The following is a 56678-nucleotide window of genomic DNA, read 5'->3' as shown; positions in this document are numbered from 1 at the left end:
GGGGCAGCAGAGCAATGCAGCAACTCAATCCTTCCGAAATAAGTGAAATTATCAAGGGCCGCATCGACAAGCTCGATGTGACCTCCCAAGCCCGTAACGAAGGCACTGTCGTCAGCGTATCTGACGGCATCGTGCGGATTCACGGTCTGGCCGACGTAATGTACGGCGAGATGATCGAGTTTCCGGGCGGCGTCTACGGTATGGCCCTCAACCTGGAGCAAGACTCTGTAGGTGCCGTTGTATTGGGCGCATACCAGACTCTGGCTGAAGGCATGAGCGCCAAGTGCACTGGCCGCATCCTCGAAGTTCCGGTTGGTAAGGAACTGCTGGGTCGCGTAGTCGATGCACTGGGTAACCCAGTTGATGGCAAAGGTCCGCTGAACAACACCGAGACCGATGCGGTCGAGAAAGTTGCTCCAGGCGTGATCTGGCGTAAGTCGGTAGACCAGCCTGTACAGACTGGCTACAAGGCTGTCGATGCCATGATCCCTGTCGGCCGTGGCCAGCGTGAGCTGATCATCGGTGACCGTCAGATCGGTAAAACCGCTCTGGCGATCGACGCGATCATCAACCAGAAAGACAGCGGCATCTTCTGCGTCTACGTAGCGATCGGTCAGAAGCAATCGACCATCGCCAACGTTGTTCGCAAGCTGGAAGAAAACGGCGCACTGGCTAACACCATCGTCGTGGCTGCGAGTGCTTCGGAATCGGCAGCACTGCAATTCCTGGCACCGTACTCCGGTTGCACCATGGGCGAATACTTCCGCGACCGCGGTGAAGACGCGCTGATCGTTTATGACGATCTGTCCAAGCAAGCAGTGGCTTACCGCCAGATTTCCCTGCTGCTGCGCCGTCCACCAGGCCGTGAAGCTTACCCAGGCGACGTGTTCTATCTCCACTCCCGTCTGCTGGAGCGCGCATCCCGCGTTTCGGAAGAATACGTAGAGAAGTTCACCAACGGCGCAGTGACCGGCAAAACCGGTTCCCTGACCGCACTGCCGATCATCGAAACCCAGGCTGGCGACGTTTCCGCGTTCGTTCCGACCAACGTGATTTCCATCACCGACGGTCAGATCTTCCTGGAATCGGCCATGTTCAACTCCGGGATCCGTCCTGCAGTGAACGCCGGTGTTTCGGTATCCCGTGTGGGTGGTGCCGCTCAGACCAAGATCATCAAGAAGCTCTCCGGTGGTATCCGTACCGCTCTGGCTCAGTACCGTGAACTGGCAGCATTTGCCCAGTTCGCTTCTGACCTGGACGAAGCGACCCGTAAGCAACTTGAGCATGGTCAGCGCGTTACCGAGCTGATGAAGCAGAAGCAATACGCACCAATGTCGATCGCTGACATGGCGCTGTCGCTGTATGCCGCTGAGCGTGGGTTCCTGACTGACGTTGAAATCGCCAAGATCGGCAGCTTCGAACAAGCGCTGATTGCTTTCTTCAACCGCGATCACGCCGACTTGATGGCGAAGATCAACGTGAAGGGTGACTTCAATGACGAAATCGACGCTGGCATGAAAGCCGGTATCGAGAAGTTCAAGGCCACCCAAACCTGGTAAGCCGCAGCGGGAGCCGCAAGGCTCCCGCTTGCTAACCTGATAGGTGTTACATGGCAGGCGCAAAAGAGATTCGCAGTAAGATTGCGAGCATCAAAAGCACGCAAAAGATTACCAGCGCCATGGAAAAAGTGGCGGTCAGCAAAATGCGCAAGGCACAAATGCGCATGGCTGCTAGCCGTCCTTACGCGGAGCGCATCCGCCAGGTTATTGGTCATCTGGCCAACGCTAACCCGGAATATCGCCACCCTTTCATGATCGACCGCGCTATCAAGCGCGTTGGTTACGTTGTGGTGAGCAGTGACCGTGGTCTGTGTGGTGGCTTGAACACCAACCTGTTCAAGGCCCTGGTCAAGGACATGGCGGTAAACCGCGAAAACGGCGTCGAGATCGATCTGTGTGTGGTAGGTAGCAAGGGTGCGGCTTTCTTCCGCAACTTCGGCGGTAACGTCGTTGCAGCTATCAGCCACCTGGGTGAAGAACCGTCGATCAATGATTTGATCGGCAGCGTCAAGGTGATGCTGGATGCCTACCTGGACGGGCGTATTGACCGCCTGAACGTGGTGTCCAACAAGTTCATCAACACCATGACGCAACAGCCTACCGTGGAGCAGTTGATTCCATTGGTGGCGACCCCGGATCAACAGCTCAAGCACCACTGGGACTACCTCTACGAACCGGATGCCAAAGAGCTGCTTGACGGCTTGATGGTCCGCTACGTGGAGTCGCAGGTCTACCAGGCGGTGGTCGAGAACAACGCGGCTGAACAAGCTGCGCGGATGATCGCGATGAAGAACGCTACCGACAACGCCGGTGATTTGATCAGCGATTTGCAGCTGATCTACAACAAGGCGCGTCAGGCTGCGATCACCCAAGAGATCTCGGAAATCGTCGGCGGCGCTGCCGCGGTTTAACGGTTCAAATATTCAGAGGATCCAGCTATGAGTAGCGGACGTATCGTTCAAATCATCGGCGCCGTTATCGACGTGGAATTTCCACGCGACAGCGTACCGAGCATCTACAACGCGCTGACAGTACAAAGCGCGGCCGCAACCACTCTGGAAGTTCAGCAGCAGCTGGGCGACGGCGTGGTTCGTACCATTGCGATGGGTTCCACCGAGGGCTTGAAGCGCGGTCTGGAAGTCACCGACTCTGGCGCAGCCATCTCCGTACCGGTCGGTAAAGCGACCCTGGGCCGGATCATGGACGTACTGGGTAACCCGATCGACGAAGCTGGCCCGATCGACACCGAAGAGCGTTGGGGCATTCACCGTCCTGCGCCATCTTTCGCAGAACAAGCGGGCGGCAACGACCTGCTGGAAACCGGCATCAAGGTTATCGACCTGGTCTGCCCGTTCGCGAAGGGCGGTAAAGTTGGTCTGTTCGGTGGTGCCGGTGTAGGCAAAACCGTAAACATGATGGAACTGATCCGTAACATCGCCATCGAGCACAGCGGTTATTCCGTGTTCGCAGGTGTGGGTGAGCGTACTCGTGAGGGTAACGACTTCTACCACGAGATGAAGGACTCCAACGTTCTGGACAAAGTGGCACTGGTTTACGGTCAGATGAACGAGCCGCCGGGTAACCGTCTGCGCGTAGCACTGACCGGCCTGACCATGGCCGAGAAGTTCCGTGACGAAGGTAACGACGTTCTGCTGTTCGTCGACAACATCTATCGTTACACCCTGGCCGGTACTGAAGTATCCGCACTGCTGGGCCGTATGCCTTCGGCAGTAGGTTACCAGCCGACCCTGGCTGAAGAGATGGGCACTCTGCAAGAGCGCATCACTTCCACCAAAAACGGTTCGATCACTTCGATCCAAGCGGTATACGTACCAGCGGATGACTTGACTGACCCGTCGCCAGCGACCACGTTCGCCCACTTGGACGCCACCGTCGTTCTGTCCCGTGACATCGCTTCCCTGGGTATCTACCCAGCGGTAGACCCACTGGACTCGACTTCGCGCCAGCTGGACCCGAACGTGATCGGCCAGGACCACTACGACACCGCTCGCGGCGTTCAGTATGTTCTGCAGCGTTACAAAGAACTGAAGGACATCATCGCGATCCTGGGTATGGACGAGCTGTCGGAAGCCGACAAGCAGTTGGTTAACCGTGCTCGTAAGATCCAGCGTTTCTTGTCGCAGCCGTTCTTCGTGGCTGAAGTCTTCACCGGTGCATCGGGTAAATACGTTTCCCTGAAAGACACCATTGCTGGCTTCAAAGGCATCCTCAACGGTGACTACGACCACCTGCCAGAACAAGCGTTCTACATGGTCGGCGGCATCGAAGAAGCGATCGAGAAAGCCAAGAAACTGTAATCCCGGCGCCCGGAAACGGGCGCTAATCAGGTTGAGGCAAGCAGATGGCTATGACAGTCCATTGCGATATCGTCAGCGCGGAAGGAGAAATCTTTTCCGGTCTGGTCGAGATGGTGATTGCGCACGGCAGCCTGGGTGATCTTGGTATCGCCCTGGGTCACGCTCCGCTGATCACTGAACTCAAACCAGGTCCGATCCGCCTGATCAAACAGGGTGGGGAAACCGAGGTGTTTTACATCTCCGGTGGTTACCTCGAGGTTCAGCCGAACATGGTCAAGGTTCTTGCCGACACCGTGCAACGTGCTGCCGACCTGGACGAAGCCTCCGCTCAGCAAGCCGTCAAGGCTGCCGAGAAGGCCTTGCACGAAAGAGGCGCCGAGTTCGACTACGGTTCCGCTGCTGCACGTCTGGCCGAGGCGACAGCTCAGCTGCGCACCGTCCAGCAGATCCGCAAGAAGTTCGGCGGTTAAGTACCGTCGGTTTGTTGTGTGATTGATTAAAAAGGGTAGCCTCGGCTACCCTTTTTCTTTTTCTGCATTTCTCTATTGGTCGCAGCCGCTGACCACCCAGGATTGGTAGCCAGTCATGTCTCTTGAAATCGTTATCCTCGCTGCCGGTCAAGGCACTCGCATGCGTTCTGCCCTGCCGAAGGTTCTGCACCCGATTGCCGGTAATTCTATGTTGGGCCATGTTATCCACAGCGCCCGGCAACTTGATCCTCAGCGCATTCACGTAGTGATCGGCCATGGCGCCGAGCTGGTACGCGAGCAGTTGGCCGCCGATGACCTGAACTTTGTGTTGCAGGAAAAACAACTGGGCACGGGCCACGCGGTGGCTCAGACCGTGCCGTTCATTACCGCCGACACCGTACTGATCCTTTACGGCGACGTACCGCTGATTGAAGTCAAAACCTTGCAGCGCCTGCTCAAGCTTGTCGTGCCACAGCAGATGGGGTTGTTGACCGTCGAACTCGACGACCCGACGGGTTACGGTCGTATCGTGCGCAACGCCGATGGCCGGGTGACCGCTATCGTCGAGCACAAGGATGCCAGCGAGGCCGAGCGTACGATCACGGAAGGCAACACCGGCATTATGGCGGTGCCGGCCGATCGTCTGGGCGACTGGATGAGCCGGCTCTCCAATAACAATGCCCAGGGTGAGTACTACCTGACTGACGTGATCGCCATGGCGGTCAGCGACGGCCTGGTGGTGGACACCGAACAGCCTCACGATGCGATGGAAGTGCAGGGCGCCAACGACCGTAAACAGCTGTCCGAGCTGGAGCGTCACTACCAGTTGCGCGAAGGTCGCCGTTTGATGGCCGAAGGCGTGACGTTGCGCGACCCGGCACGTTTCGATGTGCGCGGTGACGTGACCGTCGGTCGGGATGTGCTGATCGACATCAACGTGATTCTCGAAGGCAAGGTTGTCATCGAGGACAACGTGGTGATCGGCCCGAACTGCGTGATCAAGGACAGCACCTTGCGCAAAGGCGTGGTGATCAAGGCCAACAGCCATATCGAAGGCGCAGTGTTGGGCGAGGGCAGTGATGCCGGCCCGTTCGCGCGTTTGCGTCCCGGCACCGTGCTTGAGGCTCGCGCCCATGTGGGTAACTTTGTCGAACTGAAAAACGCCCACCTGGGTGAAGGCGCCAAGGCCGGTCATCTGACTTACCTGGGCGACGCCGAGATTGGTGCACGGACCAACATTGGTGCGGGCACCATCACCTGCAACTATGACGGCGCCAACAAGTGGAAAACCGTGTTGGGTGAGGATGTGTTCATCGGTTCCAACAACTCGTTGGTGGCGCCTGTGGATATCTCTGACGGTGCGACCACTGCGGCGGGTTCGACGATTACCTCGAATGTGGATAACGCTCAACTGGCTGTGGGTCGTGCGCGTCAGAAGAACATTGACGGCTGGAAGCGGCCGGAGAAGCTCAAGAAGAGCTGAGTTATCCACAAGCTCGTGCGGCGGTCTTGAGATCGCCTTCGCGGGAAAGCCTTGCACCTACAGGGTTTAGGTTGTTCACATAATGTATGAACGACGCTGACCTGTAGGAGCATGGCTTGCCCGCGATGCTTTTATCCACTGATCTTTTTATCGCCCCACGCTTGACGAAGTTTCGCCGATAGGTTTTGATTGCTTCCGTTATCTTTCGAATCGAAACTTACAAGCTCATGTCGAAACGCAATACGCCCCAACGTCGCCATAACATCCTCGCCTTGCTCAACGAGCAGGGCGAAGTCAGTGTGGATGAGCTGGCCAAGCGCTTCGAAACCTCGGAAGTCACGGTTCGCAAGGACCTGGCCGCCCTTGAAAGCAATGGTCTGTTGTTGCGCCGCTATGGCGGTGCAATCACCATGCCTCAGGAGTTGGTGGCGGATCCCGCCCAGCCTGTTTCCGCGCACAAGCAAGCCATTGCCCGTGCGGCAGTGGCGCGGATTCGCGAGCATGCACGGATCATCATCGACAGTGGCAGCACCACCGCCGCGATGATCCCGCAACTGGGTCAACAGCCGGGGTTGGTGGTTATGACCAATTCCCTGCATGTCGCCAATGCGCTGAGCGAACTGGAACATGAACCGGTGCTGTTGATGACCGGTGGCACCTGGGACCCGCATTCCGAGTCCTTCCAGGGTCAGGTCGCCGAGCAGGTACTACGCTCCTACGATTTTGACCAATTGTTCATCGGTGCCGACGGCATCGATCTGGTGCGTGGCACCACGACCTTCAACGAACTGCTCGGCCTCAGCCGGGTGATGGCCGAAGTGGCCCGTGAAGTGATCGTGATGGTCGAATCCGACAAGATCGGCCGCAAGATTCCCAACCTGGAACTGCCCTGGAGCAGTGTCCATACCCTTATTACCGATGATCGCCTGCCACTTGAGGCTCGCGACCAGATTCAGGCCCGCGGCATTAACGTGATTTGCGCGGCTGTCAGCCAGGAGAAATAGCATGTGTGGAATTGTTGGCGCCGTTGCAGAACGTAACATCACCGCCATTTTGCTCGAAGGCCTCAAGCGCCTGGAATACCGCGGCTACGACAGCGCCGGTGTGGCGGTCTTTACCAATGACGAAAAGCTTGCGCGCATGCGTCGTCCGGGCAAGGTCGCTGAGCTGGAGCAAGCCCTGGCCGCAGAACCGCTGGTCGGGCGTCTGGGCATTGCCCACACCCGTTGGGCCACCCACGGTGCGCCGTGCGAGCGTAACGCGCACCCGCATTTCTCCGGCGACCTGGCGGTGGTGCACAACGGCATCATCGAAAACCACGAAGCCCTGCGTGAGCAACTCAAGGCTCTGGGTTATGTGTTCACCTCGGACACCGACACTGAAGTCATCGCTCACCTGTTGAATCACAAACTCAAAGACCTGAGCGATCTGACCGTGGCCCTCAAGGCTACCGTTAAAGAGCTGCACGGTGCTTATGGCCTGGCGGTGATCAGCGCTGATCAACCGGATCGTCTGGTTGCGGCCCGCAGCGGCAGCCCATTGGTGATCGGCCTCGGTCTGGGCGAGAACTTCCTGGCGTCGGACCAACTGGCGCTGCGTCAGGTCACCGACCGTTTCATGTACCTGGAAGAAGGCGATATCGCCGAGATTCGCCGCGATAGCGTGCAGATCTGGGATGTCGACGGCAAAGCGGTTGAACGCGAAGCCGTGCAGTACCGCGACAGCGCCGAGTCCGCCGAGAAGGGTGAATTCCGCCACTTCATGCTCAAGGAAATCCACGAGCAACCGTCCGTGGTGCAACGCACCCTGGAAGGTCGCCTGAGCCAGAATCAGGTGCTGGTGCAAGCCTTCGGCCCGCAAGCAGCCGAACTATTCGCCAAGGTTCGCAATGTGCAGATCGTTGCCTGCGGCACCAGTTATCACGCTGGCATGGTTGCCCGTTACTGGCTCGAAGAACTGGCCGGCATCCCGTGCCAGGTCGAAGTCGCCAGTGAGTTCCGCTACCGCAAAGTAGTGGTGCAGCCCGACAGCCTGTTCGTGACCATCTCCCAGTCCGGCGAAACCGCCGACACTTTGGCCGCGCTGCGCAATGCCAAGGAGCTGGGTTTCCTCGCCAGCCTGGCGATCTGCAACGTGGGTATCAGTTCGCTGGTGCGTGAATCGGACCTGACCCTGTTGACCCAGGCCGGTCGTGAAATCGGCGTTGCCTCGACCAAAGCCTTCACCACTCAGTTGGTTGGCTTGTTGCTGCTGACCCTGTCCCTCGGCCAGGTCCGTGGCACGTTGGCCAAAGGTGTAGAAGCGACACTGGTAGAAGAACTGCGTCGCTTGCCAACCCGTCTGGGCGAAGCCCTGGCCATGGACGGCACCGTCGAGAAAGTCGCCGAGCTGTTCGCCGACAAGCACCACACCCTGTTCCTCGGGCGGGGTGCGCAGTACCCGGTGGCGATGGAAGGCGCGCTCAAACTCAAGGAAATCTCCTACATCCACGCTGAAGCCTATCCGGCCGGCGAACTCAAGCACGGTCCGTTGGCGCTGGTCGACAACGACATGCCGGTGGTCACCGTGGCGCCGAACAACGAGTTGCTGGAGAAGTTGAAGTCCAACCTTCAGGAAGTACGCGCCCGTGGCGGCCAACTGATCGTCTTCGCCGACGAACAGGCCGGCATGACCAACGGCGAGGGTACTCACGTCATCAACATGCCGCATATCCACGACATCCTGTCGCCGATCCTCTACACCATCCCGTTGCAACTGCTGTCGTACTACGTCGCCGTGCTCAAAGGCACCGACGTTGACCAGCCGCGCAACCTGGCGAAGTCGGTCACGGTGGAGTAAGCCACCGGCCGAATCCGGCCAGACTGGTTTGATCCCATAGCGTCAGACGCACTGCCCAAGCCCCCGATCATCGGGGGCTTTTGTATTTGTGCAAGCGCCTCGGAAAACAGCTGTGCCCGGCTCAGCTATCGAGCCACCAATACAGCAAGGTTTCGTCATCATCATCGTCGAGATTTTTGTAAATGTTGGCGTAATACCACTGGATGCCTGTTCTTTCGCGGAACCGGTCGAAGAACTTATTGATGGCGTCCATGCCATTTTTTGCCGGGACGGCCAGCGACAAGTTCCCTTCGAAGAGCCCATCCAGCGTGCCATTGAGTTCACGGATCACATCGTTTTCGAGGGTTTCTACTTCGTGCTCGGGAATGGTGTCGGCGTAGATCTGAATGCAAAAGTTACCCCCGCGTTTCACAACCACTGCCGGGGCATTCTTGTCCTTGATTGAAACGACATCTCCCCGCGCCAGATTCAGTATCAGGCCAGGGGAGGAGAGTAACTCGTACGTGTCTTCTCCCAACGGGCGAGCAGGCAGTTCCTCAAGAAACGGCCCATCCTTTTCTGCGGCGTATAGCTGAATCAGCATCGGGGTGTGTGTATCGTCCATGTGTTGCTCCGTAACCGTTATTCCTTGCGCCAAGCTTACACAATCAACCCTCAAGGTCTAAGGGGGTGGCCGTCACTCGTCTGGCTTCAACGACCAGCCAATGCCTGGTGTTTTACGGGTACTATCGGTGCCTTCGTCCAGCTCATCCAGGGAACAGGAGCCTTCAAATGCTCATTACACAGGGCCAGCGCGTACCGTTGGCGACCCTCATTCAAGGCGACTCGCTGACGCTGTCGATCAAGATCGATTCGCGCGATGTCATCGACTACGTCTGCTTCGGCGTGGATGCTCAGGGCAAGCTCTCTGACGACCGCTACATGATTTTCTTCAATCAGCCTTCGTCACCGTGCAACAGCCTGAAGCTGTCCGATGGCGGCGACTTTCAGATCAACCTGGCAGGCTTGCCGGCAACGATTGATCGCATGGTGTTCACCGCGTCGATCGACGGTGGCGGGGCGATGCGTGACATTCAGTCGAGCCGTTTCAGCATCCAGACCAACGGTCAGGAGGTGGCCAGTTGCGGCTTCAGTGGTGCGACGTTTGACGCTGAGAAGGCGATCATGGTCGCGGACATCTACCGCAAGAATGGCGAGTGGCGGATGCTCTCTAACCTCCAGGGTTTTAATGCCGGTCTGGCTGCGCTGGTCGAGCATTTTGGCGGCTCGGTTGCGGATGAACCTGTTCCGGTCCCGGCGCCCGCGCCACCGGTCGCTGCGCCGAAAATCTCCCTTGAGAAGAAAATTGCTGCGGCAGCGCCGGCGCTGGTAAGCCTGGCCAAGAAAGCGCAAATCAGTCTGGAAAAAGCCAAGCTCACTGACGTCAAGGCGCGGGTCGGGCTGGTGCTGGATGCCTCGGGTTCGATGACGGGCCAGTATTCGGGTGGGCATGTGCAGGAAGTGATCAACCGCCTGCTGCCGCTGGCGGTGCACTTCGATGACGACGGTGCACTCGACTGCTGGGCGTTCGGTGCCAAGCCTTGCCAGTTGTCGCCGGTGACGCTCGGCAACTACCAGGATTACGTCAATCAGGACAATGGCGGCTGGAAAAAATGGAATGTGGGCAGCCGGGTCAACGACGAGCCCAAAGCCATGCGCCAGGTGATCGACTACTACAAGAACTCTGGTGACCGCACGCCGATCTACGTGCTGTTTATCAGTGACGGTGGTGTTCACGAAAATCGCGCCATCACCAAACTGATGAAAGAGGCGGCCAAGTTGCCGATCTTCTGGCAGTTCGTCGGGTTGGGCGGTTCTGGCTACGGGATTCTGGAGAAGCTTGACGATATGGACGGCCGGGTTGTGGATAACTGCAACTTCTTTGCCCTGGATAACCTCAACGACATTAGCGAAGAGCAGTTGTATGACCAACTGATGGAGGAGTTCCCCGACTGGCTCAAGGCAGCCAGGGACGCCTTCATTCTGTGTTGATAGGCTGACCGCTGCCAGGTTATCCACAGGTCACCTGGCAGTGGGCGGGGCCTTGCAACGGGGTCAGTGAGTGACAGGCTCAACTTCAGGCAGCATGACGGCGACGGGCGTCGCCCGGCATGCGATCACTGAAGCTCAAGGCGTGGTTTGCCCTTCCAGATAAACCCCCAGCGGGGTGAACCGCCGGTCCCGGCACAGCCAGCCCGAGAGCAGCACGAACAGCGATGTGACGGCAGCCATTGCCCGGCGCTTATTGCGTGCCTCGCGCTGGGTACGCGACTTACCGATGATCAGCACGATCATCATGACGAGGTAGGCGCCAATCATGATCATCTTGGCCATGAGCGCCATCAGGAAGTACACCGACACGCCGTTGCTCTTGTAGGTCTGGCGGATGACTTGAACCATCATCAGGCTGAACAGGATGCCCGCGGCAATCAGGGCGTAAGGGTGCGGTATCTCGAAGAAGCGGAACACCCAGTACGAAACGATCCCCAGCATCGGCGTGACGCTGGTCCAGGTCGCATCGGTGTAGTCGGCATAGATGGTCAGCGTCCCGCGGTGGTGCAGCCAGATACTCGCCAGCACCACGATCAGCATCGCCAGGCCGGCCAGTTTGGCGGGTAGCAACGAGGGGTCTTTGTGCGGAGCCTGCACCACAGCGGTGGCAGAGGGCGCAGGTGCAGCGGGGCGAGTGGCTTGAACCGGTGGGGCGGCTGTCGGGGCATGCACGGCAGGTGGCGTGATCACCGGCGCTGGCGCCGCAATGACCGGTGCAGGGGCGGGAGCCGGCGCTATGACAGAAGGCGCAGGCGTGAGGCCTGCCCGATAGTCTTGCAGGAACTCGACCCGCTCCCGCAGTTGCTCGCCGACACAGGCGGCGGTGGCGCAGGTGTTACGGGAGGCCAGCCAGTCGCGCTGATCCTGGCGCAGGGCGGCTTTTTCGTCCGTCAGTTCCATGCTTTGGGTAAACAGCGAGTTGATTTTTTCATCGAGCCTGGAAAACGCCTCGTTCGAGCAGATGGCGTTTTCCGAGTAAGTCGTCGCATTGGCGCAGTTGAAGCTGGCGGCCCAGGCGGTGTTGCAAATGACCAGATAACCGAGGGCGGCCAGGCATAGGCGCACCTTGAGCAAGAGGTTCATGTTCATCCCTGCTGACAGATCGGCCTGTGCAGGCCGTTGGCAAATACGCTCGATCCTTGCCGAGCTCCTTGTTGCTTCGTCCCTTGGCCAGTATCGGTACAGGCAGAAACAGCGGTATTGCGTGGTTGTGGCAGGCAAGAAAAAGCCCCTGCCAATCGGCAGGGGCTTTCGGGGCACCCTTGCGGGTTAGCCGATGCTCACGCCGTGAGCTTCAGCCAGAGGCTTGAGGCCGCCAGCGAAGCCTTGGCCAATGGCCTTGAACTTGAACTCGGCGCCATTGCGATAGAGCTCACCGAAGATCATCGCCGTCTCGGTGGAAGCGTCTTCCGACAGGTCGTAGCGCGCCAGTTCCTTGCCGTCAGCCTTGTTCACAACGCGGATGTAAGCGTTGGAAACCTGGCCGAAGCTTTGCTTGCGGGCTTCAGCGTCGTGGATAGTGACCGCGAACACCAGCTTCTGGACAGCGGCTGCCAGGGAGGTCAGCTTGACCACTGCCTGCTCGTCGTCACCTTCGCCTGCGCCGGAGCGGTTGTCACCCAGGTGCTCGACGCTGCCATCGGCAGACTTCTTGTTGTTGTAGAAAATGAAGCTGTTGTCGTCGAGGACTTTGCCATTTTCGCCAACGATGAAGATCGAAGCGTCCAGGTCGAACTCTTGACCGTCGGTCACACGCGGATCCCAGCCCAGGCCCACGATGACTTCGGTCAGGCCCGGAGCCTCCTTGGACAGGGAAACGTTGCCGCCTTTGCTCAGACTTACCGCCATGATTGATTCCTCTTTTAAATGGGGTGGGACAGCTTAGAAGCTCATGCCGTATTGGTTGGCGGTTGCTTTCAGGCCACCAGCGTAACCCTGGCCGACAGCACGGAATTTCCACTCGCCATTGTTGCGGTACAGCTCGGCGAAGATCATTGCGGTTTCAACGCTGGCGTCTTCGGCCAGGTCATAACGAACGATTTCGGTGCCAGTCACTTCGTTGACGATGCGGATGAACGCATTGCCCACTTGGCCGAAGTTCTGCTTGCGTGCTTCAGCGTCGTGGATGGTCACGGTGAAGGCGATCTTGTCGACTTCAGCCGGTACACGGCTCAGGTCGACCTTGACCACTTCGTCGTCACCGTCGCCGGCGCCGGTACGGTTGTCGCCGGTGTGTTCAACCGAGCCATCGGCACTTTTGAGCTGGTTGTAGAAAATGAAGTCCGCGTCGCTACGTACCTTGCCGTTGGCGCCGAGCAGAAATGCACTGGCGTCCAAATCGAATTCAGCTCCGTCTGTAGCGCGTGGGTCCCAGCCCAGACCGACCAGAATCTTGGTCAGCGAAGGGTCGGTTTTCGAAAGGGACAGGTTTCCGCCTTTCTGAAGGGTCAGTGCCATTTCTCTGTTACTCCTTTAGGTTTGGACTTAAGCGTTTTCTGCCTCGTCTTCCTTTGCAGGGAAGATCAGGCTGGCGACGATACCGATGGCCAGCACGATCAGCACGACAAACAGGCTGGTGTTGGCATCGATGCTGTAACCGTGGTGGAACAGGTGATCAGTTGCATTGAGGCCCAGTTTGGCGGCAATGAAGAACAGCAGCGCGATGACGGCTTTCTCCAGGTGCACCAGGTAGCGTTTCAGTGCTTCAAGTACGAAGTACATGGTCCGCAGGCCCAGAATCGCGAACAGCATAGCCGAGTACACGATCAACGGTTCACGGCTGACCGCAATAACTGCCGGTACCGAGTCGAAGGCGAACAGCACGTCGGAGATTTCCATCACGAATACGCAAAGGAACAGCGGCGTGGCGAACAGTGCGCCTTTGACCGGCAGGCTGATGCCCTTGTTCTCGGGTTTGTTCAGCTCTTTTTCAAGGACCGAACGACGCACGAAGAAGTTATGGCCATGCAGTTTTGGCCACACCGGGAACAGTTTCGCGGCGAAGCGGTAGGCCATGTGCTTGGAGTAGTCCTCTTCCTCTTCGTCGTCACCGCCCGCTCTGAGCATCATGACTGCGGTCCAGCCGACGATCAGGGCAAAGATGACCTCGACCCACGGGCCGAACATCAGCAGGCCGGTACCGATGGCCACGAAGATCAGGCGGAAGACGATCGCGCCGATGATGCCCCAGTACAGGACACGGTGGCGCAGGCCATCCGGGATCTTGAACCAGGCGAAGATCGCCATGAAGACGAACAGGTTATCCACGCTCAGGACTTTCTCCAGGGCGTAACCTGTGATGAACAGGCTGGCAACAGACGGGCCGTGTTCGACATACAGGTAACCGGCGAAGCCCAGGGAAATCAGAACCCAGAACACCGACCAGACAGCGGCTTTGGTGAGCGAGACCGGCTTGTCACCCCGGTGGGTCAGCATGTCGAGGACCATGGCCGACAAGGCCAGGCCTACGAAGACCGCGATGGTGAGGGGCGGGAAGCCCAGAGCAGTATTTTCCACAGGTGTTTACCTTAGAGATCGAAGTCAGCGGGGCTCAGGCCCAGCTCATTACAGATGGAGCGGCAAACAGCACGTTCGCTTTCGTCGAAGGAACCGTCGGCGCCCCCGATTGCGCAGCAGACGCGAACCAACAGACGCGCTGCGTCTGGCTTGCCTTTGATTTTTGCGATGACCTTCAACGCTTCGGCACGGCCGATGGCGTTGTCGAATTCAAACTTGCCGCAAATTTCCTGGAACGACTTGATGACATCCTTGGCGTCGAACACCTTGAGCTCTTGCGAGTTCTGGATGTAACCCATCATTTTCTGTTTTTCTTCGGAGCTGATGTCGCCATCGGCTGCCGCGACCAGTGCACAACCGGCGACCACGGCGTCCATGAACTCACGGTTCTTGAACTTGGTGACTTCGCTGGCCAGTTTGTCGCGTGCCGCTGTGGCATTTGTCTTCAACCATTCGAGCATTTCGATTCTCCCAATACGCGGGGCCGGAAGGCCCCACGGTGCTGATGATTTATTTGGAACCGGCGGACCACTTCATGCCCCAGCCATAAGCCTTGTCCATGTCGGAGTGACCCCGGAAGAAGTCGACCCGACGGGAGACCTTGACCGCGCCTCTGTCATTTTCCAGGAGTGCGATTGCACACATGCCCTGGCGTCCACCTTCCTCGCTGACCCGCACTTCAATCGGCGGCTGGCCCGGCACGTAGATGGTCACAACCCCATCGGTGGCCTTCCAGTTTGGCGCGCCTTCGTAAATGAAGGCGTACACCAGGATGCGTTTGACGTCTTTCCACTGCTTGCCGTTGATGCGCAGCCATTCGCCGTCGCTGACCGAGCCGGTCCGGTCATCACCCATCAACTGGATGTACGGTTCGTTGTTGAAATCACCGAACGAGTTACCCAGGGCCTGGACGGCACCTTTGTAACCGTCGGCGAGTTCGAACAGGCAACCGACGTCCAGGTCGATGGCATCGGACTTCAGGCGCGAGAAGAAGCCGCCACCGCCGCCATTGCTGGCACGGTTCCAGTTCAGGTTGATCTTGATCTCGCCGAAATCGCTGCTGCCCTTTTCCAGGCTGATGCTGGAGCGGGTCTTGTCCAGGGTGATCTTGCTCAGGCTGATGCTGGACTTGACCGCTGCCGGCGCAGGGGCAGGCGTTGGGGCTGGCACCGGAGCAGGTGTTGGCGCTGGAGACGGCGCTGCAACTTCAACGCCAAAGTGTTTGGCCAGGGGCTCCAGGCCACCGGCAAACCCTTGGGCGACACAGCGGAACTTCCAGGCACCCTGGCGACGGTAAAACTCGCCGAGGATCAGTGCGGTTTCCTGCATTCCGTTGGTAGGAATACTGGCTTCGATCCCACCGCTGACACTCAACGACAGGTGGGAAACGCTGTCGAACCGCGCCTTGTTTTCGTAGATGGTGGCCGTCAGGGCGACTTTTTCCACGACAGCGTCGATCTTGCTCAGATCCAGGGTAAAAACTGCACGGCCAGCGGCCGTTTCCGTCAGTTGGACGGCCCCGTTATTGACGCTTTTTTGTCCGTAGAAACACATGTCCTGATCGCCGCGGACTTTGCCCGCGTCGTTCAGTACAAACGCCGATACATCAATGTCTGCGCCCGGGAGCTGGGAGAAGCTGACGGTAACCGTCAGCTGGCCCGTGGCTACCGGTGCATTCGCGCCAGGAGCCAGGTTTGTCATGTGCGCACCGCCGCGATTGCCAGGTCAACCAGGTCGTCTGCGGTACGGCCGTTGGTGACTTCGCCCACGGTGGTGAAATCCCAGCCGCCCGCATTACGGGCCAGATAGGCCATGACGATGCCGGTGTGGCGACCTTTCTCGGACAGGTCGAAACGGCCCAGTTCCTTACGGCCGGCGTCGTCGACGATACGGCAGTAGGCATTGGCGACTTTTTCGAAGTTCTGGCCAGTGAACGAGTTCACGGTGAACACCAGGTACTTGACCGAACCCGGCAGTTTTTCCAGGTCGACGAAGATGGTTTCGTCATCGCCTGCGCCTTCACCGGTGCGGTTGTCGCCGGAATGGCGGATGGCGCCGTCACGGGACATCAGTTGGCGAAACCAGACCAGGTCGACCGGCTTCTTGCTTTCGTCCAGCAGGATGCAGGAGGCGTCGAGGTCGATGTCGTTGGTGTTGCCCATCAGTTTGCCGAAGAAACCACCGGCTTTCTCCGGGTCCCAACCCAGGCCCATGCTGACTTTTTTCAACCCGGTTCCAGCGGTCTTTTCCAGCGAGATAGTTTGGTTTTTAGCCAAAGTAAGTGCCATGTTTACTCTCCATGTCGATGCTCAGAATTGGTAGGGGTGCTGCTGTTACCTTCAACGCGTTGCGCAGTGCTTGTCGTGCTGACGTTGTCGGCATTTTGAAAACGTACTTTACGAAGACGACGCCAAGCCGGGTGAAATACCCGCCAGTGCGGGTCCTGGGCGGCGGCCAGCAGTTCGTGATCGCCGCGGGTGTCGCCCCACGCACGGATGCGGAATTGTGTCAGTGGCCCGTAGACACTTTGCAGGCGCAGGACCTTGAACAGGCTTCGGCAGTTGTTGCCGACAATAGTGCCGGTCAAGGTGCCGTCGATGACTTCCAGTTCCGTCGCGATCAGTTTGATCCCCAGGCGCTCGGCGAAGGGTTTGAGCACCAGCGCGGGCGAGGCCGAACAGAGCGTCACGATGGCGCCGGATTCAACTTCGGCAGCCACCGCCACCAGGCCGTTGGGGCGCAGCAGCCGGGTCCAGTACAGCTCACAGAAAGCTTGGGCCTTGGTGCTGACCCATTGGGCGCTTTCGCCGGTCAGGAACACCCGGATCAGGTGGGCCTTGAGTTCGTCGCGGCTGAGGCCGCCCACCAGATAGCGCAGGCCGGGAAACAGCATACGGGTCATGCACAGCGCGAAACGGCCGTTGCCGTAGGCGAACCTCAGGAATGGCACAAAGCTGTCATGGCGGGTCAGGGTGCCGTCAAAGTCGAAAACCGACAGCACCGGGACGGGCGTTTGCTCTTGAATATCCATGGTAATCAGTGCGCAGCCTCGGCGAGCAACAGGGAGTCCATCACCACGGCGGGGGCAGGCACGACGCCGTGCCATTTAGCCCGCTCAATGATGTTGGTCGCCCATTTGAAATGGGTGGCCGGCTCGCACATCGCATCGTTGAACTTGAACACTGCCGGTGCCACCGAGTTGAGGATCATGCGGGCGGAGTTCAGGTCATCGAGGTTGACGCGCAAGGCGTTGTGGATGATGTGGATTTGCGACGGGTGAATGGCGGTTTTGCCGACAAGCCCGTGGGAAATGTCGATGGCCAGTTCCTCCTCCAGAATGTGCGGCGTTGCCAGTTGTTCGAACACGGGGGCCGTCAGGGCAAAACCCTGGGAGCCCATGACGCCGGCCAGCATCGGGATCACGTAACTCATTGGCGTGCCGTACAGCGTGGTCGCCGGGTTGCGACGCAGGCCCAGGCAACCCATCAGGTCGTTGCCGCCAATGCGCAGCGCGATAATCCGCTCGTTGAAACCGGCTTTCAGGGCCTGGCCCAGTTCAACCATCGCGGCAGGATTGAACACCTCTGCGGTTTCCAGGGTCGGCATCAGCGCCAGTTTCGGGTTGGTCACTGCGTCTTCCCAGCTTTTCAGGCTGCTCAGCGAGAGCTTGGGCAGCACGAAGCCGTCGACGTAATCCATCAGCGGCCAATCGTTGAGAATCGCCGCCATGGCCGCGTCACGCGGGCGCACGAACAGTAGCGGGCCGTCGGCGGGGCGCCCGACACGGTCCTTGATGCGGCGCAGCAAGTGGTGAAGATTGCGCAGCGCGTCTTCGACTTCAACCTCGGCAACGGCGTCTTCCAGGCACACCACCAGCGAACGCAGTTCAGGCAATCGTTCCTTGAAGACGATCTGCAGAATGTCGTTGCGCGTCGCTGGCATGTAGAGCGTGGCGCCCAATGCATAGGGTGAGTACTTGTTGCGCATCAGCTCACGCTCCGGATGATGGTGACCGCACGATAAGGGCCGAGCCCGGCGCCCACTTCCTCGATGGCAATGCCGGCCTTTTCGGCGAGGTGCATGAGCAATTGCACGTCATGGTCCGTGCGGTCGCGCACCAGCACGTGGTCGGGTACCCGGCGCAACACGGCGCGCGTGGCTTCGGCGATGCCGGGCTTCACACGGTTGAGGTTGGTGATCCCGAAACGCTTGGCCAGTTGCTGCACCACGTCGTCGGCGGCGCCCTGAAGCTGGTGCTTTTGCGCTTCGGACCACGGCGTGGCGGGCGTGATGTCGCCAAGCTTCTGGCGTTCGGCTTCGATCTGCTCGATGAAAGGCCGGGTCACGTCATGTTCATGAAGGTGGTTGTACACCACGCAGCCGTGCAGACCGCCGTTCGCCGGCCAGATGGAACGGGACACCAGCCCCGACACCGTTGCGCCGAGAATGCCGGACGGGATCACCCAGTCTTCGGCAGACGCGGCGAGCCAGGCCCGACCACAGGGGTCGGCCAACACCACCAGGCGAGGCTCGGGCGGGAAGCGCGAATCGCCATTAAGGCTGCGTTTGATTTCGCCGCTGATCGCGCCTTTTCCGGTCCAGCCGTCGACAAACACAATGTTTTCGGCGCCATGTAACGCAATGATCGCGTCCAGGGCCACGTTGTCGATGCCACGGTCGCGGATGATGCTGATGCCGTAGTGAGACGCTTCGCGACCCATTTGCACCAGCGCCCGGCGCAGCAGCACGCCCAGCGGCAGGCCCGCGCGCACGAATGACACCAGCGCGATGGTCGGCCCGGCGCACGCCTGATCCAGCGCCAATGCCAGTGCCTGGACATCGGCGGCCATGCGCGCGCCGTTCTGGCTCAGGGCCCGCTCGTACAGGGCCTGATGCACGTCAGTCGGTGCGTTTTCCTGGCTGATCATTTCCGAATAGTGGCGGGTTTTCGACTGAATCAGCCGTTCCTTCTCCGCAACGTCGGTGACTTCGATTTCCAGCGGCTGGAGCAGAAAATGCACGTCATCGACGGCATAGCTGCCGCTGCCGACGGTGTTCAGGGCGTGGATAGAATTACTCATTGAGGCCGGCTTCCAGTGCTTTGGCCAACTGGCTGCGAGCGGGTGTGCCCCAGAAGTGGCAGGCATCCATGAAGCCCAGGTCGGTGATGCTGTCACCGAACCCCATGACCGGGCGCTCGCCGTTGATCGCCTTGTCGCGGCGCAGCCATTCTTCAACCGCCAGACGCTTGGACAAGCCCTGGGGCAGGAAGGCCAGGTTGTTACCGTTGCCATGCACGCTCATGCCGTCGAGCAGGCCCTGTTCCTTGACCTTGGCCAAGACCTCGTCCAGCACCTGGTCGTTGTTTTCGTTGTGTTTGGTCACGACGTAATTGGCCAGTCCGGCTTCTTCGACAACCCAGCCGCGCAGCGAGTAGCCCAGTTGTTCACCGATCGCCAGGGTCGCCAGGCTCAGCTCGGGCAACCGTGCCTGGGCGTTGGCCAGTGTGCGGGTCATGTGTGCATGCCAGTCGCGGTCCAGGCTGCCATCGGCCGCGAGGATCACGCCGCCATGGGCGCAGACGGCGCCAGCAGTGAATGGCAATTGCACGCGGCTGTACGCCTCGACGCTACGGGCGGTCACCGGGACCACGTCGGCGCAGGCCAGCAGCCATTCGATAAAGGCTTTCTGGACGGTGTTCATGTAGCCGTTCGGTTGCCCGTCGACATCCAGGGTAGCCACGTGACGCTCAATGCCTTCGGGCATTTTGCGCGCGGTCTGGAACAGTGTGTCGTCGAGGTCGATCAGGACCAGTGGGCGCTTACTCGGCATCGCAAACAATCTCCGCGTTCAGGGTTTCGATCAGCTCGGCAGGAATCGCCTGGGCGGGTGTTTCGGTGCAGATCAGCACCCGGTCGAACTGACCGGGTTTGACGTTGTAGAGGAAGTTGGGAATGCCCAGGCCATAGTTGTCCGAGAAGGACAGCGCGTGGTCGATGGCATGGCCCAAGGCAATGGGCGAGCGGCTGGTGGAACTGAAATGAACGTCGGCCCCGGCTTTTTCCAGGCGTTCGGCCAGCAGGAACGGACGCCAGACGAATTCACTGGTGCCGACCACCAGAATGCGCTCGCCGGGTTTCACTGCAAGGTCTGGCGCCAGCGTATCGGCCACCGACCGAACGCCCAGCCGGCCCCAGTCATTGGCAGCCTTGAGCGGCCAGTCGCCGATGGCCACGGTGCCGACTTGCGGCATGTCTGGCAGGGGCGCGCTGCTGTCTTCAGTGAAGCGATAGGAGCCTTGCAGCAACGAAACCTGTTCCGCGGTTTCGCCCATGTGCGCGCGAACCGCGCCGTCCGACCAGTCGGTCAGCACGCAGGTCACGACACGTTCGACCTGGCTCAGGCCGGCATCGACCAGCGCCCGGTGCAGGTTGATGAAGGTTTTGCCGGTGGATGCTTCATCGTCCACCAGTACCAGCGAGCGCGCCTGCAACATCATGGCCTTGACCTCGGGGTCTTGCGGCAGGTGAATCAGGTGGGCACTGGCGTGGCTGTGTTCTTCTTCGAAACGGGCAAACAGTTCGGTGCCCAGCGGGTGCCGGGTACTGACCAGGTAAACGGTGTCCGGGCGCGTGGCGCTGTAGGCACGGTGTACACCGGCACCCAGGCCCACGGCGGTTTCTGCCATGCCGATGACCAGCACCGGCCCTGGCAGGTCGGCCGGTATTTTGGTCGCCAGGTGTTCGAAACTCTCGAGCATCCGCGAAGGGCGAACCGGAATGTGGCGGCCCAATACGCGCGAAACGAACAGGAAGGCGCGTTTCGGGTTGCGTCGTTCGGCAAAGCCGAAGAGAGACTCGGGCGCGATGGAGGATGACTCGACATGCACATCCAGGCGACCGCGAAGCAGGTCGGCATGAAGCGATGTCGGTTCAAGGGTATCTACGCTGCAGTCCATGGAAAGCATTTCCTAAAAGTGTGTACAGGCCGCAGACCAGAGGGCCTCGCTTAAACCTTTGAAAACTGAAAAGGGCTAGGTGTTGCTGGCCTCGACGAGCCACAGCGAAGGTTGCGCGGTCTGCGTGATTTCGCTGGTCGTGAACGTCTTGCCCGACGCCTCTCGGGTGGTGGCAACACGGCAGGCATCCAGAAACGCCGTGAGCAGGCCGGCCTTGACGGCAAAGTTCATGTTTTGCGCATCCGGGATCGTCGACGTCACCATGCCGACCACCGCGCCGCGGGTATCGAACAACGGGCTGCCGCTGGAGCCCGGCTGAATCGGCGCGGTGAACTGGAACAGGCTTGAGTCGCTGTGCAGGCCGAACAGCCCGGAAACGCCACCTTGGGTGACCTGCAAACCGCCGCCGGAAATACTCGCCAGCGGAAAGCCCAGCGCCACCACGGTTTCGCCCAAGGCGCAGCCGCTGCCATCGCTGAACGCGACGGACTTGAGGGCGGGTGCCTCATGGACCCGGAGCAGGGCGATGTCGTTTCGCCGGTCGACTACCACGGGTTCTGCCCGGTAGCGGCCTTCGAACGAGGTGATGTACAGGCTGCGCATGTCTTCGATGACGTGGGCGCAGGTCATGACGTGGCTGGTGCCGACCGCAAAAGCGGTGCCGGTTGCCGAGTCGCAGCGTCGCCCGCCGTCGCTTGCGCGGCGGGTCGGATGGCTGTCATCGACGTCCAGGCCGATGCGTCGGCCAAAGGCTGACAGCCCATAGGCCGAACCTTCGGACAGCGCACGGAATTTCCACTCGGCATTGCGGCGGTAGAACTCGCCGAGAATGATCGAGGATTCGCCGTTGTCGCGCAGGTTCAGTTTGTATTCGATGTCGCTGCCAATGGTCAGCCGCAGACCCTGCATATCGCTGACCGGACCGGCCGCCGAATAGGTGTAGGCCAGCAGCAGGACCCGATCACTGCCCGCGGGGAGTTTGTCCAGGTTGAGGGCACAACCGACCTTTTCCGGGCCGTCGCTCCACTCCATCCATGACTGCTCCCGATGCAGCAGGGCAGGCTCACCTTTGGACTGGCGTTTGTCGTCGACCGGGAGCAGCGCCACGGCGGCGAACTCGCCGAAGACCGAAGTCCGTTCACACTCTAATATCCATGTGCTCTGTGCACCTGGAAGAGGGGTGTTTGCGCCAGGCGCGAGCACCTTCATCCGAATCTCTCCTTGAACAGGCACACAGTGAAATCACTGATGGCAAATTCCAATTATAAAATCAAGCCGTTGCCGAAACGGCAACGGTAATTGCTTTGACACAAACATTATTGCGCCAATTTGTTTCCGGTTCTGTAAGCCCCAGGCGCCGTGTGGCGAAAATCCCGGCCAGGTTCACACCTGCGTGCCGCGTATAACCCACGCCGCCAGAGTACCTTGGGTTGATTTCCAGCAGATGAGGCTGCCCGTGGTCGTTGTCGCGGGTCTGTACATTAACCAGACCGTCGCACTTGAAGTGCTCGGCAGCCCGGATTGCCAGACGAACGGCATCGGTATCACGCTCGAACGTCTGATTCAGCCCTTCTTTGCGACGGCCGACACTGGCGATAACCTTGCCATTCTCGCACACCATGTCTACCGAACACTCGCTTCCGGCCATATAGGGCATGACCAGCATCGGCGGACGCTCGGCGGCCTGTTGATAAGCGTGCAGGTAGGCCTGGAAACTGGTTTGCCGTGCATCCGGGTCGGCAAAGCAACTGAAGGCGTCCGCTTCGGCTTTGAAGCGCCAGAAACCCTGGCCATAGATGCCGACGGTCGGCTTGATGCAAACCTCGCCAGAGGTTGCCAGGGTTTCATAGGCGCTGATCAACTCGGCGGCGTTGGTCGCCGTGATGGCCGGTATGCACGCCAGGCCCGTGGCCTCGCACTCGGCGGTAAAGCGGCTTTTGTCATCGACACAGGCGAATGTCTCCATCGACATGCCGCCCGTGACCAGGGTGATGCCCTCGGCCTCGAACAGCGCCCGCCGCGCTTCGTAGAATCCGCCGATGCGCCCTGCCAGGATCACCTTGATCCCGTGTTCCCTGGCGGTTTGCAGGACCCAGTCGATGCGCGCCTCGTTATCCAGCGGCTCTTGCAGGCTGACATCTGCCTGGCTCGTGATCTCCGGGCGCTGGCGGCGGTGCGAGGCGAAAATCCGTACATCGGCAGGCAATGCCTCGCGTGCGCCCATGAGCACATCACGCTGGCTCGATTGTCCCTCAAGAAACCAGATCACTAGGATCTCCTTAAAAACCGTGTTGCCTGAAAAAGGCTGATAGAGGCCGGCCCGGTGCAAAGGCACCGCAGACGAAAGGGTGTGTATCGGTTGACGTGGCAACCCCGGCAAGTGGCAGGGTACGCAAAACGTACACCGGGACTGTCACCGGTGAAAGTGTGAAAAGTGTTACACAATCAGCGTGCAAAGTGTCCATGGAATCCGGGTCAGTTTCGTCTGGGGTTGCATGAAGACGCCCCGCTGGCAGGCGATGCAGGGCTTGGGTAATTCCCTTTTACAGAGGTGGGTCCTTGGACAGATTTCAGGAAATGCAGGTTTTCGTCGCGGTTGCCCAGGACCAGGGGTTTTCGGTGGCTGCGCGGCGTCTCGGGATGTCGGCGGCCAGTGTCACGCGGGCGGTGGCGGCGCTGGAGGCGCGCATCGGCACGCAGTTGCTCACGCGTACCACCCGGCGCGTTTACCTGAGCGAGGCAGGCCAGCGTTACCTGGAGGATTGCCGGCGCATTCTCACGGAGATCCAGGAAGCCGAGGCGTCGGCCGCTGGCAGCCATGCCCAGCCCCGAGGGCAACTGACGGTCACCGCGCCCGTGTTGTTTGGCGAGTTGTTCGTCACGCCGGTGATGGTCGGTTATCTGGACCGCTTTCCTGATGTCAGCATCAATGCCTTGCTCGTCGACCGTGTGGTCGGGATGGTCGAGGAGGGCGTCGATGTGGCGGTGCGCATTGGTGAGCTGCCGGACAGCGGCCAGCACGCAATCCCGGTCGGCGAGGTGCGCCGGGTGATCTGTGCATCGCCGGCGTTTCTCGCGGCCCAGGGACGGCCTCGACACCCTGAGGAATTGCGTCAGGCCCAGGTGGTGGCGCCGTCTTCGATCGGGCAGTTCAAGAGTTGGCAGTTCCTTGAGGACGGCCAAATGCTGAGCGTTCGCCCCGAGCCGCGTTTGGTGGTCACCGCCAATCAGGCCGCGATCACGGCCGCGTGCCTGGGCTGGGGGCTGACGCGGGTGCTGTCCTATCAGGTGGCCAGCAAGGTGGCGGCCGGTGAGCTGGAAATCGTCCTGCAAGACTTCGAACTGCCGCCGTTACCGATCCATGTGGTGTATCAGGGTGGGCGCAAGGCGCCGGCACGGGTTCGCAGTTTTGTGGATTTCGCGGTGAAGGCCCTGCGGGAACACCCGGCGTTGCGTGGCTGAGGCGTTGTTGCGCGGGCTGAAATAATGGATTGTGTTTTCTGGCTATTCTGTTGTTTTTCTCGCGGGTAGAAGATGGCTTCCATCGGCGCGGCCCGTTCCTGGACTGCGCGATCACCCTGCGGAGTCGACCATGCCCCAGCACGCCATCAAGCTCTATCACTTCCCGTTGTCCGGCCACGCCCACCGCGTCGAGCTGATGTTGTCGCTGCTCGGCCTGCCGATCGAAAAGATATTCGTTGATCTGGCCCACGGTGCTCATAAACAGCCGGATTTCCTGGCATTGAACCCGTTTGGCCAGGTGCCGGTCATCGACGATCAGGGCATGGTGCTGGCCGACTCCAACGCGATTCTGGTGTATCTGGCGCGCCAGTACGGCAATGGCCGTTGGCTGCCCGGCGATCCGGTCGGTGCCGCCAGGGTTCAGCGCTGGTTGTCGGTGGCTGCCGGGCCGATAGCCTCGGGGCCGGCCACTGCACGGTTGATCACCGTGTTCGGCGCGCCCTACAACGCTGAGGAGGTGATCGCTCGTTCCCACAACCTGCTCAAGGTGATGGATCAGGAGCTGGCCAGCCGCAGTTTCCTGGTCGGCGAAGAACCGACCATCGCCGACATCGCCGCTTACAGTTACATCGCCCATGCGCCGGAAGGCAACGTCTCGCTGGCTGACTACGGCAATGTGCGGGCCTGGCTGGCGCGGATCGAAGCCTTGCCGGGGTTCGTGGGTATGCCGCGTACGGTGGCGGGTTTGCAAACCGCCTGATGAGGTGATGGCTCGGCGCCGTCGGGCTGACCACACTGCGCCGCGCGCAGGAGGAGAACCGTGATGGACATGTCACCTTGGCATGCTGGCGAGAAACGGTTGCAGGCGCATGTCGGCGTTGCCGAGCGCATGGAGGCCTTGGGGCACCGGTTGATCCGGCACGAGCTGCCGGATCAGCATCGCCAGTTTTATCGGCAATTGCCGTTCATGCTCTTTGCCAGTGTCGATGTCGACGGTAACCCTTGGGCCAGCATCCTCGAAGGTCCGCCGGGGTTCGCCCATTCCCCAGCCCCGTCACTGTTGCAACTCGACAGCCTGCCGGCAGCCGATGACCCGGCGCAGGTGCAGGTGGGGGCGGCGATGGGTTTGTTGGGGATCGAGTTGCATACCCGTCGGCGCAACCGCCTCAACGGCCGGGTCAGTGCTGTCGGGGCCCACGGCCTGAGCGTGGCGGTCGAGCAGGCGTTCGGCAATTGCCCGCAGTACATTCAGTTGCGCCAGTTTGAACGGGTGCCGCTGGCCGACCCTTCGACCCGCCTCGCACAACGCCTGAATAGCCTGGATGACGCGGCCACGGCGATGATTCGGCGCACCGACACTTTCTTTGTCGCCAGTTACGCGGTTGTGGATAACTCGCGCTGGGTGGACGTTTCCCATCGCGGCGGGCAGGCCGGTTTTGTTCGGGTCGATGGTAATTGCCTGACGATCCCCGATTTTGCCGGCAACATGCACTTCAATACCTTGGGTAACCTGTTGCTCAATCCGCGTGCCGGGTTGCTGTTCATCGACTTCACCACGGGCGATGTGTTGCAGGTCAGTGGCCGCACGGAAATTGTTCTCGACGGGCCGCAGGTCGAGGCCTTCCAGGGCGCCGAGCGGTTGTGGACGCTGCATGTCGAGCAGGTGGTTCGGCGGCCGGCCGCGCTGGGTTTGCGCTGGCGTTTCGACGGGATGTCGCCCAACAGCCTGAAGACCGGCACCTGGACTCAGGCGTAGGAAAAGGTTTTTTCCTCCAGCAACTCTTCATACAACTCGGTCCATTTGCGGCCCATTTCGTCGGCGGTGAACAACTGCCGGTAGCGCGCCTGGGCCTTGGCACCCATTTCGGCGGCACGCGTGGGGTTTTCCCACAGGGTGCGCATCGCTTCGCGAAAGGCCTGTGGGTTGCTGGGTGGGACCACCAGGCCGGTTTCGCCGTGGATATTGATGTAGCTGGTGCCGGTGCCGATTTCGCTGGAGATCATCGGTTTGCCGTACATCGCGCCTTCCAGCAACGAGATACCAAATGCTTCGGAACGCAGGTGCGAGGGGAAGACCACGGCGTAGCTCAGTTCCAGCAACGCGACTTTGTCCTCGTCTCCCAAACGCCCCAGGAAGTGCAGGTTTTGCAGTCCAAGGGCGGTGGCTTGGGCATGCAACTGCGCTTCAACGGGACCTGCGCCGACAATCACCACCGGGTAGTTCAAGCCCTGCATCGCTTCGAGCAGGATGTGCAGCCCTTTGTAATAGCGCATGACACCGACGAACAGGAAGAACCGATCGCCCAATCGCTCCCGCCACTGGGCCTGACGCTCGGTCGAGGGCTGTGGATAAAGTGCTTTGTCCAGGCCATAGGTGATCACCCGGGTCTTCTCCCGGTAGGCTTGCAACACGTCACTGGTGTGCAGGTAGTTGGGGGAGGCCGCGACGATTCGGTCGGCGCTGTCCAGGAATCGGCGCATCAGCGGGCGGTAGAGTTTGAGCAGGTTTTTCTGGCGAATGATGTCCGAGTGATAACTCACCACGCAGGGTTTCTTCATCGCGGTACAAAAATGCACCACGTCCATGAACGGCCAGGGAAAGTGGTAGTTGACGATGTCTGCTTCGGCCGCCAGCTCGCGAAACTGTTTGATGACGCTGTAGGAAAACCCGCTGGAAGCCAATTGCAGGTCAAGCTTGGCCTGATGCACCTGATGCTGGCCGATATGCAGCGGAACGGGCGAGGGGGCCGGGCTCAAAGTCAGGACGTGGCTGTCCACGCCGTGGCGTGCGCTGCTTTCGCACATCTGGAAAATGACCTGTTCGATCCCGCCCATCGAGTCGGGCAGGTACGTTTTGTAAAAGTGCAGGACACGCATTCAACCTCCCATAGCCTGACGGTACGCTTGAGCGGTGACACTCGCACAGCGTTGCCAGGAAAACAGCTTCGCGCGCTGCAAACCTGCCTCGCGACAGTGCAGCCAATACACGTGATCGTCGATCAGGCGTGCCATCGCCTGGCTCAACCCGTCGACATCGTCCGGTTCAATGTAAGTGCCGGCATCACCCGCAACCTCCGGCATCGCCGAGCGGCGGGTCAGGATCACGGGTGTTCCGCTGGCCATGGCTTCCAGTACCGGCAGGCCGAAGCCTTCATAGCGCGACGGAAACACCAGCCCACGGGCACCGGCCACCAGATGCGCGACTTGTTCGTCCGGCAGGTATCCGAGCAGCCGCACGTGCCCCCAGGACAGGCTTTTGCGCAACGTGTCGCTGAACTGCCCTTGCTCCCAACCGGCCATCCCGATCACCAGCAACGGGAAACGTTGACGCACGACTTCGGGCAACTGCCCATGAGCTTGTAGCGCCAGTGACAGGTTTTTGCGCGGTTCCAGGGTCCCCACGCACACCCAATATTCCTGTGGCCTTACGCCGAGCGGGCGCAGGGTCGGCAGCAAGGCTTCATCGCTGCGTGGATGAAAGCGTGCGGCCACCCCGAGTGGTGCGACCACGAAGCGCTCGGCGGGAAGGTTGAAGTGCTGCTGGGCTTCGTCGGCGATGAACTGCGAGTCGGTCAGGATCAGCCGTGCGTGCTGTACGCCATGGGCGAGGCGCCGTTCGATTTCCTTCAAGCGCGCCGGCGGCTGGGTCGCGGGGAAATGCAGGTGGGTCAGGTCATGCAGGGTGATCAGGGTCGGCCCCTTGAACGCCAGCGGCCACAGGCTCGGTTCGTGATAAAGGTCAATCGCCTTCGGCAGACCGTTGTCGAAACGCCACTGCTCCAGCCAGCGCCGGGCCTGGTAGGCGCCGGGGATCTGGCGCAGCCAGGGCGTCAGCCGTGAGTAACCGGGCATCGCGGCCTCCGGCAGCGCGGTGTTCCAGCCCCAGCCGTGAAACAGCGACAGCTCAAGGTCTGGCTCATGCCGCAGGGCCGTGACCAACTCGGCCAGGTAGTGGCCGATGCCGGTGCGTGGCGCCTGGAGCACTCGGGCGTTAAGGGCTATCCGCATGTTGCCTCTGCCCTTTTGGGGTTTTCTTCAGGTGACGCATCACCCGTTCGACCAGTTGCGCACTGGCCTCGCGCCAACCGAGCCAGTGCCATTGATCAATGCTGCGAGGCGCCGCAAAGGCGCCGGTGCGCTCCATGTCGAGTACCCGCGTGGTCAGGCTTTGCGGGTCGGCCAGGTCGAAATAGACCATGAATTCGCCGCCAATTTCGCGAAACACCGGAATATCGCTGCCCATCGCCGGCAAACCGCGCTGCATCGCTTCCACCAGCGGCAAGCCAAAGCCCTCGACATAAGACGGGAATACCAGCGCCGTGGAGCGGGCATACGCGTGCTCCAGGCTGCGGTCCGAGAGGCTGTTGAACATGAACAGACGTTTGTTCAGCTCGGGGTGGCGGCGGATACGCTCGATCAACGCGTCGCACTTCCAGCCAATGCGTCCGGCGATGCACAGGCGTGCACGTGAGCCGGTGGCCCAGGCCCGTTCGAACGCGTCGAGCAAATACGCATGGTTCTTGCGTGGCTCAATGGTGCTGACCATCAGAAACACCGGGTCCGGGCTCTGGAACATCCGCTCAAGGCCTGGGTCGACCGCAGCGGCTTCGTCCGTCAGGTCCAGCTCGGAGCCCAGATGGAAGTGGTCGAACCAGCGTTGCTCGACCTGTTTGGCGCCCACCCGGCGCAGCATTTCTTCGCGCACCTGGTCGCGAATGGTCGTGGAAATCGCGACGTAGCCGTCAGCGGTGCGGGCAATCCAGTCGAACCAGTCATTGAACACGCGCACCAGCCCGGCGTCGCAGAACTGCGGATGGGTCAGCGGGATCAGGTCATAAATCACCGACACGATGCCCACGCCGTCACGCTTGAGCTGCTCGGCCAGGGGAAAGAAATCGGCGTGCCACGATGAGTCGAGCAACACCAGTTGATCCCCCGGCTGATGCTGCAAGGGCGCGCAGCGTGCCGGGATGTCGTCCTTGTTCAGCAGCCGGTCGAGGATACGCATCGGGATGCTCAGGCATAGCGCCGCCGCCACTCGGCACCCCATGTACAGCAGCCGACGGGCGAACCGCGACCGGTGAAACGGCCAGCGTCGCTCAAGGGTACGTTGGCGTAACCAGAAGGCATTCGCCCAGTGTTCCAGGCGTACCCGCAGGCTCATCAGGTCAAAGGTCGGCGTGGGCAACGGTGCCAGGCTCAGTACCCGGTAGAGCTTGCCGTTGAGCATCACCACCGGAATGCATTCGTGCTCACCGTCGGGTGCGGGCAACTCGCGAATGACGTTGCGCACCACGCGTTGAATCCCGGAATTGGCCTGGGGATGCTCGAACACGTAAGTGCATTCGACCAACAGTCGCGTCATGGTGCGATCTCCCGTGTGGCCGGTTCGAGCGGGGCGGGAAGGGCGCGGCTGATGCTGGTTTGCGCATCGAGCCAGGCGCAGCCGACGAAGTCTTCCTGACGGTTGTTGATGACGTGGAACACCAGGCCGTAGTCGCGCCATTCGAAGTTGCGGTCCAGGTGTGAGTCTAGCCGCGACAGGCTCAGGGCCACCGAGTAGCTGCCCTTGCCCAGGCGCAGGGTGAAAGCGAACCGGTAGGTCACGTGTTCGCCGGCCTTGAGGTCGGTCAGCGCCTGATCCAGTCGGTGGGTGTTGATGCCGTACATGGGCTGGCCGAGGCGGTCCTTGATCATGAAACCGAGCACCAGCCGCTCGATGTCCTGGCGCACCTCGACCTGCACCTCCAGCACCATCGGCTGGCCGACCTCGGCGACCTCCACTGAACGCTGGCGCTGATCCAGCAGGCGCACGCTGAGAATGCCGGCCTCACCGGTGCCGGAGATGGTCTGCACCTGGCCGTTGGCGAGCATTTCCTGGCGAACGGTCTGGCCCTCGCGTTCGGCGAGCATGGCGTTGTAGTAGTCCATTACTTCTTCGGGTTTGCCGCGCAGGGCAACACGGCCCTGTTCCAGAAGAATCGCGGTGTCGCAGATCGACTGGATCGCCGAGCGGTCGTGGGACACGATCAACAGCGTGGTGCCGTCCCGGCGGAAACTGCGGATGCGTTCGAAACTCTTGTGCTGAAAATAGGCGTCGCCCACCGACAGCGCCTCGTCGACGATCAGGATGTCCGGGCGCCGCGCGGTGGCGACGCTGAACGCCAGGCGCATCTGCATGCCGCTGGAATAGGTGCGCACCGGGTGATCGATGGCCTCGCCGATTTCGGCAAAGGCCTCGATGTCCGGCATCAGGGCTTCAATGTCTTCGAGCTGCATACCCAGCAACTGACCGGCCATGAAGGCATTCTGGCGTCCGGTGAAATCGGGGTGGAAACCCATGCCCAGCTCCAGCAGCGCGGCGACCCGGCCTTGTAGCTGGATATGCCCGCAGGTGGGTTGGGTGGTGCCGGTGATCATTTTCAGCAGGGTGCTTTTGCCCGCGCCGTTGACCCCGACAATGCCCACCGCTTCGCCCGGCTGGATCTCGAAGTCGACGTCTTGCAGGATCCAGTGCAAGTGATGCCGTGGTCGGGAGAACGGCACCAGCCATTCGAACAGCCGGCTCCAGCGCGTGGGGTATTGCTTGTAGGCCTTGCCCAGGCCCGTGACGCGTATGTGCCCCATCAGAGTTCGTCCACCATTTCACCGACCCGCTGGCGGAAGAGCCGCAGCCCCATCACGCAGAACAGCACGCCGATCACCAGCAGCGGTGTCAACGAACTCCAGACCGGCCACTGGTTGTAGAGAAACAGGTTCTGGTAACTGTGCATCAACGCGGTCATGGGGTTGAGCGCCAGCAGGCGCTGGATCGGTTCGGGCAGGATGGTCATCGGGTAGACGATCGGCGTCAGCCAGAACCAGAACTGCAGGCAGATCCCGAAGAACTGCCCGACATCACGAAAGAACACGTTCAGCACCCCAAGAATCATCCCCAGCCCGGCGCAGAAGATCACTTGCAGGAGCAGCAGCGGCACCAGCGCCAGCAATGCCATGCCGGGCAGGCGCCCGGTGATCAGCAGAAAGCCCAGGAACAGCCCGAGAATGATCGCGAAGTTGACGGCCGCATTGAGCAGCACGATCACTGGCAGGCAGATACGCGGGAAGCTGATTTTCTTCAGCAGGTTGGCGTTTTCCAGAAACATGCTCTGGCTGCGCAGGGTGATTTCGGAAAACAGCCCCCAGGTCAGCAGGCCGGCACACAGGTAGACGCTGTAGGCCAGGCCGTCATCCACGCCCGGCAAGCGGGCACGCATGATCTGGGAAAACACCACGGTGTAGACGAGGATCATCGACAGCGGGTTGAGTACCGTCCAGAGGGCACCAAACAGTGAGTTACGGTAACGCGACTGGAACTCTCGCTTGACGCTGCCCAGGATGAACCCCCGGTAACTGCGCAGCGAGCGGTACAGGTTGAGCAGCATTCAGACCGTCCTGCCGTACTGGTCTTCAAAACGCACGATGTCGTCTTCGCCCAGGTATTCACCGCTTTGCACTTCGATGATGACCAGGTCGATGACCCCGGGGTTTTCCAGGCGATGCTTGTGGCCGGCGGCAATGAAGGTCGATTCATTCTTGGCCACCAAATGGGTGCCGGTGCCGTTGTTGGTGACCTTGGCCATGCCTTCGACCACTACCCAGTGTTCGTTGCGGTGGTGGTGCATTTGCAGGGACAGCGCGGCACCGGGCTTGACCACCAGGCGTTTGATCTTGAAGCGCAAACCTTCCTCGAGCACGGTGTAGGTGCCCCACGGACGGCTGACCGTGCGGTGCAGGCGGTAGGTTTCGTGCTGTTTGTCCTTGAGCTGCTTGGCCACGCGTCGCACATCCTGCGTGCGGTCGGCGTGGGCGATGAGCACGGCGTCGGCGGTGTCGATGACGATCAGGTTATCCACACCCACGGTGGCCACGAGTCGGCCGTCGCTGTGTACGAAGTTGTCATGGCTGTCGATGAACAGCGCATCGCCGCTGGCGCGGTTGTTTTGCGCATCGGCCGGGACCAGCGCCGCAACCGCACCCCAGGAGCCGATGTCGCTCCAGTCGAAAGCGGCCGGGATCACCACGACCTTTTCGGAACGCTCCATCAAGGCGTAGTCGATGGAGATGTCCGGCATGTCGGCGAAATGCACCGCCGACAGCTCTTGTTGCAGGCAACCACCGGCCTGCACCGCAGCGCTGGCCGCAATGCAGGCACGGGCCTGTTCCAGCAGTTGTGGTGCGTGAATTTCCAGTTCGGCCAGCAAGGTCACGGCCGAGAAGCAGAACATTCCCGAATTCCACAGGAAGTTGCCGCTTTCCAGGTAATGGGTGGCGGTTTGCAGGTCAGGCTTTTCGACAAAGCGCTGCACGGCGGCCGCGCCGCGTTCGTCCAGGCGTTCGCCGCGCTCGATGTAGCCGAAACCGGTGTCCGGCGTCGTCGGGATCACCCCGAATGTCACCAGGTATCCGTCCCTGGCCAGGTTGACGGCGTGTTCGACTGCGCTGTTGAGTGCCTCTTCATTCTGGATCAGATGGTCGGCGGGCATCACCACCAGAATGGCGTCGTCACCGTGCAACTCATGCAGCGCCAGGGCGGCGGCTGCAATGGCGGGGGCGGTGTTGCGGCCCATGGGTTCGAGGATGAAATGCCCGCGATGGCGGTCCAGCCGTGCGTCCTGGTAGTGATCCTTGCTCTGGAAGTAGTAGTCGCGGTGGGTCACCGTGACGATATCGCCACTGCTGCCCTGCAACCCGGCAGCCCGTTGATAGGTTTTGCCGAGCAGCGTCTGGCCGTCGGGCAGCACCATGAACGGCTTGGGATGGTCTTCACGCGACACTGGCCAAAGCCTTGTTCCGGCCCCGCCGGAAAGAATCACTGGGATGAGCATGGCCTACTCCTTGGCGACGCGTTTCATGTCCGCATCCATCATCATGCGGATCAGGGTGTCCAGGTCGGTCCTGGGTTTCCAGCCGAGAATTCGCTGGGCCTTGGCCGGGTTGCCCAACAGCACATCGACTTCTGCCGGGCGGAAAAACGCCGGGTCGATTTTTACGAAGTCACGGTAGTTCAAATCCACGTGTTCGAAGGCAATCCTGCACATTTCGCGCACGGTGGTAGTGACCCCGGTGGCGACCACGAAATCATCGGCCTTGTCCTGTTGCAGCATCAGCCACATGGCTTCGACGTAGTCACCGGCAAAACCCCAGTCGCGTTTGGTGTCGATGTTGCCCAGGCGCAGTTCCTGCTGCTTGCCCTGCTTGATGCGGGCGGCGGCGTCGGTGACTTTGCGGGTGACAAACTCGATCCCGCGCAGAGGCGACTCGTGGTTGAACAGGATGCCGCTGCTGGCGTGCAGGTTGAAGCTTTCGCGGTAGTTCACGGTGATCCAGTGGCCATAGAGCTTGGCCACGCCATACGGGCTGCGCGGGTAGAACGGCGTGTTCTCGTCCTGCTGTTCGGCCTGGATCAACCCGAACATTTCACTGGTGGACGCCTGGTAAAAACGGGTGTGCGGGCTGAACTGGCGGATCGCTTCAAGTAAGTGGGTCACGCCCAGGCCGTCGACGATGCCGGTGGTGACCGGTTGATCCCAGGACGCCGCGACAAAGCTCTGGGCGGCCAGGTTGTAGATTTCATCCGGCGCCGACTTGATCACCGCACGCTGTACCGAACAGGCGTCGGCCATGTCGCCGTCCAGGTAATGAATATCGCCCTCGATGCCCATTTCACGCAGACGCCAACGTGAATCGCTGCTGCGCCGGGCCACCAGGCCAAAGACCTGATATCCCTTGTCCAGCAGCAGTTTGGCCAGGTAGGCGCCGTCTTGACCGGTGATCCCTGTGATCAATGCAGTTTTTGTCATTCTTGTCGTACCCGTGACGCCCAGTCGGACAGGATCGCCCGCAGGGATTGAGATGTGGTGACTTCAGGCGCCCATCCGGTGGCGTGTGAAAGCCTGGCGGGGCTGCCACAGACACGACGCTGTTCTGCGCGACGAAGACGCGCAGGGTCCTGAACCAGTTGCAGATCGACCTGGGCGATGTCGGCCAGTTGTTCGATCAGGCTGCGAATGCTTTGCTCGACCCCCGAGCAGATGTTGTAGACCTGACCCGGTTCGCCGCGCTCGAGCAGCGCCAGGTAGGCCGACACCACGTCGCTGACGTCGAGAAAATCCCGCGTCACGTCAATGTCGCCGACTTCCAGCACCGGCGCTTGCAGGCCTTGTTGGATGCGGCAGATCTGCCGCGCGGCACTGGCAATGGCAAAACTGTCTTTCTGCCCGGCACCGATGTGGTTGAACGGGCGTGCGACCTGCACCGGCCAGCCTTCGCTCAGGCCCCATTGCAACGTCAGGAACTCGGCCGAGAGTTTGCTCACGGCATACGGATTGCGCGGGCAGGGCAGTTGTTGCTCGGTGATCGGCAGGTCGCTCTCGCCAACCTGGCCATAGACATCGCCGGAGCTGACGTACAGGAAGGTGCCGTTGAAGCCACGGGCCTTGAGGGCTTGAAGCAGGTTCAGGGTGCCCAGCAGGTTGACTTGCAGGGTCTTGGCCGGGTCGCGGAAAGCGTCGGGGACGAAGGTTTGGCCGGCCAGGTGAATCACGGCATCGGGCATCTGTGGCCACAGCCCGTCGAGGCTGTTTCGATCACACAAATCAAAACGCGAGTTGACGGACAAGAGTTCCCAACCCGAGTCGGGAGTGTTCAGACGGGATTGGATGTGACGTCCTACGAATCCACTCAGACCCGTAACGAACAGACGCTTTTTCAAGCAGCGACCCCTCATTCAGCATACTTCGTCCATGCCCATATTTAATGGGACTTATCCGCCGAGCACAGACCGCTCTTACGGAAAAATCTGACATGCGAAGTCTTTGTTGTAGTTGTTTGGCAGCCAATCTGTGCCAATTGCGCGGTAATTTCAACAGGTCCAACCGTGACCGGTCAGTTCTCGTCAGCGTAGCCTGATTTATTCACGACGGGCTGTTCACGAATCCCCAACGGATGTGTTTAGAATGCCCCTCGTCACGACCGCCCAGGGATCCGCGTGGCTGCTTTTTCGCCAGGCGAAACTGACCCATAAAACAAGAACGTAGACGGGCATGAAGACGATGGACGAGCACTGACGACCTCAGGCCCGATCCGTGGCTCGACCGTCATAGAGTGAAGTTGCCGGGATGGCGGCTTCATCGTGGGATGCCATGAATTTCATTCTCTATTCGGACGTCAACGACCACTCGATCAGCCAGAGCCTGGGGCTTCCCGAGTACAGCTATTACTTCGTACTCAAGGCCTACCGCCCGGTGCTCGAAAGCCTTGGGCACGTTCACGTGGTCACGTCCACCGCCGAGGTCGATCCGCTCTATCGGGACCTGCTGCTCAAGGGCCAGGACAGCCTGTTTCTCTCGTTCGCCCCGCCTCACAAAACCCCGAGCGACCTGCAATGTCCGACCCTGTGCGTGGTGGCCTGGGAATTCGACACGATCCCCGACCAGCAGTGGGACAACGACCCGAATCAGGACTGGAGCCGGACCCTGGCCCGCCACGCTCGGGTGATTACCCTGTCCAGCCACACCGCCCGCGCCATACGGCACGTGCTGGGCGAAGACTTCCCGGTGCTGGTGCTGCCCACGCCATTGTGGGAGCGCTACGCCGAGGTGCGCAGCCAGTTCGCGAGTATACCGGTCAATCCCGGCACGACCTTGCGGATCAAGGGTTTTATCCTCGACAGCCGACCGCTGGGGTTGTCGGCGGACGGCTTGATTGCGCCGCTGCTGGAGCCGACGGAACCTGCGGTCGAGGTCGAACCGCCGCCGCTGACCTGGCGTCGGCGCGCCTTTATCGCCCGGCACTATGTGCGTGAAAGCCTGCGCGAGGGCACCGGTCAAACGCTGCCACGGCGCTTGTTCATCGCCCGGCATTACCTGCGCGAGGCCTACCGCGAAGGCTTTCGTGACCTGGTGCCTGAGCGCCTGCAAGCGCTGATCGCGCGCCTGCGTCCGGTGCAGCCAACGCCTGTGATTGCACCGCCACCGGAGCCTGTGGAAGAACACCCGCAAGCCGTGCTGCCAGACACCACGCAGTGGGTCGAAACCCAGGTCGACGGGGTGGTGTACGTCAGCGTGTTCAACCCCGATGACGGGCGCAAGAACTGGCATCAACTGATCAGCGCTTTCTGCTGGGCGATGCGCGACGTCGAGGATGCGACGCTGGTGCTGAAGATGACCCAGAGCGACCTGTCGACCTACTACGTGCACCTGCTGACCCTGCTCTCGCAGTTGTCACCGTTTGCCTGCCGGGTGGTGGTCATGCACGGCTATCTGGACGACGAACACTATGCACGGCTGTACGGCGCGGCCAGTTTCTATGTCAACGCCTCGCGCTGTGAAGGTCTGTGCCTGCCGTTGATGGAGTTCATGTCGTGTGGCAAACCGGTGATTGCCCCGGCGCACACCGCGATGCTCGATTACATCGACGAGCGCGTGGCTTTCGTCGTCGCGTCCAGCCACGAGCCGGCGGTCTGGCCGCAGGACTCGCGCATCCTATTCCGCACCTTGCGCCATCGCCCCGATTGGGGCTCGCTGAAAACCGCTTACCAGGACAGCTATCGCATGGCCAAGGAGCGTCCCGCCGATTATCAGGCAATGGCCGTGGCGGCGAGCGAACGCATGCGTGATTACTGCGGCTTTGCCCCGGTGCAGCAGCGGCTGGCCGATTTCCTGCGGTTGACGCCTTTAACCGAGACGGTTGATGCGCAGAGCGTGGCCGTGGCGGGGAGCCCCTCATGCTGATCATTATTCATTCGGAAACCAACAAGAGCACCATTGCGCAGAACCTGGGGCGCCCCGAGTACAGCTACTACTTCGTGCTCAAGGAATTTCGCCCGGTGCTGGAACGCCTGGGCCAGGTGCTGGAAGTCAGCAACCCGGACGAACTGGTGGATCGCTTGTACGCCGACTGCCAGAGCCGGGGCGAGGCGTGTGTGTTTCTGTCGTTCTCGCCACCCCATCGCACGCCGATGCACTACGCCTGCCCGACGCTCCCGGTGTTCGCCTGGGAGTTCAGCACCATCCCCACCGAAAGCTGGCACGACGAGCCGCGCCACGACTGGCGCCGGGTGCTGGGGGCGTGCGGGGCAGCGATCACCCATTCCAGCTACACCGTCAACGCGGTGCGTGACGCGATGGGCGCGCAGTACCCGATCTGTGCGATCCCCGCGCCAGTCTGGGACCGTTTTGCCACGCTCGGCCGACAACTGGAGCGCAAGCCCCAGGCCGATCAGGTGACCTTGCATCTGCGCGGGCTGTTGATCGACAGCCGCACGCTGGACCTCGGCGCTTATGGCCCGCAGGCCCTGCTCGAGGGTTTCCCGCCCGTGCCCACCTCCAGTCCCGATTGCGAGTTGCTGCTCGACGGCGTGGTCTACAGTGCAGTGTTCAACCCCTACGACGGGCGCAAGAACTGGCAGGACATGATCAGCGCGTTCTGCACCACGTTCCGCGATACCGAGGACGCCACGCTGGTGCTGAAACTGACCCACCATGACATCGATGTCGCCCTCAACGACATGCTGCATCACCTCTACAAGAACCAGTCCTATCGCTGTCGCATCGTGCTGATCCACGGTTATTTGGCCGACGCCGATTACGAGCGGTTGGTGGAAGCCACCTCCTATGTGGTCAACAGTTCCTTTGGCGAAGGCCAGTGCCTGCCGCTGATGGAATTCATGTCGTGCGGCAAACCGGCGGTGGCACCCTGCAACACGGCGATGGCCGATTACATCAACCACGACAACAGCTTCATCGTCGATTCCACCGATGAGCTGACCGCGTGGCCCCACGACCCGCGCGCGGCCTACCGGACCCTGCGTTACATCACGAACTGGGATTCGCTGTGCTCGGCGTATCAGGCCAGTTACGACGTGGCGAAAAACGACACCGCCCGTTACGCGCGGATGTCGGCCAGCGCGGTGGCCAGCCTCGAACATTTCTGCAGTCAGGCCCGTGCCGAGCAACGCCTGGAAGGGTTCCTTGCACAGGTCTTGCAGCACCACGCGGGCACCTCGGCATGATTGGCCGGTGGCTGCGGCGCTTGCGCCCATTGTCGCCGCCGATGCCAGCGCCCGTGACGCTGGCACCTCCCAGCGTCGGTTCGCCCCGTGACTGCGGTTTGCAGGATGCAGTGCTCGACGGTTGGTTCCTGGGCGACAGCGGTGAGTTGCTCAAGGGTTTTGCCATCGGCCCGGACGACACCGTGCTGGATGTCGGTTGCGGCGAAGGTGTGGCGACACTATTTGCGGTGCGCCAGGGCGCTTCGGTGATCTTTGCCGACAGTGAGTTCGACAAGGTCCGCGACCTCGCGGATCAGGTCCAGGCGCAGAGCGCGAAACCGTCGCTGGGCGTGGTCAGCAACAGCCTGCCGTTGCCGCTGGCGGAGGGTTGCGCGAACAAAATCGTTTGTATGGAAGTGCTGGAACATGTCGAGCACCCCGAGCTGTTCATGGCGGAACTGGTGCGCATGGGCCGCCCCGGTGCGCAGTATTTGCTCAGCGTTCCGGACGCGGTGGGCGAGCAGTTGCAGCAAGGCATCGCGCCACCGGCCTATTTTCAGGCGCCGAATCACATTCAAGTCTTCACCCGCGAGCGCTTCACCGAACTGGTGGAAAGCGCCGGGCTGGTTATCGAGCATCGCCAGGGCAACGGGTTTTTCTGGGTCATGGGGATGATTTTTTTCTGGGCCAGCGAACGGGCGGCCGGGCGCGACCCCGGCGGCGCGGTGCGTGACCGGATCCAGGCCCCGTACCCGCCGCTGATGGAGAGTTGGGCCAGGACCTGGCAAGACTTGCTGGCGCAGCCCGACGGGTTGGCGATCAAGCGGTTGCTGGACCAGTTCATGCCCAAGAGTCAGGTCATCATCGCCCGTAAACCGGCCCCGGCCGATTCTTCATCCTCTGGAGCCACCGCATGCTGAGCCGCTTGAAAAACCTCACGAAAGGCAAAGAACCCGTTCCGGCGCCGGTCGTTGCCCACGTGCCGCCAGCGGCCAAGGTCGACGCCTATGAGCTGGGGTTGATGGACGCTGTGCTCAGCGGCTGGTTCAACCAGGCCACGAACGAGCTGTACACCGGGTTCCACATTTCTGCGCAAGACACCGTGCTGGACGTTGGCTGCGGCGACGGCGGCAATGTGCATTTCTGTGCCATGCGCGGGGCGAAAATCATTGTCGCCGACATCGACGCCGAGAAAATTGCCGCCACCGCCGAGCGCCTCAAAGACACCCCGGCCCGTGACGTCGAATGTCACGTCACCGACGGCAACCCGCTGCCGCTGGCCGATGCCACGGCCACGCGGGTGGTGTCGACCGAAGTCATCGAACATGTCGACGACCCGGCGCAGTTCCTGGCCGAACTGGTGCGCGTCGGCAAGCCTGGTGCGCTGTACCTGCTGAGCGTGCCGCACCCCAGCTCCGAAAACCTGCAAAAAGACATTGCCGCGCCGCAGTACTTCCAGAAGCCCAACCACATCCGGGTCATCAGCGAGGACCAGTTCAAGCAGATGGTCGGCGACAGTGGCCTGGAGGTGCTGAGCCATAGCCAGTACGGGTTCTACTGGTCGCTGTGGATGCTGTTGTTCTGGGACGCCAAGGTCGATCTGCACAATGCCGATCACCCGTTGCTCAATCATTGGGCCGAAATGTGGCAGATGATTCTCGCCTCGCCCCGTGGGCCGCAGCTCAAGCAGGCGCTGGACTCGGCGGTGGCGAAAAGTCAGGTGATCATTGCCCGAAAGCCCTTGGCTGAGTAGGCTGGCGCGTATTGCAAACAGGGCCGTGAAGGTAATGCCGATCAGTTGACGTCACTTTACGAGGAATGCTTCAGGCTGTTTGCCAGGCTCAAGAACCACCCCTCACCCTAACCCTCTCCCCAGAGGGGCGAGGGAACTGACGGTGGTGTTCATTCGAGTGACATCGACCTGAAAGTCCAAGTCGAACTCCGGTTTTGAAAGGCATGGAGATCTGCTCCCTTTCCCCCTCGCCCCTTTGGGGAGAGGGTTGGGGTGAGGGGTAGATTTTGGATCAGAGCAGAGCATTCAGACGCTGAGTTTTCTTAACTGACTAGCATTTGGCCGTGAAGGCCCTTTTTGCGTTCAGGGATAACGTGTCGGTTCGAAGGGGTTTATGTCCGCGTCTTTTTTTGTTCGCTGCTCGGCTTTGCTTGCGGGCCTGTGGTTGTTGGGCGGGTGCCAGCCTCAGGAGGCGCCGCCGCTGGACCAGCAACTCTACGTTTGGCAGCGCCAATGGACCGAGGCCCACGAGGATGCGTTGGCCCAGAGCCGCGCGGACTTTTCGACCTTGCGTGTGCTGGCCTTGCAGGCGTTCTCCGGCGCGGGCTGGAGCCGCGCCCGGATCGATCCGGCGCTGTTGAAACGTGATGGCCGCCCACTGATCGCGGTGATTCGCCTGGATGGCCAGCTCAAGCAACTGGACCAGGCCGAAGTGCGCAGACAGATCCTCAACGTACTGACGGACTGGCAGGCTCAGGGCCTGACGCTGGCGGGCGTGGAAATTGACCACGACGCCGGCAATGCGCGGTTGCCGGCCTATCGTGAGTTTCTTGTCGAGCTGCGCAGCGTGCTGCCTGCGTCGCTGAAACTGAGCATCACCGCATTGCCGGCCTGGCTCGACAGTTCCACCTTGCCGGCGCTGTTGGCGGTGGTCGACAGCAGTGTGTTGCAGGTGCACGCGGTGAGCGACCCCGAGCAAGGTTTGTTCGACCCCAGGCAAGCAAAACAATGGGCCGAACGCTGGAGCCGCATCACCCCCAATCCTTATTACCTGGCCTTGCCGGCCTACGGCGTGGCATTGCTGTCGAACGCCGATGGCGCCCCGGTGGTGGAAAGTGAAGTGCCGATCGACGACGCTGGCCCGCGTCGGGAATTGCTCGCCGACCCGCAGCAATTGTCGCGGCTGGCGGCCCAAATGCGTGCCGAGCCGCCGGCCCACCTGGCTGGTCTGATCTGGTTTCGCCTGCCGCTCAAGGGCGACCGTCGAGCCTGGAGCCTGGCCACGTTGCGCGCCGTGGCGCGGGGCGATGCCTTGAACAGCCAACTGGCGCTGAACCTCGCGAACACCGACGGTCTGTACGACATTGCCGTGAACAACACCGGCAACCTCGACAGCGCCTGGCCCGAGCGCGTGACACTGGCGGTTTCGCACTGTGACGGTGCCGACGCTTTGGGTGGATATACGTTGCAACAAAGTCCCGAACAGCTCACCTTCACCCGCCTCAAAGAAGGCCGTTTGCCGGCAGGCGCGGCGCGTGCCGTAGGTTGGGCGCGCTGTACATTTATTGATCAAGGAGGTTCTCATGTTTATCCGTAACGGCCTGCTGTGCCTGACCCTCAGCCTGCCGCTGGGCTCGGCGCTGGCCTGCGGGCCGGACTTCCCCCTGCGTTTGCTCAGTGATCGGGCGCACACCCTGGCCGAACTGCCGGAAGGCAGCTTCCAGTTCGAAGCCAGCCGTCTGGGCAGCGCCATCGCCGGGCTGAAACCGGCCACCGCCGCCACGCTGGGCTACGGTTACTACGGTGACGGCGACCCCTACGAACAGGAAAAAACCAAGGCCGAACAGATCGGCCTCAGCGCCGCCCAACAAACGCTGGTGGCGCAATTGCGCCAGCTCAAGGACCCTCAACACGCGTTGATCCAGGGCGCGAGCCTGCCGGCTGAATTGAGTCTGTACAGCGCCGGCGCCGTGGCCTTCACCGCGGGCGAGTATCAGCAGGCCGCGGAGTATTTCCGCCAGGTGCTGGCGTTGCCAGCCGATCAACGGGCCTTGCGCAGCACCTGGGCCGCGTACTCGCAGGGCCGTGCCTTGTACGCCAGCAGCGTGCAAGCCAACGATCTCGACGAACTGGCCCGTCGCGACCTGCTGTTGCTGGCCCGCAAGGCCTTCCAGCAGACGCGGCAATTGAGCGCCGACGGTTTCAGCGACCCGCAGGAATTGGGCATTGCCAGCCTGGGCGAAGAGGCCCGCTTGCTGCTGGAAGACGGTAACTGGAACGGCGCCATTGGCCTGTATGCGACGCAATCCCTGCACGGGTCACCGGTGGGCCTCAGTTCCCTCAAGCAATTGGTGGCGCAACTGAGTGCGATGCCGGACGCGGAACTGGCGCAGTTGCTGGAAGGCAAACCGGTGCAGCAATTGATCACGGCGGCGCTCATCAGCCATATGGGCTGGTCTTACGGCGAGCAACCACCATCTGAGCAAAAATTGATCAAGGCGCTGATTCTCAGCACTGCCGGCAGCCTTGAAAATGCCGACCGACTGGCCGCGCTGAACTATCAGATCGGTGATTACACCACCACCCAGACCTTGCTCGAACACGCTGGCGACGGTGGCCTGGCCTGGTGGCTGCGGGCCAAACTGGCGCTGCGTGCCGGCGACAAGGCTGCAGCGGCCAGCGCTTATGCCAAGGCCGCCAAAGCCTTCCCGCAGACCGAGAGCTGGGGCTATCGCACCGACGAGAGCGGCTATTACGAAACGCTCAGACCCGGTTGCCGGGTCGAGGGTGAAAGCGCGGTGCTGGCGCTTGAGCGCGGTGACTACCTGCAAGCCTTCGATCAGTTGTACCGCAGCGATGACGTGTATTGGCAGGACGCCGCGAGCATCGCCGAGCGGGTGCTGACCCTCGACGAACTCAAGCAGTACGTCGACAGCCATGTGCCCGCGCCACCGCCGACCCCCAAGCAGGAAAGCGGTTACTACCAGACCTTGCCGATTGCCGCGCAATTGCGCGAACTGCTGGGCCGCAGATTGTTGCGCGAGGGTCATTACGATCAGGCTCCGGGCTATTTCGACAGCCCCGAGCTGCAAGCGAAGGCCAAGGCCTACGGCCAGTATCGTCAGGACGCCGAATCGCGCTGGCTGCCCACCGCCCGCGCCGAAGCCTATTACCAGGCGGCCAAACTGGCTCGCGAGTCGGGCATGGAGTTGTTGGGCTACGAGATGGGGCCGGACTTTCACGCGCTGGAAGGCATGTACAGCCTGGAGATCCCGCCGGTTGAGGCCGGCCCGTTCATCACCGCCGCCGAGGTCCAGCGTCAGCAAGCGACCCAGGCTACGCCGGATGTGCGTTATCACTATCGGTACGTGGCCGCCCAATTGGCCAATGACTCAGCCAACTTCCTGCCCCACAGCAGCCAGGCGTTTGCCGCCGTGCTGTGCAAGGCCGCGCGCTGGACCCGTGGCAGTGACGATGAACTGACTTACTACCAGCGTTACATCAACCAGGGGCCGTACGTGCAGTGGGCGGAAAACTTCGGTGAGAACTGTGAGGAACCGACCTTCGACACGGCCAACAAGCGCTACGTGACCCAGGCTGTGGACGCCGTTCGCTCGGCATTGCGGCCGTTCAAACTGGCGCTGATCGCTGGCGCCAGCGTGTTGGTGCTCGGGGCGGTGTTCCTGCTCTGGAACCGTCGACGCGCCAAGCGTTAAGGTCAGGCCTGCTGGACGAACGTCAGGCGCAGTGCGAAACCGATCAGCAGGCTGCCAAACAGCCATTGTTGAGCGCGCTGCGCCGATGGGCTGCGCTCCAGCCAGCGGCCGAGCCATGCGCCGATCAGCGCGTAAACGCTGTCGAACATCAACCCGGCAATCACCAGCAGCGCCCCGAGGCTGGCGAATTGCGCCAGCACGGAGCCTGCCTGCGGGTCGATAAACTGCGGTAGCAACACTGAGCAGAACAGCAACGCCTTGGGGTTGAGCAGGTTGGTCAGTACGCCGCGTTGGATGGACTCGCGCCATGCCAGTGTGGGGGCGGCGCCAGTAGTGTTCAGGGTGGGCAGCAGGTTGGAACGCAGGCACTGGACCCCCAGCCATAACAGGTAGGCGGCCCCGACCAGGCGCACCACGTCGAAGGTCCAGGGTGCTGCCTTGAACAGGGTCGCCAGGCCCAGTGCGGCCAGCACCACGTGGCAACTGCGGGCGATGGCCAGGCCGATGGCCGTGGCCAGCGCAGCGGTTTTACCCTGCCGGGCGCCGGTTTGCAGCAGCAGGATCATGTCTGGCCCGGGCAACAGGTAAACCACCGCCACGGCGATAAAGAACATCCAGAGCTCTGCCATGCTGCACCCCATTCGTTGTCGATTTGGTCAGCCCAGTCTAGAGCGCAAGGGCGGGGCAGGTGCTTGCGTAATCCGCCCGCAGAGCCGCTAGACTTGGCAGCTTCTGCCAATCGATGACTGAAAACAGTCGGGAACTGCCAAATCATGAAACTGGATGCCTACGACCGCCGAATCCTCGCCGCGTTGCAACGGGACGGACGCCTGAGCAATGTGCAACTGGCGGACGAAATCGGTCTGTCCGCTTCGCCGTGTTTGCGCCGGGTGCGGATGCTGGAAGAGGCGGGGGTGATTCGCGGTTACCAGGCCAACCTCGACCGCGACGAAGTCGGGTTGGGACTGACGGTGTTTGTCGGGGTCAAGGTCGAGCGTCACAACGAAGAAGAAGCCGATGCCTTTCGCTTGGCCGTGACCGCGTTGCCCGAGGTAATTTCGGCATTCCTGGTGTCCGGCGAGTCAGATTTTTTACTGCAAGTGGTGGTGCCGGACCTGCGCGGCTATGAGCGTTTCCTCACCGGCAGCCTGCTGAAGCTGCCGGGCGTGAGTGATATCCGCAGTAACTTCGCGATTCACACCGTGAAAACCCCAGGGCCGCTGCCGTTGGGGCATTTACCGGCGTGATGCGGCGCCGGTGTTGCCCGTCTTCCGGGCATCACCGGCGATTGGCCTCAGGTCCACCAGTACCGAACCAGGTGGAAGAAGATCGGCGCGGCGAAACACACCGAGTCGAGGCGGTCGAGCATGCCGCCGTGGCCTTCGATCATGTGGCCCCAGTCCTTCACGCCACGGTCGCGTTTGATCGCCGACATGACAATGCCACCGGCAAACCCCAGCAGGTTGATCAACAGTGCGATCAGGAACGACTGCCAGATGTTGAACGGGGTGATCCACCACAGCGCCGCACCGATCATCGAGGCCAGCAAAATCCCGCCGACGAAACCTTCAACGGTTTTCGACGGCGACAGGTTCGGCGCGATCTTGTGTTTGCCGAACAACTTGCCGCACACGTACTGCAACACGTCCGACAGTTGCACGACGATCACCAGGTAGGCGATCAGCAGCAGGTTGCGGCCTTCGTAGCCTGCGATGTCGAGGGTCAGCAGCGCGGGCACGAACGACACGCAGAACACCGCGATCATCAGCCCCCATTGCACCTTCGAGGCCCGTTCCAGGAAGTGCGTGCTGTCACCGCCCAGCGAGGCGAGGATCGGCAGCAGCAGGAACACGTAGACTGGAATAAAGATCGAGAACAACCCGTACCAGTCCGAGTAAATCAGCAGGTATTGCAGCGGCAGCGCCAGGTAGAACGCCGCCACCAGCGCGGGGTAATCGCTGCGCCGGGTCGGGGTCAGGGTCAGGAACTCGCGCAGGGCGTAGAACGACACCGCATAGAACAACAGGATCACCGCACTGGTGCCGAGCCAGAAGGCGATACCGATCACCACCACCATCACCCACCAGGCGTTGATCCGGGCGTTGAGGTTGTCGATCACCGAGTTCGGCGTGCCACGGGTTTTGAGTTTGAGGATGAAACCGATCAACGAGGCCAGCACCAGAATCGCGCCGATCCCTGCGAACAGCATCAGGGTTTGCTTATCCATTCAGGAATGCTCCGGGGCCAGGGCCAGTAATGCGTTGCGGCAGCGTTCGACAAACTGCTCTTTGCTGTCGTCTTCGGCGAGCACCTGCGGTGCCCCGAAACGGGTGGTGCACAGCAGCGGCAACGGTAGCACGCGCCCTTTGGGCATCACGCGGTTGAGGTTGTCGATCCATACGGGGATTACTTCGACCTGTGGATAACGTTTGGCCAAGTGATAAATCCCGCTCTTGAAGGGCAGCAAGCCGTCTTCCAGGTTGCGCGTGCCTTCGGGAAAGATGATCAGCGAATCACCGTTCTCCAGCGCGTCGATCATGGGCTGCAAAGGGTTATCCACAGGGTCCTTGCGTTCGCGTTCGATCAACACCCCGTTGAATACGCGGTTGATGATATAGGGCCGGACCACGCCTTTTTTCCAGTAGTCGATCCCGGCCACCGGCCGCGTGACTTTACGCAGGGGCGGGGGAAGCGAGGCCCAGAGCAGCACAAAATCGCCGTGGCTGCTGTGGTTGGCGTAATAAATGCGCTGCGCCATGGTGGGCGCGCAACCGAGCCACAGGCTGCGTGCGCCCGTGACCGTGCGGGCGGCGGAGGTGATAAGGCTAGCGACCACGGGTTCGAACATGAGGGTTCCTTATCGAATGAAGCCCAGCGCAGGGCTGGCAATGATGGCGGCGACGGCCAGCAGCGCTTGCGCCGCGAGCATTTGTGTCTGGTTGCGCAACAGCTTCAGTGCACCGCGACTGCGCTCGTCCCAGGACCGGTCTGCGCCGTTGGCCGGTTTCAGGCGCAGGTTTTGCAATGCCTGATCGAGTGCGAGGGTGCGTTCCGGCAATGGCTGCGTAGAGTCGGCCATGAGTTGGAACAGATCCGCATCGAAGGCCACCCGCAGCGCCCAGTATTTTTGCAGCAGGCCGAAGATAACCAGCACGGCGCACAGGCCGTGCATCCACAGGTTGCCGTAGACGAGCATAGGAACCAAGCCAATGGCCGCGCCGATCAGCGTCAGCCCTGTGGATAACTGATCCAGTGCCTTGCCACGTCGCAGCAGGCTGGCGACGACATCCAGTTGCAGGTCAACGGCCATCGGTGTTCCTCATCTGTTCCAGGGAATGGCGATGGGCCGGGTGCAAGACGATTTGCGGGCGGGCCCGCTGAATCTGTACCACGGCGGCATCGACGCTGGCGGCCCGGCCCGTGTGCAGCAACCAGGCGGCAATGGCCGTGGCACTGCGCGAGTAACCCAGGGCACAGCAGACCAACAGCGGCCCGTGTTGACGCAAGCGTTCAATGGCCAACGCCGCTTCCCGGCATTGTTCGGCGGTCGGTGCAGTCAGGTCGAGCACCGGTAGCGCGTGGTACGGCCGGCCTTGCGGGTCCAGCGACAGCTCGGCGCACAGGTCGAGCACCGCGTCGAACGGGCTGTCCTGCAATTGCCGGGTTGTGGGAATGCGCCCCAGCCAAACGTTATCCACAACCTGATCGGGCTGTGGATGGCGGCGTGTCCACAGCCGTGAATTGATCCACGCTGCGCCCAGGTACGGGGCGAACAACCAACGCGCGGCCGGGGTCAGGCGACCGTCGGCACGCTTCTGAAACCCTGCGGCGTCGAGCCATTTGTAGTTCAGCGCCACCATCAACAGCGCCACTGCCGGCCACAGCAACCACAGCCAGGCACCGCCGAAGGCAAAGGCCGGCACCGCGAACAGTGCGGCGCCCAGCGCGTAGCGGATCGCCAGTTGCCAGCGTTTGCGGTCGTGGGTCAGGCGTGCCGATTGCAGCGGGCTCGGGCGGTCCAGCGGCCACAGCCAGACGCACAGCCAACCGGCCAGCGCGCCTGTGGGTAAGTCAACAAAGTGGTGTTGATAAGTGGTCAGCACCGAGACGCCGATCAAGCCGAACCAGCCGTGTACCAGCCAGCGCCACACCCCTTGGGTATGCCGCTGAAAACACACCCACAGCACCACCAGCAGCGCGATGTGCAGCGAGGGCGCCTGGTTGAACGGTTTGTCGAACCCCGCCAGTACTTCGAACAGCCAGCCAAACAGACCGTCCATGGGCGGACGGTCGAAGGTGAACCGCAGGGGCCAGATCAGGAAGCAACTGACCGCGATCAGTTGCGCCGTGAGCAGGCGCAAGGCGTGGCGCTTGAGTTCCGCACGGGTGTTGGGCAACAGCAGCGAGAAACCGTAGAGCAGGTCAATGGACCAGTAGGGCACGATGGTCCAGGCCCAGAACGGCATGTGGGTTTCCCAGCCGAACACCATCGTGCCGACGTCGCTGCGCTGGCTGGTGACCCACGTCGCAAAACCGTAGGTGCTGAAGAACAGCGGTGCCAGCAACAGCAGCCAGAGCACCGCCGGTTTCAGCAGGCCGGGCTCGCGCGTCGGCAGAGCGGCGTGGCTCATCATCGCACCCGTTGCGCCAGCGACACGCTGAAGATGCCCCACTCATCCACCCGCATGGTGACCTTGCGGAAACCGGCGGCCTCGACCAATTGATCCATTTCTGCCTGTGTGCGGCGGCGCATGACCCAGGCCTGGCCCTGACGGTGACTGGTCAGGGCGCGGGCGATCAGTTCCAACTGCGGGTGCCACGGCTGGCCGGTGTACACCAGATAACCGCCAGGCTCGACCGCTTCGGCCAGACCGGCCAGCGAACCGCCGACCATGGCGTTGTCGGCGAACAGCTCATACAGGCCGGACACCACCGCCAGGCTTGGCTTGGGTTCCAGCGCGGCGAGGTCGGCGCGGTCGAAGGCATCGCCTTTGACGAAGCGGGCAATCTCGCCCAGGCCTTTCTCGACGATCAGTGCGCTGCCGTCGCGCACGTTGATGTCGCTGTAGTCGCGCAGCAGGATCGATTCCGGCAGCGGGCTCACGCCCTGCAAGGCTTCGAGGATGTAGCGCCCGTGGCCGGCGGCGATGTCGACGATGCGCACCGGGCGCTGTTCTTCGCGCAGTTTGCCCATGGCCAGGCGCAGCAGTTCTTCGGCGTGCAGTTTGCGTTGGCGAATACCGCGCCAGCCGATGGAGTTCAGGTAGTTCTTGTCGATCATCTTGCCCAGCGCCGTGTGGCCGGTCGGCTGGTTGCGATAGACGTAGTCCAGGGTGCTGCCGGAGTCGAAACCGGTGTCGAAGCCCAGTTTGACCCCGGCCGACAGCTTGCTGCCCAGGCGCATGCTGGCGCGGGTCATGCGCCAGTACAGGTCACGCAGCGAGTTGTGCGGCAGCGGCGCGGCCAGCGACTCGGATTCGGCGCAGGTCGGGCCCATGCGGTCGGCGTCGAGCAGGGCAGGGCGGTTCAGCGGGTGCAGGAAGTTTTGCAGGATGAAACGCTTGGCGCTTTTCACCGCCACCTCGCGGCCACGCTCGCCCAGGGTGTCGTGGAAGAACCCTGGCAGGATGTGTTTTTCCTTCTGCAAACTGCCCAGGCGCTCGAAGAATTGCTCTTGGGGTTTGCGATGCACCACAAAGTCGGAGCCGGAGATCAGCAACTGGGTCGGCACCTGAATCGCCTGGGCATCGGCCACCACACGGTCGGCGGCTTCGTACAAGCCGAGCAGCACGTTGACCGAAATGGCTTTGGTGATCAGGGGGTCGCTGTCGTAAGACGCGACGCGTTCCGGGTCATGGCTGAGGAAACGAGCCTTGACGTAACTGTTGACGAAAAAGTTGCCGCGAAAGGTCCGCATCAACGCCAGGCCCGTGCGGGCGAACGGCACGTACAGTTTTACTTTGAACGCCGGCGAGGCCAGTACCAGCGAGCGAATGCGCGGTGCGTAGTCGTGAACCCAGGTCGACACGATGACGGCGCCAACGCTTTGGGCGATCACGGCCAGGTTTTCTTCGGTGATCTGGTGGGTCGCACCGATGTGATCGCAGAAGGTCTGCACGTCGCGCACGCTGGTGGCGAAGCTCGGGCTGTCACCACGGGCACCGGGGGATTGACCGTGGCCACGGGCATCCCAGGCAAAAAAGTCGAACTCGGGCATGTCCAGTTCGTCGACCAGGTGGGCAATCCGCCCCGAGTGTTCGTGGCCGCGGTGGAACAGCAGAATCGCTTTGCGGGGCTCGCCGGTCGGCGCGGCGCTGGCGGGCCAGTGACGGTAGAACAGCTCTACGCCATCGTGGGTCGTGAACGTCTGATGCTGTGCGTCGCGCATTGCAAAATCCTTATGCCGAGGGAGCGTTGTCGTTGACTTCTTTAAGGCCCTGACGGACCCGATTGACCAAGGTGTACACCAGCAGCGCGGCGACCAGCAGCATCACGCCGTTGACCCAGGTTGCGCCGAGCCAGCCCAGCGCTACGCCGGTGGCCAGCACGCCGAGCACGAACGCCCGGTCGCTTTTGCCCATAGGGCCGTCATAGCGCCGGGAGGCTCCGATCATCGGACCGAGCACGCCGGTGTATTCACTGAACAGCGCCAGCAACGTCACCAGCAGAACCGCCAGCAGGCTGACGTCCGGGAGCAGGGCAAACGGCAGGATCAGCGCGCTGTCGGCGACGATGTCACAGAGTTCGTTGAGGTAGGCGCCCAAGCGTGATTGCTGGCCAAACTCGCGAGCGAGCATGCCGTCGATGGCATTCAACGCCATGCGCAGAATCATCCACACTGGAATCAGCGCAAACACCCAGGCGTGGCTGGCGAAGCAGGCAATTGCCACACCCACCAGCACCGAAATGACCCCGGCCAGCACGGTGATCTGGTTGGCGGTGGTGCCGTTGTCGAACAGGCGTTGGACCAGCGGGCGTAACAGGTTCTGAAAGGCCGGCTTGAGTTGATAGATGGAGGGCATTGAAGAGACAGGTCCTTGTCGATCGTGAAATTCCCGAGGGCGGCGCCGGGCCGGGATTTGTTGCCGATTATTGCCGCAAATGCGTGGCGCGCACAGTAGCAGTGTCGGCCGTCCGGCGGTGAATGTGATGGGTATCGAACAAAATATTCACTACTCTTGTTATATCGTAACGAATTGTGACCCGCACAACGACAAAACACCGAGGTGGTATGCAAGTCGATCTGGAGGCTGAGGGGACGAACGTAGCAGGGCTGCCGCGTTTTCAGCAGGCGTTGTTTCACGGACGACGGTTGAAACAGGTCGGGTTCGGCCTGGCCGGTCTGGCGGCGCTGGGGCTGTTGCTCGCGTTCTTTGTCGGGGTATTTGCACCGCTGTCGATGTGGCCGGCGCTGTTGGTCAATCAGTCTGCGGCGCTCATCGTGGTGATTGCCGGGCTGCAATCGGCCGGGTGGGTGACCCAGTGGCGAGCGCGAACCCTGAACCCGCTGGCAATGCCGGTCGAGGTTGTCGAACCTCCCGAGGTCCACGGTTGGTACGAGCGATTGCTGGAGCGCCTCAGCCAGCGCGGGGTCGGACTGCTGCGACAGATCGGTGCGCCGACCTTGTGGCTGGCGGGCTGGGCGCTGCTGGCGTTGCTGTGCATCGGGCAAGCCTGGAACCTGGGTTTACCCGCGGCGGCAGTTGGTTTGTCGGCCAGTGTGGGCGCTGCGCTGTCGTTGTTGCTGGCGTTCGGTTTGCTGGTGTTCGAACGCCAATTGGCCCAGGAGCATCCTGCCGAGTGGCCGGAAGCAGGGCAGTTGGCGCAACTGCTGCGCGTGGCGATCATCTGCCTGATCCTCGGCGCGTTGTGCCTGTTGTTCGCCAGCGAAACGGCCGTTTGGCCGGTGCGACTGGCAGTGTTGATCGGGCTGCTGCCGGGGCTGGTTGCTGCCGAGCTGTTGGTGCGTGCGCTGTTGTCGCTGTTCAGCCCGCGCCGCGATCAGCTCGAACCGCCGCTGCTGGCGCAGAGCTTTATCGCCGGGATGCTGCGCTGGCCACCTCAACCGTTGCTCGCGTTGCAGCACGAACTGCACAACCGTTTTGGCATCGACCTACGCCAGATCTGGGCGTTCACCTACATGCGTCGGGCATTTTTGCCGGTGCTGGCGGTGGTGCTCGCGGTCGGTTGGTTGCTCACCGGGCTCCATGAAATCCCGCTGCAAGGGCGCGGTATCTATGAGCGCTTCGGCAAACCAGTGGAAGTCTTCGGGCCGGGTTTGCATGCCGGTTTGCCTTGGCCGCTGGGCCGGGTATTGAGTGTCGAAAATGGCGTGGTTCATGAGCTGGCCACCAGCGTGGGAGACGCCGCAGCGGTGCCTCTGGCTGCCGATCCGGCGGAAGGCCCGGCACCCGCCATCGCCAACCGCTTGTGGGACGCCAGCCATGTGAACGACAAGTCGCAGGTGATCGCCAGCAGCAGCAACGACAAACAGAGCTTCCAGATCGTCAACATGGACGTACGGTTCGTCTACCGCATCGGCCTGACGGATCAGGCGGCATTGGCCGCGACCTATAACAGCGCCGATGTGCCGACGCTGATTCGCAGCACCGCCAGCCGCATTCTGGTGCACGACTTTGCGTCGCGAACCCTCGACGGTTTGCTGGGCGCCGACCGTGTGGGGCTGGCCGAAGACATCGGTCGGTCGGTGCAGGCGGACTTGCAGAAACTCGACAGTGGGGTGGAAATTCTCGCCACCGTGGTCGAGGCCATTCACCCGCCGGCCGGAGCCGCCAACGCTTATCACAGTGTGCAAGCGGCGCAGATCGGCGCCCAGGCGTTGATTGCCCGCGAGCGCGGTGCCGCTGACGAACAGACCAACCAGGCGCAGTTGCAGGCCAGCGTCGCGCGCGACCAGGCCCAGGCTACGGCCCATGAAGTCAACGCCACGGCCCGGGCCGCTGACCTGCGTTTTGCTGCTGAACGCAAGGCGTTCGCCAGTGCGGGTCAGGCCTTTGTGCTGGAACAGTATTTCAGCCAACTGACCCAAGGCCTCGCCAGCGCCAAGTTGCTGGTGCTCGATCATCGTCTGGGCGGCGGCAATGCGCCGACCATCGACCTACGCACATTCACGCTGCCGGCTGACCCGTCGTCGCCGCGTAAAACCGTTCAGCCAGGAGCCGTCCATTGAGCCTCTCGCATTCTCACGATCATCATGACCATGCCGGGCATAGTCATGGCCACGCGGGTCATCATCACGGCCATCATCACCACGGTGACCCTCAGGAGGCGGGGCCTTTCCCTTGGCGGCGCATGGCGTGGGCAGCGTTGCTGGTGGTGTTTGCCATCGCAGCGGCGAGCCTGGTGCAAGTGCGTTCTGGCGAAGCCACGGTGATCACCCGGTTTGGTAATCCGTCACGGGTGTTGCTGGAGCCGGGCCTTGGCTGGCGCTGGCCGGCACCGTTCGAGGCGGCGATCCCGGTGGACCTGCGGCTGCGCACCACGTCCAGCGGCTTGCAGGATGTGGGAACCCGCGACGGTTTGCGCATCATCGTTCAGGCCTATGTGGCGTGGCAGGTGCAGGGCGATCCGGACAACGTGCAACGATTCATGCGCGCCGTGCAAAACCAGCCTGATGAAGCGGCGCGGCAGATCCGCACGTTTGTCGGCTCTGCGTTGGAAACCACCGCCAGCAGTTTCGACCTGGCCAACCTGGTGAACACCGACGCCAACCAGGTGCGCATCGCCGATTTCGAGGCACAACTGCGCAAGCAAATCGATCAGCAACTGCTGACCACCTACGGCGTGCGCGTACTGCAAGTCGGCATCGAACGGCTGACCTTGCCATCCGTCACCTTGAGCGCCACCGTCGACCGCATGCGTGCCGAGCGTGAAACCATTGCCACCGAACGCACGGCCATCGGTAAACGTGAAGCCGCGCAAATCCGCTCGGCTGCCGAGCGCGACGCGCGAATTGTGCAAGCAGATGCCACCGTCAAAGCGGCGGACATCGAGGCTCAATCGCGGGTCGAAGCCGCGCAGATTTACGGCAAGGCTTACGCCGGTTCACCGCAGTTGTACAACTTGCTGCGTTCTCTCGACACTTTGGGCACGGTGGTGACGCCGGGTACAAAACTGATTCTGCGCACGGATGCAGCGCCGTTTCGGGTATTGGTCGACGGCCCGCCAACGCTGGATAACAAGTCCGGGTCGCAGCCATGAGTGAAGTTCCACGTGGAACACATGAACTCAGTAGCCCGTGGATTCAGGCCGGTCGGCTGACGTTTCTGGCGTTGTATGCCGTGACGGTCCTGGCCGCGTTGGCGTGGGCGTTCTCCAATGTGCGGCAAATTGATCCGCAGAATCGCGCAGTGGTGTTGCACTTTGGCGCTCTGGACCGGATTCAGAATGCCGGTTTGCTGTTGGCCTGGCCGCGTCCCTTTGAGCAGGTGATTCTGTTGCCCGCCGCAGATCGAGTGATTGAACGTCGGGTGGAAAATTTGCTGCGTTCCGATCCCGCATTGCAGGCCGATCGTCAGGCCAGTTTCGCCACGCCGATCAGCGATGCCCTGGCTGGCTCTGGTTATTTATTGACCGGTGATGCAGGCGTCGTGCAACTGGATGTGCGGGTGTTCTATAAGGTCACCGAGCCCTACGCCTTTGTGCTTCAGGGTGAACATGTGTTGCCGGCGCTGGACCGTTTGGTGACGCGCAGCGCCGTGGCCCTGACGGCGGCGCGGGACCTGGACACCATTCTGGTGGCGCGCCCGGAACTGATCGGTGCCGACAATCAGGCGGCCGAACGCCGTGAGCGTCTGCGCGGCGATCTGGTGCAGGGCATCAATCAACGCCTGGCCGAGTTGAGTGCAACCGGACAGGGGCTGGGCATTGAAGTGGCGCGGGTCGACGTGCAATCGAGTCTGCCCGCACCGGCGGTGAATGCCTTCAACGCGGTGCTCACGGCCAGTCAGCAGGCCGACAAAGCCGTGGCCAATGCGCGAACCGAGGCCGAAAAACTCACCCAGGCCGCCAATGAACAAGCGGACCGTGCGCTGCAAGTCGCTCACGCCCAGGCCAGCGAACGCCTGGCCAAAGCCTCGGCCGACACCGCCACCGTGTCGAGCCTGGCGCAGGCCCGGCAGCAGGGCACCGACCCTGGCATGTTGCTGCGCATCTATCGCGAGCGGATGCCGACGATTCTGCGTCAGGCCGGCTCCGTGACCACGGTTAACCCCCAAGACGATTCCCGCCTGATTATTCAGGGAGCCGAACAATGACTGCCCAAACCGCCGCCATGCCCAGCATGCTGAGCACGGCCGAACAACGCAGCGCCGCGCGCCAACTCACCCTGGCGATGCTTGCCTTGGGCCTGCTCGGTCTGGGGCTGGTGTGGCGCTGGCAATCGCCGGAGCAAACCGGGGTCAGCCAGGTGTTGCTGGGGGTCGCCTCGCTGTTGGTGGCCGTGCCGGTCATGCGTTCGGCCTGGTACAGCCTGCGGTACCCGAGCCTGCACGGCATCACCGATCAACTGATCGCGCTGGCGATGATGGGCGCCTGGGCCACCGGCGATCTGCTGACCGCCGCGTTGCTGCCGATCATCATGATCTTCGGCCACGTGCTGGAAGAGCGCAGCGTGATTGGCTCGCAAGAGGCGATTCACGCGTTGGGCCAGTTGACCCGCAGCCATGCACGCAAGGTTCAGGCCGACGGCTCGATTGTCGAAGTCGACAACACGACCCTCAAGGCTGGCGACGTGGTGGAAGTGCGGGCCGGGGATCGGGTACCGGCCGATGGCCTGGTGTTGTCCGGGCAGGCCAGCCTCGACACGGCGCCGATTACCGGTGAGTCGGTGCCGCTGGAAGCGACGGTCGGCGTTCAGGTGTTTGGCGGCGCGATCAACCTTGACGGCTTGCTGCGCCTGGAAGTGACACGCACCGGCCATGAGTCGACCCTGGGCAAGGTCATCGCCCTGATGCAGAGCGCCGAGCGCTCGAAACCGCCGATCACCCGGTTGCTCGAACGTTACGCTGGCAGCTACATGGTGTTGGTGTTGCTGCTGGCCGCGGTGACCTGGTTCGTCACCAACGACGCCCAGGCGATGCTCGCGGTGTTGGTGGCGGCGTGCCCATGTGCGTTGGTGCTGTCGGCACCGGCGACGGCGATTGCTGGAATCGCGGTGGCGGCGCGTCACGGCATCCTGATTCGTAGCTCGGCGTTCCTTGAAGAGTTGGCAGACCTCACCTCGCTGGTGGTCGACAAGACCGGCACCCTGACCTTTGGCACCTTGCGTTTGCAGTCAATTGAAAGCCCGCTGGAAGACCGCGGCGAGCTGCTGAAACTGGCGGCCAGCCTCGGCTCCGCCAGCAGCCACCCGGTCAGCCGGGCATTGGCCGGCTTGGTGACGCAGGAACATTTTCTGCTGCTTTCGGACATTCGTGAGCGCCAGGGCCTGGGGGTTGTGGCCATGACTGAGCAAGGTGAAGCGGCGCTCGGGCGTCCGGAGT

General features: G+C 61.6%; 51 protein-coding genes and 1 pseudogene (1 of these 52 cut by a window edge). 22 read left to right on the top strand and 30 right to left on the bottom strand.

Features of this window, described 5'->3' with window-relative positions:
* Window positions 1–14: 14 nt before the first annotated feature.
* The 7 genes from atpA (at window position 15) to glmS (ending at window position 8668) form a co-directional block, all read left to right on the top strand.
* Window positions 15–1559, top strand: coding sequence for a F0F1 ATP synthase subunit alpha (gene atpA, locus AC1Z1G_RS27740; protein WP_347902905.1), 1545 nt, complete (start codon window positions 15–17; stop codon window positions 1557–1559).
* 50 nt (window positions 1560–1609) lie between these two features.
* Complete coding sequence (atpG, locus tag AC1Z1G_RS27735; RefSeq protein WP_483623824.1) at window positions 1610–2470, top strand: F0F1 ATP synthase subunit gamma; 861 nt, start codon at window positions 1610–1612, stop codon at window positions 2468–2470.
* 27 nt (window positions 2471–2497) lie between these two features.
* A complete protein-coding gene (gene atpD / locus AC1Z1G_RS27730; protein ID WP_483623823.1) occupies window positions 2498–3877 on the top strand; it encodes a F0F1 ATP synthase subunit beta in 1380 nt (459 codons plus the stop codon).
* Between the two features lie 44 nt (window positions 3878–3921).
* Window positions 3922–4347: a F0F1 ATP synthase subunit epsilon gene (locus AC1Z1G_RS27725; protein ID WP_483623821.1), complete on the top strand. Its 426-nt coding sequence runs from the start codon at window positions 3922–3924 to the stop codon at window positions 4345–4347.
* Between the two features lie 115 nt (window positions 4348–4462).
* Entirely contained in the window at window positions 4463–5830 is a 1368-nt protein-coding gene (glmU, locus tag AC1Z1G_RS27720) for a bifunctional UDP-N-acetylglucosamine diphosphorylase/glucosamine-1-phosphate N-acetyltransferase GlmU (RefSeq protein WP_483623819.1), read from the top strand.
* A 227-nt stretch (window positions 5831–6057) separates the two neighbouring features.
* Entirely contained in the window at window positions 6058–6834 is a 777-nt protein-coding gene (locus AC1Z1G_RS27715) for a DeoR family transcriptional regulator (protein ID WP_347902897.1), read from the top strand.
* A gap of 1 nt (window position 6835) precedes the next feature.
* The gene (glmS, locus tag AC1Z1G_RS27710; protein WP_483623817.1) at window positions 6836–8668 is read left to right on the top strand and encodes a glutamine--fructose-6-phosphate transaminase (isomerizing); all 1833 of its coding nucleotides are present in this window, start codon (window positions 6836–6838) and stop codon (window positions 8666–8668) included.
* A gap of 121 nt (window positions 8669–8789) precedes the next feature.
* Here glmS and AC1Z1G_RS27705 read toward each other — a convergent pair whose 3' ends face one another.
* On the bottom strand, window positions 8790–9272 hold the full coding sequence (locus AC1Z1G_RS27705) for a DUF4265 domain-containing protein (RefSeq protein WP_483623815.1): 483 nt from the start codon (window positions 9270–9272) through the stop codon (window positions 8790–8792).
* Between the two features lie 167 nt (window positions 9273–9439).
* Between AC1Z1G_RS27705 and AC1Z1G_RS27700 the strand changes: the two genes are divergently transcribed.
* Window positions 9440–10699 carry a VWA domain-containing protein gene (locus tag AC1Z1G_RS27700; RefSeq protein ID WP_483623813.1) on the top strand — a complete coding sequence of 420 codons (1260 nt, stop codon included), beginning with the start codon at window positions 9440–9442 and terminating at the stop codon, window positions 10697–10699.
* Between the two features lie 135 nt (window positions 10700–10834).
* Here the strand turns inward: AC1Z1G_RS27700 and AC1Z1G_RS27695 are convergent, their stop codons facing one another.
* From AC1Z1G_RS27695 to AC1Z1G_RS27630, 14 genes are all read right to left on the bottom strand, one after another.
* On the bottom strand, window positions 10835–11842 hold the full coding sequence (locus AC1Z1G_RS27695) for a lysozyme inhibitor LprI family protein (protein WP_483623811.1): 1008 nt from the start codon (window positions 11840–11842) through the stop codon (window positions 10835–10837).
* 186 nt (window positions 11843–12028) lie between these two features.
* Window positions 12029–12607 carry a TerD family protein gene (locus tag AC1Z1G_RS27690; RefSeq protein WP_347902890.1) on the bottom strand — a complete coding sequence of 193 codons (579 nt, stop codon included), beginning with the start codon at window positions 12605–12607 and terminating at the stop codon, window positions 12029–12031.
* A 33-nt stretch (window positions 12608–12640) separates the two neighbouring features.
* The gene (locus AC1Z1G_RS27685; RefSeq protein WP_483623809.1) at window positions 12641–13216 is read right to left on the bottom strand and encodes a TerD family protein; all 576 of its coding nucleotides are present in this window, start codon (window positions 13214–13216) and stop codon (window positions 12641–12643) included.
* A 27-nt stretch (window positions 13217–13243) separates the two neighbouring features.
* On the bottom strand, window positions 13244–14275 hold the full coding sequence (locus AC1Z1G_RS27680) for a TerC/Alx family metal homeostasis membrane protein (protein WP_347902886.1): 1032 nt from the start codon (window positions 14273–14275) through the stop codon (window positions 13244–13246).
* An 11-nt stretch (window positions 14276–14286) separates the two neighbouring features.
* Window positions 14287–14736: a tellurite resistance TerB family protein gene (locus AC1Z1G_RS27675; protein ID WP_483623807.1), complete on the bottom strand. Its 450-nt coding sequence runs from the start codon at window positions 14734–14736 to the stop codon at window positions 14287–14289.
* A gap of 49 nt (window positions 14737–14785) precedes the next feature.
* Window positions 14786–15976, bottom strand: a complete 1191-nt coding sequence (locus AC1Z1G_RS27670) for a TerD family protein (protein ID WP_483623805.1) — start codon at window positions 15974–15976, stop codon at window positions 14786–14788.
* Window positions 15973–16563 carry a TerD family protein gene (locus tag AC1Z1G_RS27665; protein ID WP_483623803.1) on the bottom strand — a complete coding sequence of 197 codons (591 nt, stop codon included), beginning with the start codon at window positions 16561–16563 and terminating at the stop codon, window positions 15973–15975. Before AC1Z1G_RS27665 ends, AC1Z1G_RS27670 begins: the two co-directional genes overlap by 4 nt.
* 2 nt (window positions 16564–16565) lie before the next feature.
* Window positions 16566–17306, bottom strand: coding sequence for an HAD family hydrolase (locus tag AC1Z1G_RS27660; protein ID WP_483623801.1), 741 nt, complete (start codon window positions 17304–17306; stop codon window positions 16566–16568).
* Between the two features lie 5 nt (window positions 17307–17311).
* Window positions 17312–18262 carry an HpcH/HpaI aldolase/citrate lyase family protein gene (locus AC1Z1G_RS27655; RefSeq protein ID WP_347902878.1) on the bottom strand — a complete coding sequence of 317 codons (951 nt, stop codon included), beginning with the start codon at window positions 18260–18262 and terminating at the stop codon, window positions 17312–17314.
* A complete protein-coding gene (locus AC1Z1G_RS27650) occupies window positions 18262–19356 on the bottom strand; it encodes a cysteine protease StiP family protein (protein WP_483623799.1) in 1095 nt (364 codons plus the stop codon). The genes AC1Z1G_RS27655 and AC1Z1G_RS27650 overlap by 1 nt, the downstream gene beginning before the upstream one ends.
* Window positions 19349–20107 (bottom strand): HAD family hydrolase, encoded by a 759-nt coding sequence (locus AC1Z1G_RS27645; protein WP_483623798.1) that lies wholly within the window; start codon window positions 20105–20107, stop codon window positions 19349–19351. The genes AC1Z1G_RS27650 and AC1Z1G_RS27645 overlap by 8 nt, the downstream gene beginning before the upstream one ends.
* Window positions 20097–21233, bottom strand: a complete 1137-nt coding sequence (locus AC1Z1G_RS27640; protein WP_483623796.1) for a phosphoribosyltransferase domain-containing protein — start codon at window positions 21231–21233, stop codon at window positions 20097–20099. Before AC1Z1G_RS27640 ends, AC1Z1G_RS27645 begins: the two co-directional genes overlap by 11 nt.
* A gap of 75 nt (window positions 21234–21308) precedes the next feature.
* On the bottom strand, window positions 21309–22442 hold the full coding sequence (locus tag AC1Z1G_RS27635; protein ID WP_483623794.1) for a trypsin-like peptidase domain-containing protein: 1134 nt from the start codon (window positions 22440–22442) through the stop codon (window positions 21309–21311).
* Window positions 22443–22503: 61 nt separating this feature from the next.
* Window positions 22504–23502: an ATP-grasp domain-containing protein gene (locus AC1Z1G_RS27630; RefSeq protein ID WP_483623793.1), complete on the bottom strand. Its 999-nt coding sequence runs from the start codon at window positions 23500–23502 to the stop codon at window positions 22504–22506.
* Window positions 23503–23792: 290 nt separating this feature from the next.
* Here AC1Z1G_RS27630 and AC1Z1G_RS27625 point away from each other — a divergent pair, with 290 nt between their 5' ends.
* The 3 genes and pseudogenes from AC1Z1G_RS27625 to AC1Z1G_RS27615 all read left to right on the top strand — a co-directional run.
* Complete coding sequence (locus tag AC1Z1G_RS27625) at window positions 23793–24695, top strand: LysR family transcriptional regulator (protein WP_483623791.1); 903 nt, start codon at window positions 23793–23795, stop codon at window positions 24693–24695.
* A 130-nt stretch (window positions 24696–24825) separates the two neighbouring features.
* A complete protein-coding gene (locus AC1Z1G_RS27620; protein ID WP_483623789.1) occupies window positions 24826–25455 on the top strand; it encodes a glutathione S-transferase family protein in 630 nt (209 codons plus the stop codon).
* Window positions 25456–25518: 63 nt separating this feature from the next.
* Window positions 25519–26448: pseudogene (locus tag AC1Z1G_RS27615) on the top strand (FAD-binding oxidoreductase); the annotation flags it as partial.
* Here the strand turns inward: AC1Z1G_RS27615 and AC1Z1G_RS27610 are convergent.
* Genes AC1Z1G_RS27610 through AC1Z1G_RS27575 form a run of 8 tightly spaced genes read right to left on the bottom strand, consistent with a single transcriptional unit; the run spans window position 26442 to window position 35448 of the window.
* Window positions 26442–27572 carry a glycosyltransferase family 4 protein gene (locus AC1Z1G_RS27610; RefSeq protein WP_483623787.1) on the bottom strand — a complete coding sequence of 377 codons (1131 nt, stop codon included), beginning with the start codon at window positions 27570–27572 and terminating at the stop codon, window positions 26442–26444. The pseudogene AC1Z1G_RS27615 and the gene AC1Z1G_RS27610 sit on opposite strands and share 7 nt — an antisense overlap.
* Complete coding sequence (locus AC1Z1G_RS27605; RefSeq protein ID WP_483623785.1) at window positions 27573–28703, bottom strand: glycosyltransferase family 4 protein; 1131 nt, start codon at window positions 28701–28703, stop codon at window positions 27573–27575.
* Window positions 28687–30060, bottom strand: a complete 1374-nt coding sequence (locus AC1Z1G_RS27600; RefSeq protein WP_483623783.1) for a glycosyltransferase family 4 protein — start codon at window positions 30058–30060, stop codon at window positions 28687–28689. Before AC1Z1G_RS27600 ends, AC1Z1G_RS27605 begins: the two co-directional genes overlap by 17 nt.
* Window positions 30057–31322, bottom strand: a complete 1266-nt coding sequence (locus AC1Z1G_RS27595) for an ABC transporter ATP-binding protein (protein ID WP_483623781.1) — start codon at window positions 31320–31322, stop codon at window positions 30057–30059. Before AC1Z1G_RS27595 ends, AC1Z1G_RS27600 begins: the two co-directional genes overlap by 4 nt.
* The gene (locus tag AC1Z1G_RS27590) at window positions 31322–32119 is read right to left on the bottom strand and encodes an ABC transporter permease (protein WP_347902861.1); all 798 of its coding nucleotides are present in this window, start codon (window positions 32117–32119) and stop codon (window positions 31322–31324) included. The genes AC1Z1G_RS27595 and AC1Z1G_RS27590 overlap by 1 nt, the downstream gene beginning before the upstream one ends.
* Window positions 32120–33562 carry a mannose-1-phosphate guanylyltransferase/mannose-6-phosphate isomerase gene (locus AC1Z1G_RS27585; RefSeq protein ID WP_483623779.1) on the bottom strand — a complete coding sequence of 481 codons (1443 nt, stop codon included), beginning with the start codon at window positions 33560–33562 and terminating at the stop codon, window positions 32120–32122.
* Between the two features lie 3 nt (window positions 33563–33565).
* Window positions 33566–34537, bottom strand: coding sequence for a GDP-mannose 4,6-dehydratase (locus tag AC1Z1G_RS27580; protein ID WP_483623777.1), 972 nt, complete (start codon window positions 34535–34537; stop codon window positions 33566–33568).
* Window positions 34534–35448 carry a GDP-mannose 4,6-dehydratase gene (locus AC1Z1G_RS27575; RefSeq protein ID WP_483623775.1) on the bottom strand — a complete coding sequence of 305 codons (915 nt, stop codon included), beginning with the start codon at window positions 35446–35448 and terminating at the stop codon, window positions 34534–34536. Before AC1Z1G_RS27575 ends, AC1Z1G_RS27580 begins: the two co-directional genes overlap by 4 nt.
* Window positions 35449–35878: 430 nt before the next feature.
* Between AC1Z1G_RS27575 and AC1Z1G_RS27570 the strand changes: the two genes are divergently transcribed.
* The 6 genes from AC1Z1G_RS27570 to AC1Z1G_RS27545 all read left to right on the top strand — a co-directional run bounded on the left by AC1Z1G_RS27570 (window position 35879) and on the right by AC1Z1G_RS27545 (window position 44175).
* Complete coding sequence (locus AC1Z1G_RS27570) at window positions 35879–37468, top strand: glycosyltransferase (protein WP_483623774.1); 1590 nt, start codon at window positions 35879–35881, stop codon at window positions 37466–37468.
* Entirely contained in the window at window positions 37462–38748 is a 1287-nt protein-coding gene (locus tag AC1Z1G_RS27565) for a glycosyltransferase (RefSeq protein ID WP_483623772.1), read from the top strand. The genes AC1Z1G_RS27570 and AC1Z1G_RS27565 overlap by 7 nt, the downstream gene beginning before the upstream one ends.
* Window positions 38745–39647 carry a class I SAM-dependent methyltransferase gene (locus AC1Z1G_RS27560; RefSeq protein ID WP_483623770.1) on the top strand — a complete coding sequence of 301 codons (903 nt, stop codon included), beginning with the start codon at window positions 38745–38747 and terminating at the stop codon, window positions 39645–39647. The genes AC1Z1G_RS27565 and AC1Z1G_RS27560 overlap by 4 nt, the downstream gene beginning before the upstream one ends.
* On the top strand, window positions 39641–40480 hold the full coding sequence (locus AC1Z1G_RS27555; protein WP_483623768.1) for a methyltransferase domain-containing protein: 840 nt from the start codon (window positions 39641–39643) through the stop codon (window positions 40478–40480). Before AC1Z1G_RS27560 ends, AC1Z1G_RS27555 begins: the two co-directional genes overlap by 7 nt.
* A 373-nt stretch (window positions 40481–40853) precedes the next feature.
* A complete protein-coding gene (locus tag AC1Z1G_RS27550; protein ID WP_483623766.1) occupies window positions 40854–42056 on the top strand; it encodes a DUF3142 domain-containing protein in 1203 nt (400 codons plus the stop codon).
* Window positions 42043–44175 (top strand): hypothetical protein, encoded by a 2133-nt coding sequence (locus tag AC1Z1G_RS27545; protein ID WP_483623764.1) that lies wholly within the window; start codon window positions 42043–42045, stop codon window positions 44173–44175. The genes AC1Z1G_RS27550 and AC1Z1G_RS27545 overlap by 14 nt, the downstream gene beginning before the upstream one ends.
* 2 nt (window positions 44176–44177) lie before the next feature.
* Here the strand turns inward: AC1Z1G_RS27545 and AC1Z1G_RS27540 are convergent, their stop codons facing one another.
* Entirely contained in the window at window positions 44178–44804 is a 627-nt protein-coding gene (locus AC1Z1G_RS27540) for a LysE family translocator (protein WP_483623762.1), read from the bottom strand.
* Window positions 44805–44948: 144 nt separating this feature from the next.
* Between AC1Z1G_RS27540 and AC1Z1G_RS27535 the strand changes: the two genes are divergently transcribed.
* A complete protein-coding gene (locus tag AC1Z1G_RS27535) occupies window positions 44949–45422 on the top strand; it encodes an Lrp/AsnC family transcriptional regulator (RefSeq protein ID WP_483623760.1) in 474 nt (157 codons plus the stop codon).
* Window positions 45423–45469: 47 nt separating this feature from the next.
* On the opposite strand, the gene AC1Z1G_RS27530 is transcribed toward AC1Z1G_RS27535, so the two are convergent.
* Genes AC1Z1G_RS27530 through AC1Z1G_RS27505 form a run of 6 tightly spaced genes read right to left on the bottom strand, consistent with a single transcriptional unit; the run spans window position 45470 to window position 51197 of the window.
* Window positions 45470–46402 (bottom strand): phosphatidate cytidylyltransferase, encoded by a 933-nt coding sequence (locus AC1Z1G_RS27530; protein ID WP_483623759.1) that lies wholly within the window; start codon window positions 46400–46402, stop codon window positions 45470–45472.
* Window positions 46403–47023 carry a lysophospholipid acyltransferase family protein gene (locus AC1Z1G_RS27525; RefSeq protein WP_483623757.1) on the bottom strand — a complete coding sequence of 207 codons (621 nt, stop codon included), beginning with the start codon at window positions 47021–47023 and terminating at the stop codon, window positions 46403–46405. It abuts the gene before it with no gap.
* Window positions 47024–47032: 9 nt separating this feature from the next.
* The gene (locus tag AC1Z1G_RS27520) at window positions 47033–47485 is read right to left on the bottom strand and encodes a hypothetical protein (RefSeq protein WP_483623755.1); all 453 of its coding nucleotides are present in this window, start codon (window positions 47483–47485) and stop codon (window positions 47033–47035) included.
* Window positions 47475–48806, bottom strand: a complete 1332-nt coding sequence (locus AC1Z1G_RS27515; protein ID WP_483623753.1) for a phosphatase PAP2/dual specificity phosphatase family protein — start codon at window positions 48804–48806, stop codon at window positions 47475–47477. Before AC1Z1G_RS27515 ends, AC1Z1G_RS27520 begins: the two co-directional genes overlap by 11 nt.
* Window positions 48806–50563, bottom strand: coding sequence for a bifunctional alpha/beta hydrolase/class I SAM-dependent methyltransferase (locus AC1Z1G_RS27510; RefSeq protein WP_483623752.1), 1758 nt, complete (start codon window positions 50561–50563; stop codon window positions 48806–48808). Before AC1Z1G_RS27510 ends, AC1Z1G_RS27515 begins: the two co-directional genes overlap by 1 nt.
* A 10-nt stretch (window positions 50564–50573) precedes the next feature.
* Window positions 50574–51197: a CDP-alcohol phosphatidyltransferase family protein gene (locus AC1Z1G_RS27505; RefSeq protein WP_483623750.1), complete on the bottom strand. Its 624-nt coding sequence runs from the start codon at window positions 51195–51197 to the stop codon at window positions 50574–50576.
* Window positions 51198–51406: 209 nt separating this feature from the next.
* Between AC1Z1G_RS27505 and hflK (AC1Z1G_RS27500) the strand changes: the two genes are divergently transcribed.
* The 4 genes in view from hflK (AC1Z1G_RS27500) to AC1Z1G_RS27485 are tightly spaced (each overlapping or abutting the next) and all read left to right on the top strand, a layout consistent with a single transcriptional unit that may run on beyond the window.
* On the top strand, window positions 51407–53365 hold the full coding sequence (hflK, locus tag AC1Z1G_RS27500) for a protease modulator HflK (RefSeq protein WP_483623748.1): 1959 nt from the start codon (window positions 51407–51409) through the stop codon (window positions 53363–53365).
* Window positions 53362–54396, top strand: a complete 1035-nt coding sequence (gene hflC / locus AC1Z1G_RS27495) for a protease modulator HflC (protein WP_483623747.1) — start codon at window positions 53362–53364, stop codon at window positions 54394–54396. Before hflK (AC1Z1G_RS27500) ends, hflC begins: the two co-directional genes overlap by 4 nt.
* Entirely contained in the window at window positions 54393–55451 is a 1059-nt protein-coding gene (hflK, locus tag AC1Z1G_RS27490; protein ID WP_483623745.1) for a protease modulator HflK, read from the top strand. Before hflC ends, hflK (AC1Z1G_RS27490) begins: the two co-directional genes overlap by 4 nt.
* Window positions 55448–56678, top strand: the 5' portion of a protein-coding gene (locus AC1Z1G_RS27485; protein ID WP_483623743.1) for a heavy metal translocating P-type ATPase. It continues 668 nt past the right edge of the window; the window shows 1231 of its 1899 coding nt (coding positions 1–1231); it begins with the start codon at window positions 55448–55450; its stop codon lies off the right edge, out of view. Before hflK (AC1Z1G_RS27490) ends, AC1Z1G_RS27485 begins: the two co-directional genes overlap by 4 nt.

The organism is Pseudomonas sp. JL27(2026), assembly GCF_056933555.1.
Note: the sequence above shows the minus strand (reverse complement) of the source record. Positions and strands in the feature narration are given on the sequence as shown.

Bases quoted from the DNA above. Each gene is read 5' to 3' on its own strand.
- AC1Z1G_RS27535 (WP_483623760.1), top strand. From the start codon at position 44,949: ATGAAACTGGATGCCTACGACCGCCGAATCCTCGCCGCGTTGCAACGG.
- AC1Z1G_RS27645 (WP_483623798.1), bottom strand. From the start codon at position 20,107: ATGCCGAGTAAGCGCCCACTGGTCCTGATCGACCTCGACGACACACTG.
- AC1Z1G_RS27560 (WP_483623770.1), top strand. From the start codon at position 38,745: ATGATTGGCCGGTGGCTGCGGCGCTTGCGCCCATTGTCGCCGCCGATG.
- AC1Z1G_RS27550 (WP_483623766.1), top strand. From the start codon at position 40,854: ATGTCCGCGTCTTTTTTTGTTCGCTGCTCGGCTTTGCTTGCGGGCCTG.
- AC1Z1G_RS27510 (WP_483623752.1), bottom strand. From the start codon at position 50,563: ATGCGCGACGCACAGCATCAGACGTTCACGACCCACGATGGCGTAGAG.
- AC1Z1G_RS27705 (WP_483623815.1), bottom strand. From the start codon at position 9,272: ATGGACGATACACACACCCCGATGCTGATTCAGCTATACGCCGCAGAA.
- atpA (WP_347902905.1), top strand. From the start codon at position 15: ATGCAGCAACTCAATCCTTCCGAAATAAGTGAAATTATCAAGGGCCGC.
- hflK (WP_483623745.1), top strand. From the start codon at position 54,393: ATGAGTGAAGTTCCACGTGGAACACATGAACTCAGTAGCCCGTGGATT.
- AC1Z1G_RS27665 (WP_483623803.1), bottom strand. From the start codon at position 16,563: ATGGCACTTACTTTGGCTAAAAACCAAACTATCTCGCTGGAAAAGACC.
- AC1Z1G_RS27610 (WP_483623787.1), bottom strand. From the start codon at position 27,572: ATGCGTGTCCTGCACTTTTACAAAACGTACCTGCCCGACTCGATGGGC.
- AC1Z1G_RS27515 (WP_483623753.1), bottom strand. From the start codon at position 48,806: ATGAGCCACGCCGCTCTGCCGACGCGCGAGCCCGGCCTGCTGAAACCG.
- AC1Z1G_RS27620 (WP_483623789.1), top strand. From the start codon at position 24,826: ATGCCCCAGCACGCCATCAAGCTCTATCACTTCCCGTTGTCCGGCCAC.
- AC1Z1G_RS27685 (WP_483623809.1), bottom strand. From the start codon at position 13,216: ATGGCACTGACCCTTCAGAAAGGCGGAAACCTGTCCCTTTCGAAAACC.
- AC1Z1G_RS27670 (WP_483623805.1), bottom strand. From the start codon at position 15,976: ATGACAAACCTGGCTCCTGGCGCGAATGCACCGGTAGCCACGGGCCAG.
- AC1Z1G_RS27715 (WP_347902897.1), top strand. From the start codon at position 6,058: ATGTCGAAACGCAATACGCCCCAACGTCGCCATAACATCCTCGCCTTG.
- AC1Z1G_RS27700 (WP_483623813.1), top strand. From the start codon at position 9,440: ATGCTCATTACACAGGGCCAGCGCGTACCGTTGGCGACCCTCATTCAA.
- AC1Z1G_RS27605 (WP_483623785.1), bottom strand. From the start codon at position 28,703: ATGCGGATAGCCCTTAACGCCCGAGTGCTCCAGGCGCCACGCACCGGC.
- AC1Z1G_RS27545 (WP_483623764.1), top strand. From the start codon at position 42,043: ATGTTTATCCGTAACGGCCTGCTGTGCCTGACCCTCAGCCTGCCGCTG.
- glmU (WP_483623819.1), top strand. From the start codon at position 4,463: ATGTCTCTTGAAATCGTTATCCTCGCTGCCGGTCAAGGCACTCGCATG.
- AC1Z1G_RS27635 (WP_483623794.1), bottom strand. From the start codon at position 22,442: ATGAAGGTGCTCGCGCCTGGCGCAAACACCCCTCTTCCAGGTGCACAG.
- atpG (WP_483623824.1), top strand. From the start codon at position 1,610: ATGGCAGGCGCAAAAGAGATTCGCAGTAAGATTGCGAGCATCAAAAGC.
- AC1Z1G_RS27675 (WP_483623807.1), bottom strand. From the start codon at position 14,736: ATGCTCGAATGGTTGAAGACAAATGCCACAGCGGCACGCGACAAACTG.
- AC1Z1G_RS27585 (WP_483623779.1), bottom strand. From the start codon at position 33,562: ATGCTCATCCCAGTGATTCTTTCCGGCGGGGCCGGAACAAGGCTTTGG.
- hflK (WP_483623748.1), top strand. From the start codon at position 51,407: ATGCAAGTCGATCTGGAGGCTGAGGGGACGAACGTAGCAGGGCTGCCG.
- glmS (WP_483623817.1), top strand. From the start codon at position 6,836: ATGTGTGGAATTGTTGGCGCCGTTGCAGAACGTAACATCACCGCCATT.
- AC1Z1G_RS27725 (WP_483623821.1), top strand. From the start codon at position 3,922: ATGGCTATGACAGTCCATTGCGATATCGTCAGCGCGGAAGGAGAAATC.
- AC1Z1G_RS27590 (WP_347902861.1), bottom strand. From the start codon at position 32,119: ATGCTGCTCAACCTGTACCGCTCGCTGCGCAGTTACCGGGGGTTCATC.
- AC1Z1G_RS27530 (WP_483623759.1), bottom strand. From the start codon at position 46,402: ATGGATAAGCAAACCCTGATGCTGTTCGCAGGGATCGGCGCGATTCTG.
- AC1Z1G_RS27660 (WP_483623801.1), bottom strand. From the start codon at position 17,306: ATGGATATTCAAGAGCAAACGCCCGTCCCGGTGCTGTCGGTTTTCGAC.
- AC1Z1G_RS27580 (WP_483623777.1), bottom strand. From the start codon at position 34,537: ATGACAAAAACTGCATTGATCACAGGGATCACCGGTCAAGACGGCGCC.
- AC1Z1G_RS27520 (WP_483623755.1), bottom strand. From the start codon at position 47,485: ATGGCCGTTGACCTGCAACTGGATGTCGTCGCCAGCCTGCTGCGACGT.
- AC1Z1G_RS27540 (WP_483623762.1), bottom strand. From the start codon at position 44,804: ATGGCAGAGCTCTGGATGTTCTTTATCGCCGTGGCGGTGGTTTACCTG.
- AC1Z1G_RS27525 (WP_483623757.1), bottom strand. From the start codon at position 47,023: ATGTTCGAACCCGTGGTCGCTAGCCTTATCACCTCCGCCGCCCGCACG.
- AC1Z1G_RS27655 (WP_347902878.1), bottom strand. From the start codon at position 18,262: ATGCGCAACAAGTACTCACCCTATGCATTGGGCGCCACGCTCTACATG.
- AC1Z1G_RS27690 (WP_347902890.1), bottom strand. From the start codon at position 12,607: ATGGCGGTAAGTCTGAGCAAAGGCGGCAACGTTTCCCTGTCCAAGGAG.
- AC1Z1G_RS27600 (WP_483623783.1), bottom strand. From the start codon at position 30,060: ATGACGCGACTGTTGGTCGAATGCACTTACGTGTTCGAGCATCCCCAG.
- AC1Z1G_RS27565 (WP_483623772.1), top strand. From the start codon at position 37,462: ATGCTGATCATTATTCATTCGGAAACCAACAAGAGCACCATTGCGCAG.
- atpD (WP_483623823.1), top strand. From the start codon at position 2,498: ATGAGTAGCGGACGTATCGTTCAAATCATCGGCGCCGTTATCGACGTG.
- AC1Z1G_RS27640 (WP_483623796.1), bottom strand. From the start codon at position 21,233: ATGGACTGCAGCGTAGATACCCTTGAACCGACATCGCTTCATGCCGAC.
- AC1Z1G_RS27595 (WP_483623781.1), bottom strand. From the start codon at position 31,322: ATGGGGCACATACGCGTCACGGGCCTGGGCAAGGCCTACAAGCAATAC.
- AC1Z1G_RS27650 (WP_483623799.1), bottom strand. From the start codon at position 19,356: ATGAGTAATTCTATCCACGCCCTGAACACCGTCGGCAGCGGCAGCTAT.
- AC1Z1G_RS27570 (WP_483623774.1), top strand. From the start codon at position 35,879: ATGAATTTCATTCTCTATTCGGACGTCAACGACCACTCGATCAGCCAG.
- AC1Z1G_RS27695 (WP_483623811.1), bottom strand. From the start codon at position 11,842: ATGAACCTCTTGCTCAAGGTGCGCCTATGCCTGGCCGCCCTCGGTTAT.
- AC1Z1G_RS27555 (WP_483623768.1), top strand. From the start codon at position 39,641: ATGCTGAGCCGCTTGAAAAACCTCACGAAAGGCAAAGAACCCGTTCCG.
- AC1Z1G_RS27505 (WP_483623750.1), bottom strand. From the start codon at position 51,197: ATGCCCTCCATCTATCAACTCAAGCCGGCCTTTCAGAACCTGTTACGC.